Origin of the sequence: Paenibacillus aquistagni, assembly GCF_900177815.1 — a bacterium.
GTDB lineage: Bacteria > Bacillota > Bacilli > Paenibacillales > Paenibacillaceae > Paenibacillus_B > Paenibacillus_B aquistagni.
The window spans coordinates 460,864-518,534 of record NZ_FXAZ01000002.1 but is presented as its reverse complement, the minus strand read 5'-3'; the positions used below and the strand labels follow the sequence as shown (position 1 = coordinate 518,534).

Genomic DNA, 57,671 nt, shown 5'->3' with positions numbered 1-57,671 from the left:
AAGGGAGTGGACAAGCTGTAGCCATTCCTGGACTGGCGGGTCTAGAAAGTGCAGTGACTTCATTAAGCAGTCAGCTTCCCGGATTAGTTGGAGCAACGATATCATTATGGGATCAAGCATCTAGTATATCTTTAGGGATGTCCACTCTATCAAGTAATATTAGCAGCTTCACTACCGCCTTTACCTCTCAAATCAGTGGAAATCAATTTACTGCTGATGAGCTAGCTTCCAAAATAGCAAAAGCGATTAGCGATGAGAAGGACAAGGATTTACCACCATGGGTTAAAGAATTGAAAGACAGCTCGTTTATGAAAGGTGCTAATGGTGTAGCAGAACTAGTCAAACCCTTTAGCGATATCTTAGGTGCTTTTAATACAACTTTGGATTTTGGAGACAACGTAAAAGAAATACTTGGTGGTTTAAGAAATGAAGATCAGAAATCAGTCGCAGATTTATCGAAAAATTCTAAGAGTGTTGTATGCAACTGTAATTGCAAATGTAACTGTAATAGTCGAGATTCTGAATCAGATGTAGATTCTTCAGATGACACGGTTACTACCTCAGATACAGTTGAAACAGAAGAGAAAGATAAAAAAAAGAAGAAAACTAAAAAGACACGGAAAAAGACTAAAGGTAAGGGAAGAAAACGTAAATCCAAAAGCAAAAAAAAGAAAAATCGATCTGGAAAGTCTAACAATAGGCAATCAATTGATAAAGGCGAATTATCTGCGCATGAAAATACTAAAACCAATAAACCACCTACGAATACAAAACCGAGCAATGTGCCAAATCTCCAAGAAGGAAAAGGCAAGAGCTGGTGGAGCTTAGGAAAAGGTAAATTCGCGAAAAGAGCAGGAATTACTAGTTTAGCGGGAACAGCTGCAATGGCTTTATTTACAAATTCTGATACAGCTCAAGCAGCGGCGGATAAGACAATGCAATCAGTAGTGGGGCAGCAAGATAAATCATTAGCTGTAGCTGCCCAAACCGCTATCAACACGGTTCAAACGGGACGCGATCTAGCCGCAACCGCAAGCACGGCTTCGTCTGCATTGAGCTGGACGAAGAAGATTCTTACAGGTGCCAAGGTCGTAAACAAAGTTAGCCGCTTTGCGCGATTTACGCCAATGGGACTTATTGGAGGATTCGCACTAGATGCAGGGATTTATGCGGCAGAGAAATGGCTGCTGCCTAAGCTTGAGAAGAATACAAAGAAGGAAGAAGAGTTGACCGAAGAGCAGATTCGTAAAAATGCGGAGCAGATGCGTGCCTTTAAAGAAGCTGCAAACCAAGCAGCGTCGACTTCCAATCCAGGCTTCCAGCATACGATTCCGCCTACGTTCGGTACACTACCAGCTAGCTCGAATGTGCCAACGCCATCACCGACAACAGCTCCTGCTGAGAACCAGAATACAACGGATGCTTCTCCAGAGCCAAGTGCTCCAAGACCACAGCCGCATCCGGGAATGCTGGCAACACCGCCTGCGGCGACATTTTCAACGAAGCCATATACCTCTATGGGGACGCCGATGGAGCCTGTATCCGCACCCCCTGCGGCTAACAGCAATGCTTCAGCAAGGACGATCCCGCAAACCGTCGACGTCAATGCCAACAGCCAAGTGGTGATGAATCTGAACGTCAATGGCTATATCGATCGGAAGATGATCGAGGAGATCAAGCGCATTTGCAGAGAGCAGTATGAAAGTGCGTTCCGCTCCTTTGAAAGAGGCATTACGAGCAAGGTGCCGCTGCCCCCGCCGGTGAGCAAAGGAGGCATGATGTCCTATTAGTACGCAAATGAGCCGCTTGGGCGGCGTTGAGCTGTTTGTTACCTCGGAGGAACCGGAATACAGTGTGCAGGTGAGCAGCCACAACATTGAGAAGGGCGGATCGATTACCGACCATATTCAAAAGGAAGGCGTTACCCTCCATCTTGAAGGACTGCTGCTAGGACCTCAAGCTGCCAACTATCGGCATCGGCTGGTTGCTGCGATGAATGGAGGCAAGGTGCTTCAATATGTAGGGCGCAATTCGATGGTCAATGCGGTTATTACGAGTCTTCGCACCTCGCACGATTACTCGATTGCGAACGGCATGAGCTTCTCACTAACTCTAAAAGAAATTCAGCTCGTCAAGGTTGCTTACAAGGGTCTTCCAGGCAAGTCACAGGCGGCGTTGAAAGCCAAGAGCCGCTCCGGCAAACGCAACACGAGCTACCTGCCGACGCCGAAGGAGCATCTCATCCGAACAGGACAGACATGGGAAACCATTGCGAAGAGCTATCAGGTGGACTCGTATCAGCTGCGAACATGGAATCCGCATCTGGACCCGAACTTTCCGCCGCCAGCAGGCATGGTGCTCTCGATTGGGAAGAAGGCGACGAAGCAGCAGCAGGGGCAGAACACCGGAGCCCAGAATGCGATTCGTACGTATACCGTGCGTGCTGGGGAGACATGGAACACGGTGGCCTTTTTACACGGCATTTCTGTGCTTGAGCTTCAGGCCCGCAACCCGAACATCAACCCAAGATCCTGGCTTCGTGAGGGCATGGTGTTGAAAATTGATTAGGCGTCGACAGCAAAGAAACAGAAAGGGGGAATGGGTATGGCGATCATAACGATTGATAAAGCCTTGATTCCATATTCCTTTGATATGGAGCTGGGCGGACGAACGTATATGTTTGAGATACGCTACAATGCGCGGCACGATTATTTTACGATCGACCTGTCCTTGGAAGATCTGCTGCTTGTGAGCGGCGTCAAGCTTGTATGGGGCGTTCCGTTGTTCGAAAGCATGGAAACGCCGGATTTCCCTGTGGAGACGATCGTTGTGTATGGGGAAAATGTGGGCGAGCAGGTGACGTGGGATACGTTCGGCCAGTCCGTACACATTCATCTGGGTGAAGACAATGGCATCTATGTATAGGCGGCAATGCGAGGTGCTGATCGGCAGCTATCAGTTCCGGTATGGAGAGATTGCGATGCGGATCAGCGTAGAGTTTGACGATGACAAGGAGCCGAATGAGTCGACGATTGAGCTGTACAACCTTTCCAAGCATACGCTGGCCAACCTGAAGACAGGTATGAAAGTGATCGTAAACGCAGGCTATGGCACTGATCTCGGGACTGTGCTGCAGGGCAAAATTGTTGAAGTTCGCACGCAGCGGGAGCAGATGGACCGCGTTACGACGCTGCAGGTGAAGGATGTCGTGAACAGCAGCAAGGTAACGCTGCAGCAATCGTATCGTCCAGGCACGAAGGCAAGCGAGATTATCCGCGATCTGTTGAGTCGAGCGAAGATCTCTCATGGCCCGATTCAGCTGGATCAGGATTACACCTATACCCAAGGGTTTACGGCCAAGGGGGATGCGCTTGAGGCTGTGCAGCGTGCGGCCAAGGCTTGCGGCACGAGCACGTACACGCAGCAAGGACAGCTGCGCTTTCGATCTAAACATCATTCCGCTTCCATGACCTTGGAATTGTCTCCTGCGAGTGGACTTATCGAAAGTCCAGAGTCGTTCGAAGAAGAGAAGGTGAAGGGCGTACGCGTGAAGTCGCTGCTGCACTATCGTTTATATGCAGGAGCGAAGCTTCGTTTGGTGAGCGAGGATTTTGAAGGAGATTACAAAGTGAAAAAAGGGCGGCATACGCTGTCCGATGATGAATTTACGACAGAAGTGGATCTGGTCAAAGGCTAGAGAGGAGGATGCAGATGGCAGCAAATCAAGCAGTGGGTGCCCTGGAGGCATGGATCGATTATAAGCTGGATCAAGCAAGGGCAGCTGGGATCGGAACGATTGTGAGCATGAGTGGTGCTACCGCAGATGTAGAGTTGGAAGGGGAGCAAGGACTCATTCGCTATTATCTTCCCGTGCTGGAGCAGCCGAATTCCTCTTCCCTTCAGATCGGCAGCCGCGTACTGGTTGTATTTACGGAAGCCCATCAATCCGGCGGCGTCGTGATTGGAAAGGTGGGAGGCGGATGAAGGCTTGGACGCTGGAACAAGGAGATTTGGTCTTGTCTCAAGGCCAGATCGCATGGATCGAAGGTCGGCAGGAGCTGGCGCAATCGGTGCAGATACGATTAGGAACTCGCTTAGGCGAGTATTTTTTTGACCCTAATATGGGACTTGATTCAGAAGGCTTGCTTGGCAAGCAGGTGACGGAGGACACCATTCGCGAGGCGATCCTGCGTTGTCTTGCGGAGGAAGAGCGCATTCGATCTGTCGATGAGCTTGAAGTCGTCTGGGATAAGGCGAGTCGATCGGCAACCATTCAGATGGTATGCACGGGACTCGAAGGAGAGGAGGTTAGATTAGAGGATGTTAACATCAGCGGGCTTGAAGCGTAAGACGTACAACGAGATTTATGAAGACATGGTCATGGAGTTGACGAAGCAATTGGGACAGGATGTGAATACATCTGCAACCTCGCCGCTTGGGATGATGCTGCAGCTGTTTTCGTGGCATTTGTCTGTGCTGTGGGAGGATGTGGAGCTTGTCTATCACGAGTCCTACATTCAATATGCGACAGGCGTACAGTTGGATGCTTTGGCGGTATTTTATGGCTTGCGTCGAAAAATGGAGCAGGTGGCAAACGGCGAAGTCGAGCTTACAGGCACAAGCGGATACATCGTGCCGGCAGGCTTCCAAGTGGGAACCCGCACGGGCGTTTGGTTCTCAACCATCGCGCCATGTGAGATTGGTGCGGATGGGAAAGGTCGTGTGTCGGTCGTGGCAAATGAGCCAGGCTCCTCTGGCAATGTGGCAGCAGCCATGATCACCGAGATGCTGAATACGGACCGAGATGTAACAGCGGTCGTGAATCACAGCAGCATGCAGAATGGCCGCGAGCGGGAAAATGATGTGGAATTCCGCGACAGGCTTCGCGCCTCACGGGACGGCAGCCATGCGGCAACAGTGGATGCGATTGCAACTGCGCTGCTGCAGCTTCCAGATGTTCGCTCCGCATCGGTTCGAGTCAATGACTCGATGCAGGAGAGCGAGGAAGGCATTCCAGCGAAGTCCATTCGCGCTTATGTATATGGCGGTCAATCGGAGCAGATTGCGAAGACGATTTTTGATAAAAAGGCCGCTGGCATCGGAACAGATGGCACAGATGCCATCACGGTGAGCGATGTGAGCGGAGGTCAGCACAAGGTTCGATTCAGCCGTATGACGATGCTGGATGTCTATGTTGAGGCAGAAGTGCTGGTCCATGCATCGTTCTCAGCAGATGGCGAGACAGCGATTCAAACGGCAGTCGCCCAATACATTGGCGGCGTTGGTGCAGACCAGCAGGATTATATGGGCCTTTCCCAAGGGACACGCGTGGTGTATTCCAAACTGTTGTCTGCGGTGCAGAATGTAGCGGGTATTGAGGAAGTAACCGAACTTCGCGTAAAGCTGGGTGACGGTGCATGGATGACAGGCAATGTGGATATTCCCCTGTATCATGTGGCTCGGGTAGCGCCTGAGCGAGTGAAGGTGGCGGTCACGCATGTTTAAGCTGGAAGAAGTCATGAAGCTGCTGCCAGATGTGGTGGCGAAAGAAGACAGTGTATTTTCGAAGCTTGTTCAGGTCTGGCTGAAGGAAATGAACGTTATTAGCGAGACGATTCAGCAGATCTCTTTATGGAAAAGCATTGAGGAAGCAGAAGGCACGACGCTCGATGAGATTGGCCACAATCTGGGGCAGTCGAGAGGCCAAGCGACGGACGAGGTATATCGTCTGCTGCTTCGTTCCAAGCTTGCTCGGATGAACGCGAGCGGCAATCTGGATTCCGTCATTGAAGTGCTGGCGCTTGCTCTGCAGACGGATTATCATGAGTTCCGCATTACGGAGCAGTATGACGATCCGAAGCAGCCAGAGCCTGCGGCGATCCATGTCAAGGAAGTCCCTTATTCGAAGCTGAATGAGGTTGGGCTAAGCCCGGCACAGTTTATGTCCTTGGTCGAAAATGTCGTCGCCGCAGGCGTTCGTGTCGGCGAGGTAGAGCTGACGGGTACCTTTGCGCTCTCTTCTCAGATGGGTCAGGTCGAGACCAGCGAGCATGGTCTAACTGATGATGACATGCTCGGCGGCGGAACATTAGGGGATCTGTATGTTCCGGGCGATGATTATGAGCTACCCTTATAGGCAGGCTCCTAGAGTGTCCTAAGAGTCATCCTATGATACAAAAGGAGATTCATAATCAGATTCCATGTTGAATGTACACTCATTCTCGAAGCGATCCAAGGCAATACGAAGTCAGATGTGTGTTTCTGATATTACCGGAATTGCTAGATGCAATTCTTTCATCTTCAGCTTCTTCCATCTTCAGACTCTATACATTTGAGTAGCTGAGAAGCTCTTTTTTTGAACATCTACACGCAGTGTTTGCTTTGACGTTTACGGTTGTCCACAACGATTAGCAATGTCAAAGAATGAGTTTTTTATAATAGACATTACAGAATAACAGTGAAAATATGCCTTCAAGATGATCACGATCATCAAGAGCAGATCATAAATGAGGTGAAGCTATGAGTTTCAAGAAACCATTGCCTACTTGGAAGGCACAAGGGATTCAGCCGCCTGAACACAAACTGGAGGAAGGCTGGAAAGCACAGGACAAGCCCCCTGCCGGATGGCTGAACTGGCAGGCGAATACGACTTATGAAGCGTTGCAGGAATTGCAGGACAACGCGGTCGATCACCGCGATGTGACGAGTGAACCTTCTGAGAGTGGCGTTGTTCGCTTAAATGAAGCGGGAAAGCTGAACGAGGCTGTCCTTGCTGACGCGGAACATAAGGAGATTACACTGAAGCCGGGTGTTCAGATTGTAGAATCTGATCAGGATACGCCGTTTAATGTTGGGAGTATTAAGGGGCGGACGTTGATAAACCTTCTTGGACGTGCGGGAGCGTGTGAGGATGCTTCGGCGTTTAGCGTTAAGGCAGGAGCAGCGCGCCCAACTTGGTTCGAGGTGCAGTTGGGTAAAGGCATGCTTGCGACGTGGGAATCAGCGAATATGGGGAGCACGTATGCATGTTTTGCACCATTGAGTACGGCGTTGAAAGCTGGGGCTCATTATGTGGCGATTGCGTCGGTCGGTATTGTCAGGGGTGATATGTCCGCGTGGGTTGTACTTCGCAAAGAGGATGCGATGGACCACAACGGTAATAGGATCAGTGTAGGGATGGCGGCAAGTACCTGCGCCTTCGTTGCAACAGGTACGGAAAAGTTAATCGGCATATATTTCTCAGTTAACAACGCAGTGGGTGCGGTGAACTTCGACAATATTCGTCTCTATGAAATAAGCCAGACGGAGTACGATGCTATCGCGACAATGACATCTGAACAGGTCGCTGCAAAATATCCGTACGTAGACAGCATGACAAACGTCACGAACCCGTATGCTATCGCGACTAGCGGCAATCTGTTGCCACCGTTTACGGAGTGGGCAAATAACGGCAATAAAAAACTGCATGATCTTTATGAACTTGAAATAACAACTCCAATACCGGATGACGTAAATTACTACTTGAGGGTTGCTGAGGAAACCACCATGACGCTTAGTGTCGAACACACTGGATTGATAGGCGTAAATGCATGGGACGCAAACAACGAGCTAATTGGTGGGCAATCAATAGTCCGTTACACTAAAAGTCAGCAAGCAAGCTTCACAACGCCAACAGGGACAACCCACATATCGGTGCATTTAGGAAATGTTGACGGGAATACTTCTTTGCCGAGCTGTAAGTTCAAAAAACCGATACTCACGCCAACGACCACGCCACAGCCATTCGCTCCACAATCATGTTCCATGTGGGCAGCCGAATGCCAACTTGCCGCAAATCCTCTTGATGGATCGAATGCTGACGTGTTGTTTACAGGTGATGATGGATTACCTTACGTGTTAGAGAAGTGGAAAAAGGTTAAGTTGGACGGAGCGTTGCCGTGGGTGTATGACGCAGCGCCAAAAGCTGGAGTAAAAACCGTTAAAATAGCTGGATTCGCCATAGGCAGAGACAATTCTAAAAAACCAGTATCTGTAAAATACAACGGAGAACTATTGGTGGTTGGTGGATCATCTACTGGTGCTGATATCATAAGCGAATCGTTCTGGCATTCGACTTCAAATCATGCGCTTATTATTTCTATCTCCAACACAGACAGCGGATGGGGAGATGCGTACGAACCGACTGCCGACGAGATCAAGGCGTATTTCTTGGGGTGGCGTATGGCTCTTTCTTCTGATTGGTCAGCACAATATAACGGAAATGGTGATAGAATATGGATCGCTATTGGTGCAGATGCTTTATCTTCTGGCGCGGCAACTCTAACCTTGCCTACCGCCCCTCCTAGTGTTGATAGTACTTGGCAACCATACCGCCTTCAATACCTCAAAACAAAACCAACTGTCGAACCTGTACGCAACTATGAAACGGGTTTGACGCTATGTGAAGGCTCTAACGTGGTCGAGGTAGGTAGCGGCATTGTGCTGAGAGAGAAAGCGAATACCGTGACCTTAGGACTTAACTACCTGATTAATCATAAGGACGCTCCTAATTCAGCCCTAAAATACCGAACCAATGATATTATGTCGGCGTATCGTAATAATGGCAGGGGGAGTAATGCCACAATAGCGACAAATAATGCTGCGGGTTTAGGAGGTTCATTTGCTTTCATTACTCCGCAGAACTTCGACCCCACCGCAGTCTACCACGTCACCTACACGATGCTAGACCCGACTCTATCAGCACCAATCAACGGAAATGTAGCTATGAATCTGCGAGGAGTAGTTTCGGATTTAGCGCAACACACAGGAGATATAGAACGCCGCTTGAGTGTTGTCGAGAACCAGAAAGCAGATGAAGAATCGCCACAATGGATTGCTCCAACAATGTTGAACGGGTCTGCGTCGCACGATGCTTCCCCTGCGATGTATAAAAAATGGAACGGTTTAGTATTTTTAAAAGGATTGTTCACAACAACTAGCAGCACGGTCATTTTTAAATTTCCTATCGGATACAGACCTAACAAATCCGTTATATTAAATATATTTTCTGTAACGTCTGGAAATCTAACACCTAGCAATTTGGAAATAAAGCCAGATGGAGATGTGCGAGTAGGATTCCACGGAACAGATTATTCTTCGTTAGATGGAATCATATTCGAAGCCGAACAATAACAAAGGAGGACGCAAATGAAAGAGGCAATCATAACCGATATCAACGGTTTATACATCGAACCAACGCTCGTTGCGGATTCCGTGACGGGCGTTTTTCCTATCGAGGAATCTCTTAACTCGGAACATAGCAAGCAATTCGCATTGCCAGAATCCAAGATCACGGGATACACCGTGGCGATTCCATTGCCAGACGGATTGTATGATCCAACATTCGATCTTCACCGTTACGAACAGGCGCGCAAGGATTATGAGAAAGCCTATGCGGATTATCAGAATCAGCTGTCCGCATATGATCCTGAGAGTGGTGAAGCAGCGCCAGAGCCTCCACTTTCTGTAGACTGGAGCCAATTTTGGCGCAACGGACTGACGGAAGAAGAGATCGAGGCTTTGAGACCCATTCCACAGCCTGACCCTACCGAAACGTTAGGGGGACAAATGGTGCAGCGTGAGCTCGAAGCATTAGAGCTTCGAGAACAAAGCGTCATATTAGGCACTCAGATGGTTGAGAAGGAGCTTCAGATCCTAGAGTTAAAAGGAAAAAATGAAGCGCTTGATCGTACTATCGCTAATCTGAAACTTAGATTAATTGAGCTGGAGGCGAAAGCAAATGTTTAACAACGATGTTGATCGACTGAGCTATTATTACCAAAAAGGCTGGGCCAAGGACGCGCAGCTTCGGATGTATGTGCAGTTCGAAGTAATCTCGCCCAAACAATACACAGAAATTACAGGCAACGAGTATGTTCTATCTTAATGAGTAAATCGCGCATTGTCAGAAATGCGCTCCATGTATTCATCAAAACCAGAATGTCGGTTGCTTATAGGATACGATTGAACGGGGATGTCTGATCGTTGTTCTATAACTTGGTTCCCGAAACGGACATGTTGGTGGAATTAGAGAATGAACCAACACGCGATAAGCAACGCTTAATTATATCTGCATCCATTATCAAGCGGAGCGATAAAATAATAAGTTGGACGATGGTAACGATCCAGACAATCCTTTCTTCAACTTGAATAGAGATATACGTGAAAGAACTTTTAATAAGCAAGTACCAGGGATAATGGACGCCATTATCCCACTTCCCTCAAAATGCTCACAAACCCTCGTCTGGCGCCTATAATTCCCTTCCCTCATGTGCATACTAATAATTGGAGAGGGTTGTCTTTTGGAGCATGGCTGCTAAGTTGGAGCGTTTCAACTTTTGGTTGAAAGCCCAACAAAAAAGATGCTCTACAACACCTTGACATGACGGCAACAGTTCGTCTAAGCAGCAATTCTGTTTCTCTAGACCCACACGGATATGGAGTGTTACCATAAGTGAACAGAATATCATGTTGTCATTTAGGGCATCAGAGAGGGGCGAATCGTGGACGTATATCAAGAGATGAAGCAAGGCGAGAAGGGCGCTTGGCTTAGCATCTGCGCTTATATTGTCCTGTCGTTGACGAAGCTTGGAATCGGATTCGGCTTCCATTCTGCTGCGCTTCAGGCAGACGGTTGGAATAACTTAACGGACATTGTGGCTTCAATAGCCGTGCTGATCGGCCTGCGGATATCGCAGAAGCCGCCGGATCATGATCATCCCTATGGGCATTTTAGAGCGGAGACGGTATCGGCGCTCATTGCTTCCTTTATTATGGCGACGGTGGGCTTGCAGGTTCTATATATGACCGTGATGTCGTTAATCGAAGGCAAAGCGGAGACGCCGAATCCCCTGACGGGGTGGGTAGCACTTGGGTGCGCGGCTGTCATGCTGCTTGTGTACACATATAATCGCAATCTCGCGAAGAAGATCAACAACCAAGCCCTCATGGCAGCGGCGCAGGACAATAAGTCAGATGCCTTTGTCAGTATCGGCGCAGCAATCGGGATCTTCGGCTCGCAGATGGGTTTGCCATGGCTTGACCCAGTAGCGGCCTTTGTAGTCGGGATATTGATCCTGAAGACAGCATGGGAGATCTTCCGCAGCGCGACCTTGGTGTTAACGGATGGGTTTGACGAGGATGAGCTGAAGACGCTACGCTCGACAATCGAGAAGACGAACGGGGTGCGCGAGATTCGTGAGATTAAGGCAAGGCTGCACGGCAATCAGGTATTCCTGGACGTTATTGTGCTTGTCGATCCGCTGCTAACCTTGATCGAGAGCCATGAGATCAGCGATGATGTTGAGCTCCGATTGAAGAAGAAGCACAACATTATGCATGCGCATGTCCATGTGGAACCGCTAGAGATTCCGGATCATGCATGCAAGATCGAGCATTAGCACTTTTTTGGTGCATCCTAGCCCCTAGTGAAGGGCTACACATTTATAAAGAGAATAGACGATGACTTCTATACTGAGGAAAAGCGGGTTGCCTTATCAGGCGACTCGCTTTTTTTTTCATATCGGGTATGCTTCAATGCCCCTCTGTTCTATTTCCCTACTATTCGGCTCGGACCCATCCTATTCCTTTCTATTAAAAGTTCTGTTTATTGCTTCTATAGGTTTATGACGAAGGAACTCTCCTTTTTATTGCCGAAAAATACCAATCCTGAGCCAACTCGAAGTGCAACATCCTGCTCGATTATGCCGTTAAGAGATTAGCTGCTGGCTGCTATTCAAGTGAATGAGTGTGCAGCTGCCGTTATGGTGCCACATTTATCATTTCTACCATCTGATTCTCCTCTATAACAATACCAAAGCAAGCTCCTCAAACAAATGAATTAGCGGGCACTGCCTTTCCACCATAACCCTTAAATTCCTTCTCACCCATTTCTCAATTCTAGAGTGTATTACTTTTTGACTATAAGAACATATGGATACATGAATAGTGGAATAGATATTTAATCCTACTAAAAATACATAAAACATCCAGAAATATAGGTCTATAGACCTAAATAAAAGGTTACAATTTGTCATATATAAGGTAAAAGTCCGATGTTTTCGACATAGATGCCTGATATAGTGAAGGACAAGTGATGGAACTGAAATACAATTCTAGTAAACGATATGACAGTTGACTATAAGTTTACAATTTTGTTCATGTGAACATCGGTTCATGTAAACGAGGCAGCATGAAGCCTCTACATCACAGAAACGAATGACTTCACTGCACAAGGAGGCAACTTATGAAGAAGAATAAGATGAAAGCAATACTACTTGGACTGCTGGCGGTGACGATGTCCTCGCAGATTATGGCATCCACGGCAGGAGCAGCATCAGCATCGACGAATTCAGGAAGCAACTCATACATAGAGACAGGAGGAACGGATAGCGCGAGCTATTCGATGCAGTCCACAGCATCGACACCCGTGGCATATGCAAGCTCAAGCAGCGCATCCTCCAAGGTCGAGAAGGTAATCAAGGTGGGCATGTCCTATCTGGGCACGCCTTACGAGTACGGATCGAACCGCAACTCTACCAAAACCTTTGATTGCTCAGACTTTGTCCGTCATGCCTACAAGAAGGCAATTGGCGTAACCCTTCCGGCGGATTCCCGCAAGCAGGGGGCTTGGATTCGCAGCAATTCTACAGCCAAGTACAGCATGAGCTCATTGAAGCGCGGCGATCTCGTGTTCTTCGGCAAATATCGCGGCTCTTCCAAGTCGGCTTACAAAAAGGTAAACAAGAAGACCGAACGCATCACCCATGTTGGCATCTATCTGGGCAACGGCAAGATTCTGCATACGTACTCCAAGAAGTCTGGCGGCGTTCGTACGAATTCGATTAAAAACAACTCCTGGGAATATCGCTTCCTGTTTGGAGGCTCTGTCGTTAAGTAAACTGCTTGCAGGAATGCTATCCTAGTATATGTTAACTTTTAATACAACTCGAATTTGTAAAAGGTGAAAAGCCGCTCCCATCCGTGTTGGATACGAAATGGAGCGGCTTCTTTTTGTAATGGAAGCTACCGGCTAAACGGGTGGTTAGGACTAATAGCGGCATCATCGAATTTCAATCGAGAAGCATAGCCTCCTATTAATGATGGGAACTATCTCTTCTTGCGCGAATGACGAGATGGCTTAGGCCAGAAAGGTTTAGGCACGACCTGTATCATCGTTAGAAAGATTTCTCCCCATTTCCACTCATCCAGCATCGATACAGACATATCAGCGTCAAGCTCAGCTCTTCTTCTCAACTGCTTGATTTGAGGCGGAGTGAATATGCTTTTTAACACCATGTTCAGTGGTACATCAGGATGGCGCATAACCCACTCGGCAAACCTTTTGAATAAAGAGTGATGCTTGTAAGGGATAATGGGCGTGGTCCTCCTTTTAACCACTAGAACCACCGAATCAACGTTGGGAGGCGGAGTGAAGCTCCCTCTTGGCAACGTCCTTCCCATTTGGAGATCAAAGAACATTCGCCAATACAGCACATAATCGCTGCGAATCGAAGCGGACGTGAATCTCCGGGCGGCTCCTTTCTCCATCACGATCATGCCCTTCTCTAATCCCGAGGAAGCGGGAGCAAGCAGCAGCTTCATAATCGGTGTTGTAATCGCGTATGGAATGTTAGAGACGACAACGAACTTCTCCTTCGGAAAACGAAGCTTCAATATATCCTGCTGAATAATGCTGATGTTAGGATATGACGAAGTTTTGCGAATTAATCGCTCGACAAGCTTCGGGTCGTATTCAATAGCAAGCACCTTGCCTGCCTTCTGCACAAGTCTTGTCGTCAACGCTCCTTTACCGGCTCCAAGCTCGATCACCACATCTTCACGGCTTAGCTTCGCGCAATTGACGATGTCTTCTATCGTTCCCGGGTGATGCAGAAAGTGCTGTCCAGAGAAATTAGGCGTCTTCTCACAGCTTGCTTTATGATAGGATGGCTTGCGTTTATTTCGGGTCATTCTTATCGCTCCCTTCTGGAAAACAAAAAAACCACAGACCATGGCCTGCGGTTTGAGAGAAGCGGAAAGAGACCACCCCTTTTACACATGAGCGGGTGATGGGACAGGACAAAGAAATTGTTTCCTTGTACCCTTACAAGCTAACGCAAAAAAGAAAGGCAGATAACCCTGCCTTCCTTCATATTCATTCACATATCGATATTCAAATAAAATGAACGAAGAGGATTAAAAATGGGCAGACTAATCCCGTTCTCTCTACCCACAGGCAGAGACATATGCAATTTTCATTGCATGTAACGGAATCGAATGTATAAATACCCCATTTTTAACAACCCTCCTTCATAAATTAACGTTATACTACCACAGTTTCTATGACGCTACAACATTTATAACGATTTTATACAATATTGCCCCTTGTAGACATACTTCACCCTTTTATTTACATAACAGGCTCGTTATAATGATGCGTATAAAGACACATAGACCATAGGATGCGGCAAGCGCAGAATTGGGGGAGAGCATGACAACGTTAAGAGAGATTGCAGAACGTGTTGGTGTCTCCATATCTACAGTCTCTCGTGTCATTAATCAGGACGACAGCAGGAGGATCAGCGACGAGACGAAGCAGAAGATATGGAAAGTCGCAAAGGAAATGGACTATCGCTCCTCGAGACGAGCGAAGTCATACCGGCCGGGGGCAAAGCGGGGAAGGGAGCATGCCTCTAAGCTGCCCGTGATTGGGTGCATCGTAGCGCTTCAGGACAACAAGTACAATCATCCCTACTTCTCGCCGATTATTCAAGGAATGGAAGCGAAGCTGCTGGAATCCGGCCTTACGCTGTCTTTTCTGCATACACAAGCTGAGCTTAAGAATGAGGTGTTATTCAATACATTGCTTGATACGCGCGGCTTAAGCGGTCTCATTTGCATTGAGGGTTTGACGTCCAGCCTGTACAAGCGGTTAAAGGAGCGGGTGCCTGTTATTGTCGGCATTGATGTTAATGATTCGGAGATTCCGATCATCTCCTATGATCGGATGAGTGCCGCGCATACCGCAGTCAAGCACCTGATCGAGTTAGGCCATCAAGACATTGGGTTTATTGGAGGGACCGGGCTGTCCGGCAAGCTGGATCGAGAGAAGCGCTTTACGGGTTATCGCCGTGCATTGGAAGAATACCAGCTTCCTTATCAGGCACAGTGGACGATCAACTCCCACTGGGACGCAGATGAGAGCTATGAACAAATGAAGGGTCTGCTAATGGCTGCTGAACGGCCAACCGCGATGTTCTGCGCCAGTGATATGATGGCGATTGCCGCGATGAGAGCGGTTACGGAAGCCGGGCTGTCGATTCCTAGAGATATTTCGTTTATCGGCATCGATGATATTGAGTTCTCCAAGTATACAACACCGCCCTTGTCTACCATTCATATTCCTAAGTATGAGATGGGCTATGCCGCCGCTAAGACGCTGCTGGACAGCTTGGAGGACCCGTATCCATTTGCGTTTCGCATGCAGCTTCCATTTAAGCTGATCACAAGAAGCTCTGTAACTCGAGTCGAGGCGATGTCGGTTGGGCAGGTATAACGTAGAGGCAGCGGCAGCGTCATCGGATGCTAGATGAATGACACGTTCATTCGAATATTCATACCAAATAAATTCATTCCGAAAATATTCGTATAAAAGATTAGCATTTCTCTGAAGTCGATGATACCAATAAAGAAAGAAAAGAATACAGTGCAATGTAAAACAAAGCTTAACTAATCCTTGCTCATCCGCTGCTGTGCTTCATGCAGTATGCGGTGTCAGGGATTTTTTTATTCTATCCATTGTCCTGCTGATCTATAACGTCAAACAGCTTCTCGTAGCGATGATCGAACACCATGTACCAAAGAGAAGCACCCTCTATGTTCAAGACAGAAGCCTTATGAACAAGGGCTTCCTCCTCATTCTCAGCATCCCAAAAGCGAATAGACACAGGAGCCTGGCGCGGCTCATCCAGTCGCCCGAAGTAGATGGAATAAGGCTGCCCCTCAAGCTCCAGGGAGAAATAATGGCGGTTCGGCGTTCCCGCGGCAGTACTCAATTGTCCGCTATATTGGACAGAGGAGCGCTCCATCGAGGTGTTAGCGGCTGCCACGCCAATATCCTGGAACGTCTGACGCTGGTAAAACACAAGCTGTCCGTTGTCCACGTCTATGGTGTCAAGAATGGTGTAATCATCCTTGATTATATCCCTGTCCAAGACCTCAGAAATTGAGGGGGTACGCATACAGGCCGACAGCAGCAGAAGAAGGCTTGCCATGATAACGGCTGCAGCTGCGCCATAACGTTTTATAGCATGCACATGCTTCACCTCCTTTAGATCTCCTCTTACTGCTTATGAAGTGTCCCTGTAATAGAAAAAAACAATAGGAACATCCACTTGTATAAAGTTATCGCTGTTCTTCTGTCATGACCAGTCTAGGCTAAACAGGCAACCTACTGCCTTCATTTGTAAAAAAGCTCCTTTGCATGAGACGCAAGGAGCTCTTGGTGCAAGATTATAACCATTACCGATTTGCTGAAGGATAATGAATCAGCGTCACGTAGCGAATGGTCTTATCCGTGTCATTCGTGTAGGTGTGCGGCTGGTCAGCCGAGAACCGCATCGCAAGCGTCGGCTTAAGCGTATAGCTTTCCCCGCCGACTTCTACCCGCAGCTCGCCATCCATGACCATAATGAATTCTTCCACGCCCTCATAGTGGGCTTCTGATTGATGAGAGGTGCCAGGCTCAATCAGAACGCTGTATACCTCGAAGCCGCGATCCTGCTCAAAAGGAAAGATCGGGAATGCGCGATAAGCGCCTTCCTCCTCCACAAGCGGTGTGGTTTCTTCCATGGCCACGACGCTGACTTGAGGAGAGGCATCCTCCATCAAGGTTGCAAATGAGATGCGAAGCCCGTTGACAATCTTCCACAGCACGGAAATGGTTGGGTTGGATTCGCCCCGTTCGATCTGGCCAAGCATACCCTTGCTGACCCCGCTCAGCTCAGCGACCGCGTCTAGACTTAAGCTGCGCGACTTGCGGATGTCTTGCAGATTCTTTCCTATTTTCTTATGAATTTGTTCTTGCATTCTAGAGCTCCTCTCTCTATCCCAACAGAACAGGCTTGTCCTGTAAAAAAAGTCATACAAAAAAACATGTGCAATATAGTACACAACTGTGTAATATAATATACAAAGACAAAAAAGAATATTACGGAGAAAACCGTCAAAAATAATTTTGTTCTATGTTCTATTTTATGAAAAAAATCGGGGAGGGGCAATGAAATGTTGCAAGAAACAATGGTTGGACTCGTCAAGGAAGAACGCAAGCCAGGTGCTGTATTGAAAAGGGTTCCAAAGCCAGCCTGCGGACCAGACGAAGTGCTTGTCAAAGTAAAAACATCGTCCATCTGCGGAACGGACGTTCATATCTATAAATGGGATCAATGGGCGGAAAATACAGTCGTGACGCCTAACGTCTTCGGCCACGAATTCGCAGGGATCGTAGAAGAAGTAGGCGCAAATGTGACGAACGTCAAAGTCGGCGACTATGTGTCGGCTGAAGGACATGTTGTCTGCGGCGTGTGCAAAGCCTGCCGTACTGGCAATGCGCATGTGTGCCCGAATACGAAGAGCTTCGGCATTACGTTGCCAGGCTGCTTCGCAGAATATGCGGTAGTGCGTGCTACCAATGTGATTCATAACGATCCAAATCTCCCAGCCGAGATCGCTTGCCTGCAGGACCCGCTTGGTAATGCGGTACAGACGGTGATGAGCGGAGATATTGTCGGCAAGAGCGTAGCGGTCATCGGTGTAGGGCCGATCGGCATTATGGCTGTTGCGGTAGCCAAAGCCTGTGGAGCGGGCAAGATTATTGCGGTGGATGTGAACCCGTATCGCTTGTCGCTGGCGAAGCAGTTTGGCGCGGATGTGATCGTTAACAATGCTGAAGTGTCCATGGTTGAGTCGATTCGCGAGGCTACAGGCGGCGAAGGTGCAGAGGTGGTGCTTGAGATGTCGGGCCATCCAGATGCGATTCGCGATGGCTTCAAGGCTGCTGCTATGGCAGCGCGTGTGTCGATGCTGGGCATTCCAACGCGCGATGTGCCGCTTAACCTTGCCGAGGATATCATTTTCAAAGGCATTCGCATCGAAGGCATTACAGGTCGCCGCATGTATGAGACCTGGTATCAGGTGAAGGGACTGCTAGAGAACAACCGCATTGATCTGAAGCCGTTGATTACACACACGTTGACGCTGGATCAATTCGAGGAAGGCTTTGATATGATGATGAAGGGGACTTGCGGCAAAGTGGTATTCCTTCACGATCAGATGCCTGAGATTTAAGAGTTTGGCAACAGGGAAAGGAAGGAATGAATAAAGGTCATCATTCCTTTTTTTGAAGCCGAATGCATGCGGTTTAACTGCTGCGAATTACGAGCGAGTGGACAAACAAAGACAGGAATACCAAGCGGTGCTTCCCTTGCCATCCATGAAAGCTGGAGCTGCGTTAGAGGCTGATGACACTAGACCGTTGGTACTCTTGCTTTGTGCTGGATGAAAGAAAGCTCGCTCTGCTCGTTCTGTTTTCCTTGTTTTTGTTTTCCATGACTTGTCCTTGTTTTTCTCATTAACAGATAGACCCTAATACTGTCGGCTTGACTCGGGAACTTTCTTGACTCGATACTCGCGCATAGAGGCGGCTGGTTCATCCCATGTTAATTGTGTATGATGATAGTGATGAGCCGCTATTTGCCAAGCGATGCGTTAGACAAGCTGAGCGATGGCAGGGGGCATTATTTGTTTATTACATGTTCGATCTAGATTCAGGCGTTTTTTAGGACTTAAGGTAATGCTTGCTTTCATGCAAGCGATCATTTTACATACTCAAAGGAGGAACTAAATCATGGCTAATTTTGACGTGATTGCACAGGAATTGCAGGCGCTAAAGGATGCAGGAAGATATCGTCCACTGACGGTGTGGGAAGACGGTTCAGATGCTTGGATGACACTTGAGGGCGGCAAGCGTGTGCTGCAAATGTCCTCCAACAACTATTTGGGGCTTACCCATCATCCTAAGATGAAGCAGGCAGCGATTGAAGCGACAGAAAAGTATGGTGTAGGCGCTGGTTCCGTACGCACCATTACAGGCACGCTAGCGATTCATGATGAATTGGAGCAGAAGCTTGCCGCGTTCAAAGGCACGGAAGCTGCGCTTGTCTTCCAATCCGGCTTTACGACGAACCAAGGCGTGCTTGGCTCTATTCTTGGCGCGGATGATGTTGTCATCAGCGATGAGCTGAATCATGCCAGCATTATTGACGGCATCCGCTTGACGAAGGCATCCCGCAAAATCTTCGCTCACAAGGATATGGACCAGCTTGAAGCAGTATTGAAGGAATGCGGCAGCTATCGTCAGCGCGTCGTTGTAACGGACGGTGTCTTCAGCATGGACGGCGATATCGCGCCGCTGACGACGATTGTAGAGCTCGCAGAGAAATACGATGCGCTCGTGTATGTCGATGATGCGCATGCGAGCGGTGTGCTCGGCAAGCACGGCAAAGGCTCTACGGATCATTTCGGCCTGCATGGCCGCGTGCACTTCCAGATTGGCACTTTGTCCAAAGCAATTGGCGCGGTTGGCGGCTACGTGGCGACCAGCCAAGCTGCGAAGGACCTCATGATCAATAATGCGCGCTCCTTCCTGTTCAGCACCTCCCTTCCGCCTTCTGTGGCTGCTTCTTGTATTGCGGCAATTGATGTGCTGAAGACAGAACCCGAGCTTACAGAGCGCCTGTGGAGCAATGCGAACAGCTTCCGCGATACCTTGAAGAAGGAAGGCTTCAATACAGGCGACAGCGAAACGCCAATCATTCCGATTATTGTGGGCGAGCCTGCTCGCACGCTTGAATTCTCCAAGCGCCTCTTGGACGAGGGCTTGTGTGCGCAAGGCATCGTATATCCAACGGTGTCCATGGATAAAGGCCGCGTGCGCATGATTGTCACGGCTCAGCACACCGATGAGGACTTGGCATTTGCCTTGGATGCGTTGAAGAAGGTTGGACGTGAATTCGGCATCATTTAACGTGTGAGCATGTCCTTTCAACGCGAAGGGGCTTGCAATTTGCATGGCATTCGCTATAATGATTAGAAATATCTAAGCAATCATCTGTGATTGGGAGAGTAATGGAGCGATAAGAGTTCAAGCGAGCCGGGTTGGTGAGAGCCGGTACCGAATCCTTCATGAAGCGGACCCAGGAGATGATCATCAGAATCGATGAGGAGCGGCGGCACAGGCTTGCCATGTCAGCTGCATCGTCCTAGTAAGATGATCCGGCTGCCAGCCGTTATCTGGATCAAGGGGTTGAACGAATGCAGGAGTGCGAGCCTTCGTTCAGCAACAAGAGTGGTACCGCGAGTGTGTATACAGCCCTCGTCTCTTAATTAGAGACGGGGGCTTTTTTGCAATCCAAATTAGAATATATAAGTCTCGTCACAGACGGAACCAATATTTGAGATTGTTTACGAACACGATATCGAAAAGGAATGAGAGGGAATAGAGATGCTGAAGGAAACGATAAAGTCACAACTGCAGCAAGCTGTGCAGCAGTGCTGGATAGACTGCGGGAATGACGGGGAGTGTCCGTACGAAGTCATGCTGGAGCAGCCCGCGCATGAGAAGCATGGGGAGTATGCAACGAACGCCGCGATGAAGCTGGCCAAGGCCTTTCGCAAGCCCCCAGTCGCGATTGCTGAGATGATCAAGGCGAAGCTGGAAGCAGATGGCCTGATTGAAGGGCTGATTGCTCGCGTGGAAGTCGTGCCACCTGGCTTTTTGAACCTGTATTTGAATTGGAACGAATGGATGAAGCGCTACGGGGGAGCAGGGGGAACGGTTGGGTATCGAGCTGAGGGAGCTAAGAGCAGCGCTCATGCAAAAAAGGTGCTGATCGAGCATACGTCCATCAACCCGAATAAGTCGGCTCATATAGGCCATCTGCGCAATTCCTGCATTGGCGATACGTTGGTTCGCCTGCTTCGCAAGACAGGGCATCAGGTGGAGGTGCACAACTATATCGATGATCTAGGCAATCAGCTGGCCGATACGCTGGTGGGCATTCAGCAGACTAATATGCAGAGCCGCCATCGTCGATTCGGCGACTTCTGCTGGGACGTGTATGCAACGATCAATAAGCAATATGCGATTGATCCGGAACTGCAGCATGAGCGCACAAAGGTGCTGCATGCCATTGAAGCTGGCGACAACAATACGGCATGGTTGGGCTCCTTAGTAGCTGAGCGCATTGTTCGCGAGCATGTGGAGGAGATGGGCAGCTTTGGCATCGACTATGATCTCTTGGTATGGGAGAGCAGTATTGTAAGAGAGGGATTCTGGGCTAAGGCTTTCGAATTGCTGAAGCAGACAGAGGCCTTCCAGCAGGAGCAGGAAGGGCGTCTCGCGGGCTGCTGGGTGCTGAAGCAGGAGGAGACCATCTCAGGGCAGGAGTCCGAGCATAGCCAAGACAAGGTGCTGGTCCGTTCTAATGGCATTTTGACGTATACGGCCAAGGATATCGCCTATCATCTGTGGAAGTTCGGGCTCTTGAAGCAGGATTTCAGCTACAAACCGTTTGAAGCGGGCCTGTGGACGACCGCCACGCTGGATGCTGCGGAAGCGGGTCGACTAGAGAAGCCGACGTCGTTCGGGCAAGCGGACATGGTCATCAACGTTATCGACTATCGCCAAGAGTATCCGCAGCTCATGGTGAAGCAGGCGCTGCAAGCACTTGGCTACGAGGAGCAGGCTGAAGCGCTCCATCATGTCAGCTATGGCGTTGTCTCGCTTAGCCCGAAGTCAGCTTCGGAGCTTGGCATTGATACATCTGATGGCAAAGCCAGCTATGCGATGTCTGGAAGACAAGGAATTGGCATCAAGATCAAGGATCTGGTCAGCCGTGTAGAGCAGGTGATCGAAGCGTCGAGACCAAGCAAGGAGGGCTTGTCGAGCCGCATGATCGCGATCGCTTCGATTCGTTACTATCTGCTCCGCTTCAACCTGCAGACGGAAGTCGTGTTCGACATGGATCAAGCGACCGAGATCTCAGGGAATACCGGCGTGTACCTGCTGTATGCTTATGCGCGCGCGAATCGTGTGCTGAATAAGGCAGCGGCTGAAGGCGCTGGGAAAGGGGAAAATACGTTCGCTCTGCCGGCCATTCCTGAATTGGCTCCAGCAGAGCACAGCCTGCTTACGCATCTTAGCCGCTGGCCGGAGACGCTGGCCCTGGCCAGCAAGGAGCTGTCCCCGAATGTGCTGTGTCAATATGCGTTCGAGCTGGCAACGCGATTCTCGAACTTCTATGCGGCATGTCCGATTCTGAAGGGGGAGCAGGAGCTCGTTACCTTCCGCTTATGGCTGACGGCACAGATAAAGCATACACTGGGCGAGGCTTTGGAGATACTCGGCTTGCCGACTCCAGAAGCGATGTAAAGCGTGATCCATGTCCGATGAAGGGGGGGAGCAACCCTTGCTTTCATCGGGCTTTTTTCGTTCTTCTTGTGTGACAAACAAGCTTTAAACCTTCGAAGGACGATGTCAAGTACATCACCATTGTCGATTAAATGGAATCGGCCTACTGCTCTCATGCAGCAATCGTGCTTCTATCCCCTTCTATCCTCCTGTTAGGGGAGATAGACGCTCGCTTTCTATGTCAAAGGCCGCTGAAGCTTATGGCCTGCCGTGATTCATTGTATTTGAATTGGTTTGGATACAAGTTCAAGTTTTCCTCGTGCAAAACTTTTTATTTTGCCCCAAATAATTCATGCAAATTTCTCCTTTGTTTTGATGTGCTTTCAGTGAAATCGGTATTGACGGTGTGAAGTTTCGCATAATATAATGACTCATGACGATAGAGGCAAACAATTCCAATTGCAGAAGTGTATAGGCCATCGTCATTTCCACAGCAACAACGTGATATTGGATACCCAAATTCATCATTAATTTGCGCAAAAGTGCACCAACTTGAAAGTTGACGATCAAGCAGCGTTCTTAGTTGTTTTGCACACCTCAGACCACTCACCATGATTGAGGATGCACCGAAGCCTTTGGAGCGTTAATGATCAATCATGCCAAGCTTCAAGTCATCCAACCCGTATACAGCCACCTGACCTTACAGCATGATCTTACAATATGAGCTTGGATAAGCACTCGGGAGAACTGCCCGATCTACGGCAGCATCCAACATTAGCTCACAAGTTCATCACCATTGCCTAAGACAACATTAGAAGAAAGCTAACCCACATCATGAGCTTAGCGGGAGGATGCAGCACATCATATTTGGATGCGCTTACATGTATCTCGGTTACGGCCAATCTGTTCTCTTTATTTTTCATGCTTTATTTTCACACGCAATCTTTGCGTTGTCGTAGGTTAACCATTTGAGTAATATGATTCAGTATTTTGGAGAAAGGCAGCGGACTTCATTTACGGGGCGGAAGAGAACGGAGCATCCCTCGTGAAAGCATGTCAAACTCAATATGTTATGTAAGCGCTTTATAATCAAGTGTTTTATATATTCCTTTGAGGTGCTTTTATTTTACTTTGCCTTTGAACTAGAGGAGAGAGGGGTCATGTACGTATGAAGCAAGTCAGAATCGGCATCATTGGCGCTAGAGGAAGGGGCTCTATCGCAAAGTATTGGCATAAGCCTGACAGCCGCTCAGTCGTCGTTGGAGCAGCGGATATTTACCCTGAACGCTTGGAGGAGTTCAAGGCGGATGTGAATCCCGAAGCCTTTGTGACGACGGACTACAAGGAGCTGATTGCGCGCGAGGATATCGATGCAATAGCCGTTACCTCTCCGGATTTCTGTCATGAAGAGCATGCGGTTGCCGCCCTGCAGGCAGGCAAGCATGTATTCTGCGAGAAGCCGTTAGCCATTACGGTGGAAGGCTGTGATAACATCCTGAGGGCTTGGCAACAATCGGGCAAGCATCTGATGGTGGGCTTCAATATGCGCTATATGAATATGTATCGCACGATGAAGGAGATTGTGGATTACGGTGTGATTGGTGAAATAAAGGCGGTGTGGGTACGCCATTTTGTGGGCTGGGGAGGCTATTTTTACTATCACGATTGGCACGCCAATTCCAAGAACAGCACAGGCCTGCTGCTGCAGAAGGGCTCTCATGATTTAGATATTATCCACTGGATTACCGGACGCTATGCGACGAAGGTCAGCGCCTTCGGCAGCCTTGATTTCTATGGCGGCGACAAGCCGAATGATCTGACATGCCCGACCTGTGACGAGCGGCCGACTTGCACAGAGGCCAGTCCTGGGCACTTAATCGAGTGTGCCTTCCGGGAGGAAGTTGATGTCGAAGACAATAACATGGTCATCATGGAGCTCGAAGGCGGGATCAAAGCCTCCTATCTGCAATGTCACTTTACGCCGGATTATCAGCGCAACTATACGTTTATCGGAACAGAAGGCCGGCTAGAGAATAATGAGCTGGAGAACAAGGTCTATGTGAAGACAAGACGCTCCAATACAGAGCGCGAGTTGTCCAATCGAGTCTATGAGATTAAGGAAGCGAAGGGATCACACGGCGGAGCCGATCCGAACATTTGTAAGGATTTCGTCGACATGATTCTAGATGGCAAGCAGCCTGTGGCAACGCCGATTGCAGGCAGAATGAGTGTAGCCGTAGGGTGTGCGGCAACGGAATCCATTCGCTCGGGAGGCAAGGTGGTGCAGGTAACACAGGCGCCTGACCTTGCGGCTGAGCTGACAGGGAGCGGCCAATGATGCGATCAACAGACGCTGTTACCAGCGTATCGAACCTGAATGCGAAGCCGCAGCGCCTTCGCCGTCTCAAGAAATCCTTGCTGCTGAACTGGCAGCTCTACGTCTTGATACTGCCAGTAATCGTGTATTATATCGTATTTCACTACCTGCCGATGTACGGCATTCAGATTGCGTTCAAGGACTTTATCGCCAATAAAGGGATTATGGACAGTCCTTGGGTGGGCTTCAAGCATTTTGAGCGATTTTTCAACAGCTATTACTTTGAACGGCTTTTGAAAAATACGATCCTGATCAGCTTGTACACGCTGGCGCTCAGCTTCCCGATTCCGATCATCCTTGCCCTGATGCTGAATGAGGTGAAGGCCGAGCGCTTCAAGAAGATGGTTCAGACGATTACATATGCACCGCACTTCTTGTCTGTGGTGGTCATTGTAGGGATGCTGTTCTTGTTCTTGAATCCAAGCACAGGGATTATCAACCATATCATTATGGCGCTGGGGTTTGAATCCATTCCATTTATGACCTCGCCGGGCTGGTTCAAGACCTTGTACGTGCTGTCGGACGTATGGCAGACCATGGGCTGGAGCTCCATTATATATCTGGCTGCGCTGTCTGGCGTTGACAATCAGCTGCATGAAGCAGCGACCATTGATGGAGCGAGCAAGCTGCAGCGCATCTGGCATATCAATATCCCGACGATTGCGCCTACGATTGTCATCTTGCTGATCTTAAACCTTGGAAGCGTCATGTCGGTTGGCTTTGAGAAGGTATTCTTGATGCAGAACAACCTGAACCTGAGCAGCTCGGATGTGATCTCGACTTATGTATACCGCACAGGTATTCTTGATTCCCAGTTCAGCTTCTCTGCTGCGGTTGGATTATTCAATTCCATCATTAACTTTGCCCTTCTCGTAATCGTCAATTATATCGCACGACGAGTCAACGAGACGAGCTTGTGGTAGGAGGGAGCCGTAATGATTGATCGTTCACTAGGGGATCGCGTATTCAATGTTGTCAATTATGTGCTGCTGTCTCTTATCTGCATCGTCGTGCTGTACCCGCTGCTGTTTGTACTGAGCGCTTCGGTCAGCAATCCGGAGACGGTGCTGCGCGGGGAGATGTGGCTGATTCCAAAAGAATTCAATCTTGATTCATACACGAAGATCTTCCAGAACAAAGATATTCTGATGGGCTATGGCAATACGATTCTATACACAGCAATGGGAACAGCCTTGAATCTTGTCATGACAGTATGCGCGGCCTATCCGCTCTCCCGCAAAGACTTCGCTGGCAGAGGTCTGATCACCGGGCTCATCGTCTTCACCATGTTCTTTAGCGGCGGACTGATTCCAACGTATCTCCTGATCAAGAATCTCAATATGCTCGATACGTTCTGGGTCATGATCATTCCAAACGCGGTATCCGTCTGGAACATCATCATCATGCGCACGTTTTTCCAGCAGTCGATTCCAGGAGAAATTCAGGAGGCCGCGATGATTGACGGCAGCTCTCACTTCCAGACGCTGTTCCGTGTCGTTCTTCCGCTCTCGATGCCGATCATCGCAGTCATGGTGCTGTTCTATGCGGTGGGACACTGGAATGCGTACTTCAATGCCTTGATCTATCTCTCAAGCAAGGACAAATTCCCTCTGCAGCTCATTCTTCGCGAGCTCTTGGTGCAGAGCGATTCCGGCGACTTCATCAAGCTGACCTCGGAAGCGGGAGTAAGGCTGAAGATGAGCATGGAGGGATTAAAATACGCGGTGCTGGTCGTGGCGAACTTGCCCATGCTGATCTTGTATCCGTTCTTGCAGCGCTATTTTGTCAAAGGCATCATGATTGGGGCTTTAAAAGGGTAGTCATGTATTGCTTCAACGACAGCCAAGTACTGATTGATCAGAGCGTTGAACCACAAATAAGGGGGAATGAACATTGCGTTCAAAAAAATGGTTTGCACTCACTTTAAGCGTCGTGCTGAGCTTCTCACTCCTCGTTACTGCATGTGGAGGCGGAAGCGGGAGCAGTGATGTGGCGGATCCGGCTAAGGTAGAGGAACGTCTTCAGAAGATGAATGCGGAAGGCATGCCGATTGCCAAGGAGACGATGAATGTCAAGGCATTCGCAGCGAAGCTCTACGCCTCCCAGGACTGGAACAATCTGATGCTGTGGAAAGAATATGAGAAGATGACGAACATCCACATCGAGTGGGATACCGTCGCGACCGACGGCTTGAAGGAGAAGCGCAATATCCTGATGGCAGGCGGCGATTATCCGGAGATGTTCTTCGCTTCTGCCTTCGCTAAGACGGATCTGATCAAGTATGGCAGCCAAGGCACCTTTTTGAAGCTGAATGATCTTATTGACAAGCACGCGCCGAATTTTAAGAAGATTATGAACGATTATCCAATCGTAAAAAAAGGGATCGCGATGCCGGATGGAAGCATATACGGCCTGCCTACGATCTATGACCCAGCCTTCAAGTCGCTGCATTATGGCACACCATGGATCAAGCAGGACTGGCTTGATAATCTAGGGCTTAAGGCGCCAACCAATCTTGATGAGCTGTACAAAGTGTTGAAAGCGTTCAAGGAGAACGATCCGAACAAGAACGGCAAGCAGGATGAGATTCCGTGGGGTTCTAGAGGCGTAACCGCGATACTTAACTTTTTAAAAGGCTCCTTTGGACTGAATAAGCATGGGATTGCCAATCCTCATGTTGACTTAGGCGCTGACGGCAAGCTGGCCTTTGTTCCGACGGATGATCGTTACAAAGAGCTTTTGCAGTATGTCAACAAGCTGTATAAGGACGGCATGTTTGATAAAGAAACCTTCACCATGAAGGATACGGATATTACTTCAAAGGCAAGTGCCGGGATATATGGCGTGTTAGACGGTGTTGATCCTAAAGCGATCTATAATCAAGATGGATACGTAGGCATACCAGCCATCGAAGGGCCGCATGGCGACCGCTTCTTATCCAACATCGGTTCTCCTCTTGGCAACTTGGGGATGTTTGTTCTGACGGATAAAGCCGAGAATCCTGAGGCGCTGATTCGCTGGGTTGACCACTTGTACAGCGAGGAAGGCGTTAAGATGTTCTTTATGGGCTTTGAAGGCGTAACCTACAAGGTGAATGATAAGGGCGAATATGAGTATTTGGAAGAGATCACGAACAATCCGAACGGCTTGAATCTCGACCAAGCGGTCAGCCAATACTTGACGTGGCCAGGAGGCTACTATCCGGGAATCGTGAAGCAGCAGTTCTTCAAGGGAGCGGAAGGCCTTCCGTCCTCTGTGAAGAATGCAGAGGAATCGGAAGCATTCTACGTGAAGGAAGAGGACAGATGGCCGTCCTTCAACTTCACACCGGAAGAGCAGGATGAGCTGACGACGATCCAGACGGATATTCATACCTTTGTTGACGAGATGCGAGATAAGTTCGTGTCTGGTGAAGCAAGCTTTGAGCAGTGGGATGACTATGTGAAGCAGATCGAGAGCATGAATGTGAAGCGCTATTTGGAGCTGTACCAGCAGGCTTATGATCGCTACAGCAAGGAGCAGTAAGTCAGGTGAGGCGAGACGGCTGTCATTTCGGGAGACCGAGGGCGGCCGTTTCGGTTTTTTATAAGCTGGAGCATCCATGGAATATTCCATTTCATGGTGATATACTGGGGAATGTTCCCTTTTGTGTGACTTTGATCACAAGACTATCTCAATATCGTCTGGCCGCGGGCTCGAACGATGTATCCTAGCAGGAGGTATGTAATCGCATGAATATCGCTATTATTGCAGGCAGTAATCGCAAGCAGGCGTCGAGCACCAAGCTCTCCGAATATGTAGCGGGAGTGCTTGGCAAGAAGGGGGGAGACGCACGGGTATTTGATTTGTACCAGCAGCCGCTCCCGATGTATTGCCCGGATGACGCTTATGACGATGATCGGAATGTGGTGGAGCTGAAGGAGCTCATGATGAAGTGTGACGGGATTGTGCTCGCCACACCTGAATATCACAGCAGCATATCCGGCGCATTGAAGAATGCGCTTGACCATTTGAACAAGGACTATTTTAGCGGCAAGCCGGTGCTTGTAATGAGCTCATCTGGCGGCGCAGTGGGCGTAAGCTGCCTTCAGCATATGCAAGGCATTGTACGCAATCTTCATGGAATCAACAGTCCGGAATGGATCTCGATCGGAGGTGCTCAGCGGCAATCGTTCGAAGGAGAGCGCGCGGGACTGGAAGTGCAGGAGGATGTTGATTTGCGCATCCATCGAGCATGCGACTTGTTTGTAAGCTTGGTGGAGCGTCTTCGAAAAGGATAACCATGTCATCATATCGATAAATAATAGGGCAGCTCCAGATGCATCTGGAGCTGCCCTAATGTGTGCAGGAAGCAGATTTACTTGTATTTGTAGTCTTCTTTGGGCGGATCTGGAAGCGTATCCTCAAGTCTGCGATGCGTCCGGTATTTCTTCGTCTTCGCAAGCTTCGCCGCTGCAAGCGCGCTGATGACGCTAGCTGGAATGATGCAGATCGCGGTAAGCGCGGAAGGCAGGTCATTATTGATCTGAACGCCATAGATAAAGCCTAAGATCGCCAGGGGAGCGTAGTCGGTATAACGAACAACCCAGTGCCGTACCCCGCTTTTATTCTCTGCGATGCCAATTCCAATTAAGCCTGCAAGCGCGATGATGCCAATAATCAATACGCTATCGAGAACGCGATAAGAGCGAAGCAGCATCGCTGCTAGGATCAGTGCATAACCAATTGCGCCGGGAACTTTTAAGATCATAAGTGTCGCTCCTTCTCTTGATATGAAGAGGGACAGCGCACGCAAGCTTGTGCTGTGCGACGTCCGTTATTCATTATAACCTGAAACAAGGCGGACAAGCATGTTTTTACGTACATGAACTGCGATATTGACTTGGAAAAAATCTGTTTTTCATGCTATGGAAATAAAGAGTATTGTCAACAATACATAGATGTGATATAGTGTCTTCTATGAGTTGTGACCGAATTTCTAAATTGGTCACTCAGTCATGTCCCGCCATGAGAAAGACTTATAGAGAGGGGGATTTGAGATGTCCGTTAATAGAAGAAAGCAGATTCTTGATGCGGCGACGCAGTCCTTCGCCTTGTTTGGCTACAAAGCCACGACAATGGATCAGGTTGCGAAGATCGCGAGAGTTGGCAAGGGAACGATCTATACGTTCTTTACGAACAAGGAGGAACTGTTTGATGAGATCATCCAGCAGGTCATTCTTGAAATGAAGGACATTGCAGACGGAGAGGTTCGAGAGGATCGGTCCTTCTTCGACAATCTATACCGTGTGCTTGATCGAGGGCTGGAATTCCGCAGCAGGCATGAGCTTGCGCTGAAGCTGTCACAGGAAGTTCGAGACTTCGGCACGCCGATGGCCAACGAAGGCTTGTCCAAGATTGAAGGCGAACTGCTGCATTACATTGAGCACCATATCCAGCATGCGATGGATAAAGGCGAGATTAAGCAAGGGCATGCGAGAGTATTAAGCTTTGAAATGTATCATCTATACAAAGCACTGACGACAGAATGGAACAAGCGTTACGAGCCTCTTCCGAAGGAAGAAATTAAGGAGCATTTTTATCAGCTCTTTATGCATGGTATTGCCGCAGATGCATAGCGTATAGAAGCGTTTCGCTAAACGTAGCAGGGCAAGCTTGACTCGATTGCCTAGAGGCAAAGGTCAAAACAGCTGCAATAGTCGAGACGTTTTCTTCGATCTGATATGACCATAATAACAAAATAGTCAGACAGTATGTCCGTGGTTTATCTATGAGGTGGATCACATCATATATATAAATAGGGAGTTGGGGGATGAAGATGAAAGGAACCAAATTATTCGCGATGGAATGGGGCAAAATTATACGCAGCCCTAAGGTGCTTATCTCCGTCATCGCAGTCATGCTTGTACCTTTGATGTACAGTGGATTATTTCTAGGAACGTTCTGGGATCCGTACGAACGACTGACGGATTTGCCTGTTGCGATTGTGAACCAAGACAAAGGAGCCGAGTTCGAGGGTAAATCCCTGACCGCCGGCAAGGAGCTTGTTGATGAGCTACAGGAAAGAAAGGATTTTGACTTCTCATTTGTCAGCGAAGCTGAAGCCATGGATGGCTTGGAAAATGACAAATATTATATGATGATCACGATTCCTGAGAATTTCTCTGAACAGGCGACCACGCTGCTTGATGATAAGCCGGCACCAGCTCAGCTTATTTTCAAAACGAATGAGGGTCACAACTTCCTAGCTGCACAGATCGGCGGAACCGCCATCGAAAAAGTAAACAGCGAGATTTCGAAAAAGGTGACAGAAGCCTATACCGAAATTATGTTTGAGCAGGTAGAGAAGATTTCCGATGGATTAAAAGAAGCGGGTGACGGCGCGACCAAGCTCTATGATGGTACAACAGAGCTTGCGGACGGTGCCTCTAAGCTGAAGGAAAATATGGCGAAGCTTGCGGACGGTGCGGTCCAACTGAAAGATGGCACAGCTCCGCTTCAAGCAGGCGTAAGCAAGCTTACAGATGGCGTTAGCGGCTTGCAGGCTGGCGCGAAGTCGCTCAGCAGCGGTATGGATCAGCTCGCTCAGGCTGAGAAGCAGCTTGAGCAAGGCGCTACAGCTTCCAAAGCGGGCGCGAATCAGCTGAAGCAAGGCTTGCAGCAATCCAGCGATGCTAGTGCAGAGCTTGCTCAAGGCGCAGCAGCGCTTGCCAATGGTCTTAATCAACTCGTTCAAGCCAATCCGGCTATGGCAGAAGATCCAGGTGTGAAGCAGCTTCTCGGTGCAAGCCAAGCTGTTATGCAGGGTACGAAGAAGCTGAGCGAAGGCCAGCAGCAATTGGTACAAGGCGCGTCTCAATTGACGCAAGGCCAAGAGCAGCTTGCAGCCGGCATGAAGCAATTCGGCGAGAAGCTGAATGAAGCAAAAGCCGGCAGCCATCAGCTTGCAGATGGTTCTACCCAGCTGTTGAATGGGGTTAAAGGCTTGCAAGGCGGCGTAGGTCAAGCGCTTGGCGCTTTGGATCAGCTGGCTAGCGGAGCTACCCAATTGGATGAAGGCACAGGTACCTTGCAAGATGGCATTGGCAAGCTGCAGGACGGCTCCAATGAGCTTGCTTCGAAGCTGAATGAAGCAGCAGATAAGTCCTCTGAAGTGAAGGGCAATGATGATCGCATCTCGATGTTCGCAGGACCTGTTGAGGTTGTCGAGTCGAGCATCAACCAAGTGCCGAACTATGGTACTGGCTTTGCGCCATACTTCTTGTCCTTGGGATTGTTTGTAGGGGCTTTGATTCTAACGATCGTATTGCCGCTTGTTCAATCCCCGGACCCAACAGCGAACGGCTGGAGCCGCTTCTTCAGCAAGACGCTCCTGTTCGTATCGGTTGGTGTCGTTCAGGCCTTACTGGCAGATTGGATTATGATTCAAGGACTTGGACTTGAAGTGAAGGATATGGGCGCCTTTGTTGGCTTCAGTGTTCTAACAAGCGTTACCTTCATGATGATCATTCAATCGCTTGTTACCGTATTTGAGAATCCAGGCCGCTTTATGGCAATCGTGCTCTTGATTATGCAGCTTGTGACTTGCGGTGGTACATTCCCAATGGAATTGACACCGAAGGCTATGCAAGCGATCGGTCCATGGCTTCCAATGACGTATACCGTCAATGGATTCAAGGCGGTTATCTCCAGCGGAGATATCAGCCGCATGTGGAGCGAAGTGGGCATGATGGCGATCTACATGGTTGCATTCGGAGCGTTGACACTCGGATTTTTCATCGTTCGCTCCCGCAAGGACAAAGCAAACACAGCAGCTCCTGGCGAAGTGCTGAGCTCGATGTAAAGCAATTGTGAAAAAATCGCTTCCTATTATATAGGTGAATGATAGGCGTAAATATCACAATCACATGTAGGAAAAGATAAACTGTATTCGCACTTATTGAATTCAACATTATTATTGAGTTAACCATCATATCCCCTTGTAGCGGACAATGAACAAGCAAGTATGCATCGTGCTTGGCGTTGTTGGCCCAAGGGGATATTTTGCTGTACGGGGAGTTCCTATTAGTCAAAAGGTCTTATTTTTCGACTAGTTTATGGAATATGTGAGATAAACATAACATTTCACCATGCACCTGCCGTTAAAAAGAATAGGAGACTCGCATCTTTTGCGTAACGTAAGAAAGGGGAAGGTAGAGTGAACGTAAGAAAAAAGGCTATGCCTTGGTTATCCATGCTGTTAGTTGTTGCCTTGATGGCAGGCTTGCTTCCAGCGGGGAAAGTCACTCATGCAGCAGAGAGTGTTACCGGAATTCGCTTCGAATCCAATATCTCTCCTGTATATGTACTTGTTGAAGGACAGTCTACGCAATTAAAGGTTATTGCCACGATAAAAGATGGAACAACGGAAAAAGAAAGTGATGTAACAGACAAGGTGAGCTGGACAAGCTCTGATTCGAAGATCGTGTCTGTGGATGCCGGCTGGGTCAAAGGGGTCGGCAAGGGTTCTGCAGAGATTACAGCAAAGTATCAAGGCTACACGATCAAAAAAATGATTGTAGCCGATATGATGTACGAAAAGCTGGTTGTTCGTACGACGGATGGCGGACAGGAAGTTCCTTCCGAGCTTACCGTCAACCTTGGCATGAAGCCAAAATGGAGTGTATTTGCGCTTGATCATCAAAGAGCAGGCGAGAGCAACGTAACGGAAGAAGCGACATGGTCTTCCTCCAACACCTCTGTAGCGGATGTGAACAAGGGTGTAATTACGTTGAAGGAAAAAGGCGAGACCGAGATTACCGTGAAGCATAAGGGTCTTTCCTACAAAGTGAAGCTCAAAGTTGATATGCCGTATAATGAGCTGAAGATCATGCCAGACAAAGTCGTGGAATTCACGTTCGGGGACTCCTCCAAGTCGGTTACGGTTATCGCAACGAAGCCTGATGGATCGACAGAAGATGTAACGGCATTGGCTGAATGGTCTAGCAGCGACAAGAACGTGGTCGAAGTGGAAAATGGCGTTCTAAAGCCGATTAATGTCGGCACGGCAACGATTACAGTGTCTTACTTGGGCAAGACTGACACCGTAACGGCGGTTGTTCGTGCATCCAATCAAGCGATGCGCATTACACCAGACAAGAAGCAGCACGTGATGCTGTCTCAAGGCGTGGTGTCTTTGCAAACGTTCGTGCTTGCAATGGATAACAGCACGAAGGAAGTGACACAAGAAGCGGAGTGGACGTCAAGCAACGTACAGGCTGTCACCGTGGACAAAGGAATTGTAAGGCTTCACGGCGCTGGCGATGCTACGATTACCGCGAAGTATCAAGGTCTGTCCCGCAAGGTGGACATTACCGTCTATCCTTCTATTACGAAGATCGAATGGGCAGAAGCGGTGAAGCCGGACAAAGACGGCGACACGAAGCGCAAAGAAGAGATGTTCATCAACGACGTGAAGAGTCTGCCTAAGATTCAAGGCACGACCTTTAGCGGAGAGAAAGTGGATGTAAGCAATGTTGTTCAATGGACATCCGACAATCCGAACATTGTGAAGATCGAAGAAGATGGCAAGATGAAGGCGCTTGAGACAGGCACGGTGCGTCTCGTTGCTCAAGTGTCGGGCCAGATTCTAGACATGGATGTGACGGTTACCCGCAAGGCACTCATTCTGCACACGGACCAAGATGAATTATCGCTCGTTACAGCACGTGAAGTATCGGTACCGACTGTAACGGTAATTTATACAGATGGCGAGGAAGCAGACGTTACGAATGATGTGAAGTGGGAATCAAGCTCGAACAACCTGCTGGTCTATGACGGCAAGATGAGAGGCCTAGTGCCAACATCCCGCTTGACACTGAATGGTACGTTTTCCAATGTGAAGCTCTCGATTAAAGTGACGATTGAAGAGGAGATTGTCTCTCTGACCATTGATCCGAATCCGGTCTACACGACGATTAATAAGAGCGAATCTGTAAAAGTAACAGGCAAATACCGCAATGGCAAGACGATTAATTTGTCCTCCCGCATGAATTGGAAGATGGAGAATGAATCCATTGCGACAGTGAAAGGCTCTTCTGTTAAAGGGGCTGCCCTAGGCAGCACGAAGATGGTTGGAGAGTTCCAAGGCAAGACGTATGAAGTGCCTGTACATGTGAAGCCGAAGCTGCTGAAGCTCGAAGGAACACCTTCTTCGATCAAGCTGACGCCGGGACAGTCTGCTGCTTGGAAGGTGCAGGCTATCTATGACACAGGTGAAGTCGTTGATGTAACCTCGCAAGTGACATGGGTTCCATCCAATACGAAGGTGAAGGTAAGCCGCGGCAGCGTACAAGGCGTATCCAAAGGCAGCACCTCCATCAAGATTTCCTTCGGCGGCAAGTCAACGACGATTCGGACATCTGTAAAATAAGATAAGCATGAAGACGACACCTTCAAGCGCCCTGATGTAAGCACAGGGGAGCTTGAAGGTGTTTTTTTATATGCGCTTTAGGAAGCATCACGCGTATCAAAAAGTGTAGAACATATGAATGGGGCAGCGAGAACGAAGCGGCCCCCTATCGACAGACTTTTTTAAAGTGCTTATTCGATAGGGGAGCGTTTAAACCTCGCTGCTTCTTTTTTTGCAGCTTAAAGGGCAGGATGAGAAGTTTAACGATTTCATAACGTTTGCTTGCTCATGCCGAGATATAATTTTTTTGGACCAGTGTCGGGCGCATTAAACGGAAAGCGAGAGGTTGTCATGAGAAAAAAACATATGCTCATCGGTGCATCGATCTTTTTGATCCTTGTCGCGATGATACTAGGTGGATGGTTGTACTATTACACGTTAATTGAAAGGTCTGTGAACAAGATGCAGATCACGTTTGAAGACTCAGAGGAGCATCGTATCGAGACGGATGAAGTGACAGAGGCCTTTACAGTACTGCTGCTTGGAATCGGCGACAGACCCAAAATAGGGGATGCGGGGCGGGCAGACAGCATCATTGTAGCTTCGGTGAATCCCAAAGAGAAGCATGTATTGATGTTCAACGTTCCTCGTGATTCAAGAGTAGAGATTGTTGGGAAGGGCATCATGGACAAGATCAATCATGCCTACGCCTTTGGCGGCACGGAAATGATGAAAAAGACAGTCGAACAATTCCTTGATCAGCCAATCCATTATGTGATTCAAACGAATATGGAGGGACTGACGCAATTGGTGGATGTATTCGGAGGGATAGAGGTATACAACGAATTTGTGTTCGATCAAATGGACCAGTATGGAAAAAGGAATCACCATTTTGATCAAGGCCTGATTCAGCTGGATGGAGAAAGAGCCTTGCACTACACGCGAATGCGCAAGTCCGATGCAAGAGGCGATCTAGGGCGCAACGATAGACAGCGTCAGGTTATCAAGGTCATTCTCGACAAGGCGGCATCCGCTTCTTCTGTATTGAAGCTTGAAGAAGTACTGAAGGTTATGGAGGAGAACGTCAAAACGAATATTACATTCGACAAGATGAAGCAGCTTTATTCGGTGTTTAGCAAGGACTGGTCCGAGTATGAAATCGAATCTTTGGAGGTAGCCGGCTCCAGTCAGATGATTGATGGAATCTATTATTATCAAGTGTCAGAGCAAGAACGCGAACGTGTGGCCTCCAGTCTTAGAGAGCATACACAAGGAGCAGACCAGGCATCCTCTTCCTCGGAAGACGAATGAACGAACGCATAGCCGGACCTAGTGAAGCAGGCGGTTGCTTATGTACAGGATTCAGATGGAGCATTTGATCCAAGCATCGGTCATTTTAAGATTCAGTAAAGGTGTTCAGTAAAGGTATGGCCGTTAGGCTATACCTTTTTGTGAAGCAGCTTCAAGCCGGCTATCAACTTTCCTTTGCGGCTTGATCCATTGAATGGGATCATGGTGAGCTTCCGCCGCTCCTGCTCCTCATCCTGCTCTCGCCAATCTGGCGGCTATGCATATCTGCTCATGTTCGGAATCGTGACATGCATATGTATGAGCCCATTTGGTCTCATTTCTTGTCGGATTAAACAGAAGATTTAGATTATCTGTATAAAACTATGTATAAATGCGTGATGTTTTATTCGTTTTCATGAATAAATATACACCATGACTGTATGACTATTCCTTTATTGCATTACAAGATCACCTTGCCGGTGTGTGCGCATGTCAGGTTCTGACACAGACTGACAGAAATCCGTGTAAGCCTTGTGCTGTCGCTTCCTCACATATCCAATCCCTATTTTAGCCAACAAAATCCTTCGAATAAAAAGAATTCTTATCGTATTCATAAAAATTATAAATTGCCATCAATTAGGTGCAGTGATAAAATGTTATAATAATTAAAATGAATAATTATAAACTAATCGTTCGTTCGACAATCGCTATTTTCAAAATTCAGATAGAAAGGTTGCTTCTGCATGAAACAATACGGATTACCTCCGAAGCAAGGATTGTATAATCCACAGTTTGAAAAAGATGCTTGCGGCATGGGCTTTGTTGCCCACATTAAGGGTCAGAAGTCACACGATATTGTTCGCAAAGCGCTTACGATGCTTGTGAACATGGAGCATCGAGGCGGCCAGGGCAGCGAGCCGAATTCCGGTGACGGAGCGGGAATTATGCTGCAGATACCGCATCGCTTCTTCGTGCAAGAGATGGAAGCGAAGGGCATCGAATTGCCGGAAGCAGGTGCCTATGGCGTAGGCATGCTCTTCATGTCTCAAGACGAGACTCTTCGCAAGCAGCATGAAGACATGCTTCGTACGATCGTAGAAGAAGAAGGGCAGAGCTTTCTAGGTTATCGCGAGGTGCCAACCTGCGATGAGATGCTCGGCAAATCCGCAAAGGCTGCCAAGCCTTACGTGAGCCAGCTCTTCATTGGCCGTGGAGCGGACATTAACGACGATCTTGCCTTTGAACGGAAGCTCTATCTGATCCGCAAGCGTGCGGAGAAGGCGATTCGCTACTCCGGCGAGGAAGGTGCAGATACCTTCTATGTTCCATCCATGTCCTGCAAGAAGATCGTGTACAAAGGAATGCTTACCACAGAGCAGGTTGGACAATTCTATCTTGATTTGACGAATGAAGCATTGGAATCCGCGATTGCACTCATACACTCTCGTTTTAGTACGAACACCTTCCCAAGCTGGGAACGTGCCCATCCCTATCGCTTTATGATTCATAATGGAGAGATCAACACGCTTCGCGGCAACGTGAACTGGATGCATGCTCGTGAGAATCTTTGTGAATCCGACGTGTTTGGCGAGGAGCTGACGAAGGTCAAGCCTGTGATTGACGGGGACGGCTCAGATACCGCGATGTTTGATAACACATTCGAATTCTTGTACCTGTCCGGGCGCTCGCTTCCGCATGTAGCAATGATGATGGTTCCTGAGCCATGGTCCAACCATGAAGCGATGGACCCGACGCGCAGAGCATTCTACGAATATCATTCTACCTTGATGGAGCCATGGGACGGACCGGCGGCGATGGGCTTCACGGACGGTGTGCAGATTGGCGCCATTCTCGACCGCAACGGACTTCGCCCATCCCGTTACTATGTCACGAAGGACGACATGATCATTCTCAGCTCCGAAGCAGGCGTTATTGATATTGCCCCAGAAGAGGTGCTGTACAAAGATCGCCTTCGTCCGGGCCGAATCCTGCTCGTAGATACGAAGGAAGGCCGCATTATCGCGGATGAAGAGGTCAAAGCACAGATTGCTTCCGAGCTTCCGTATGAAGAATGGCTGGAGGAGCATCTTGTCGGCCTTAACGACTTGCCAGAGGCAAGAGAGGTTCCTGAGCCGAAGCATGAGAATGTACAACAGCGCCAGCAGGCGTTCGGCTATACCTTCGAGGATTTGCGCAAGGTGCTGGAGCCGATGGCGCTTACAGGCGCAGAACCGCTTGGCTCAATGGGCTACGACGCTCCGCTTGCGGTATTGTCGGATCGTCCTCAGCGCCTGTACAACTACTTCAAGCAGCTGTTCGCTCAAGTCACGAATCCGCCAATTGATGCGATTCGCGAAGAGATCGTGACCGCAACGGAGACCACGATCGGGCCAGAGCGCAATCTGCTTGTGCCAGAGCCGGAGAGCTGCCGCCATATTAAGCTCTCGACACCGTTCCTAAGCAATGAGGAATTTGCGAAGCTTCGCCATATTCGCCGTCCAGGCTTCAAGGCGATTACGATACCGACCTTGTTCTTGGCCCAAGAAGGCGCTGGCGGCTTGAAGGCAGCGATCGAGACCATGTGCGAGGCCGCTGACCGCGTGATCAGCAAAGGCCATAACATTATTATTTTGTCAGACCGCGGCATCGATGCTGAGAATGCAGCGATTCCAGCTTTGCTTGCCGTATCAAGCTTGCACCATCACTTGGTTCGCCAAGGCACACGTACGAAGGTAGCGCTGCTGCTGGAATCCGGCGAGCCGCGTGAAGTTCATCATTACGCACTGCTGCTTGGGTACGGCGTGAACGTGGTCAATCCGTATCTCGTATTTGAGACGCTTGATGATATGATTCGCCAAGGCATGCTGCGTGGTGTTACGCATGAGAAGGCTGTGAAGAACTATATCAAGGCTGCAACGAAGGGCGTTGTGAAGATTCTATCCAAGATGGGAATTTCCACGATCCAATCGTATCGCGGAGCACAGATCTTCGAAGCGATTGGCTTGAAGTCCGAGTTCGTTGATCAGTACTTCACTTGGACGCCGTCTCGCATTGGCGGAATCGGCCTTGAGGAAGTTGCGGAGGAAGCGCTGATGCAGCATTTTCGCGCATTTGCGGATCAAGAAGGAAGAGATCCTGAGCTTGATTCCGGTGGCGATTATCAGTGGCGCAAGAACGGTGAAGAACATTTGTTCAACCCGCAGACGATTCATACGCTGCAGGAAGCTGTTCGCAAAGGCAACTATGCCTTGTATAAAAAGTATTCGAAGCTCGTTCAAGGGGAATACAGCCAGAATGGAACGCTTCGCTCCATGTTCGATCTGAAGCCAATTGGCCCTGCTGTTTCCATCGATGAGGTAGAGCCGGTCGCTTCGATTGTAAGACGCTTTAAGACAGGCGCGATGTCCTTTGGTTCCATCTCGAAGGAAGCGCATGAATCCCTTGCGATTGCGATGAACCGCATCGGAGGCAAATCGAACTCAGGTGAGGGTGGCGAGGACCCTGCTCGCTTCGTAACCGATGCGAACGGCGACTCTCGCCGCAGTGCGATCAAGCAGGTAGCATCTGGTCGCTTCGGTGTAACCTCTCATTATCTGGTGAATGCAGAAGAGATCCAGATCAAGATGGCGCAGGGGGCGAAGCCAGGAGAGGGCGGTCAGCTGCCAGGACGGAAGGTGTACCCATGGGTCGCAGAGGTCCGCGGTTCGACACCAGGTGTCGGCTTGATCTCACCGCCGCCTCACCATGATATCTATTCCATTGAGGATCTGGCGGAACTGATCTATGATTTGAAGAATGCGAACCCAAGCGCTTCAATTAACGTGAAGCTCGTGTCTGAGGTTGGCGTAGGCACAATTGCAGCAGGTGTAGCCAAAGGCCGTGCCGACACGATTCTCGTCAGCGGCTATGACGGGGGCACAGGGGCATCGCCGCAAGGCTCTATTCGCCATGCGGGGCTGCCATGGGAGCTTGGTCTTGCAGAGACGCATCAGACGCTGATCATCAACAACCTCCGTGACCGCGTGAAGCTGGAGACGGATGGCAAGATGATGACAGGACGCGACCTTGCCATTGCAGCTCTGCTTGGAGCAGAAGAGTATGGCTTCTCCACCGCTCCGCTAGTAGCGGTTGGCTGTGTCATGATGAGAGTATGCCAGCTTGATACCTGTCCGGTTGGCGTGGCGACTCAGAACCCAGCGCTTCGCAAGAACTTCACGGGTGATCCGCAGCATGTGGTGAACTTTATGCAGTTCGTAGCTGAAGAATTGCGCGAGATTATGGCGGAGCTTGGCTTCCGCACGCTGGATGAGATGATCGGAAGAACAGAATGCATGAATGTGAAGGACGCGGTCGGCCACTGGAAGGCGAAGCATCTGGACCTTTCGAGCATTCTGTATCAGCCTGAGCTTCCAGAAGGCTCTGGTCGCATCAAGGTGCGCGAGCAGAACCATGGCATCGAGGAGACACTCGATGTACAGAAGCTGCTGCCTGCGGCGCAAGCGGCGCTGGAGCGTGAGGAATTGGTTGCGGGAACCTTCCCGATTACCAATGTCAATCGCGCCACAGGCACGGTGCTTGGCAGCGAAGTGACGCGCAAATACGGGGCCAAGGGATTGCCTGAGGATACCATCTCCTTCACCTTTGTCGGCTCTGCCGGTCAGAGCTTCGGGGCATTTGTGCCTCGCGGCATGACGCTCTCTGTTGTTGGAGACAGCAATGACTATGTGGGCAAGGGGCTATCAGGAGGCAAGCTGATCGTGAAGCCTTCACCAAAAGCAACGTTTGCTGCTGAAGACAATATCATTATCGGCAACACGGCATTCTATGGCGCAACGAGCGGTGAAGCCTACATTCGCGGTATTGCGGGCGAGCGCTTTGCGGTGCGCAACTCTGGCGTGAAGGCCGTTGTAGAAGGCGTGGGCGACCATGGCTGTGAGTATATGACAGGTGGACGCATCATTATTCTGGGCAAGACAGGACGCAACTTCGCAGCGGGAATGTCAGGCGGTATTGCCTACATCTATGATCCAGACAATACGTTCGTCACTCGCTGCAATCTAGAGATGGTTCTTCTAGAGCGCGTGGAAGATGAGATGGAAGAGCTTGAGCTGAAGCAGATGATCGAGAAGCATACGGAGGCGACGGACAGTACGGTGGGACGCAAGGTACTCGCAGGATGGAATGAAGAGCTTGCGCACTTTGTACGCGTTATTCCGAAGGACTACAAGCGTATGCTGGAGCATATTGCAAAGGTAGAGGAAAAAGGCCTTGCAGGCGAGGAAGCGCTGCTGGCAGCCTTCGAAACGAGCCTTCGTGAAGGCGGCAATTAATTTGGCATCAGGATCATGGATCATGTGCAATCGTGATTTATCAATATAGGGCTTTGGCCTCGTCTATGGAAGTAGATGAAGCCAAAGCCCCCTTTAGGTATGGCATGATTCCTAGATGCAGGAATCACTTGCTCATATTTCACATGGCCTATTCCGTCAAGTACATGCCGTAATCAAGAATGACTTCGCCTTCTTCATCGGGTGTAAATCTAGAATGGCTGTAGCGCTCAAAGAACCAGGTGTTTGGCGCGATCGTCCACCCCTTTTCTTCGATCGCAGCGGTGCATTCATTATGCAATCGATAGATTTCCCCTGTATCATCCCGACCCTTAATCCAAGCGATTCCGGCTGTTCCGGCAGGAAGATCCACCATGCCATAGCCTTCAGGCGCCTCATGCTCTTTACTGCTGAAGATTCCAATCCAATATTCGAAGTGATCATCTACACAACGCATTAAGCCAATATAATCAGGCTCCGTCTGCGCGCCTTCAGTCAATGCCAGTAGAGGAGAAAACCAGCCTTCTTGGAACCACTGCCCCCACTTTTCACCATAGGATCCGCTTGCATCTCTGTCTTCATTCGTATAGCGTTTGCCGATAAAGCGCAACTCGGGCAGTGACTCCTGATACACCTTGATAATGTTAGCCATCGATACACAACCTCCATATTAGGATATTGTTTGCTCAGTACGTGCTTCAAGAATTGGATGCTGATCGTTGGAGTAACACCTATGGCAAGACAAGATCAAGGGTTGTGCAGCATCACATTGGAAGCACGCTAGAAGATGAATGAGGATCTGTAGCATTAGGAACGAATCATCTTCACTGTAGTTGTTCGCCAAGCAAGGCCAAATTCCTGTATGATTTTCTTGAATGAATACAATGTTCAAGGCTGGCTGAGCTTGTAAGCAGCTATTACAATGAACAAGTCTGTCAAGATTTGCTAGAGTCTTATGCGAGGGCTTATAATGTGTTTGTAATTCTAGATTGGGATAACTTCAAAACCTATTATTCAGTCAGACGGTGATCAGCATGAGTCATTCCACATGGAATATTTTCCGCAGTCGAACAAAGGAAATGAACGTATTTATATGGGCCAGCATGATCAATTCAGCAGGTGCTGCCCTAATGTGGCCGCTTACGACAATTTTTGTGCATCAGCAGCTAGGCCGCTCGCTATCCGAAGCAGGATTCGTCATCATGATTCAAATGATGGGCGGCGTGCTCGGCCAATTTGCTGGAGGCTCCCTCTATTATCGGCTGGGTGTGAGGAAGCTGCTTATCGGCGCACTGGCGATTACGGCTGTTCTGCAAGCCTCGCTTGTCGTTACAGCTTATACGAGCTGGTGGGGCTATATCGTTACCATGGGGCTGATTGGATTTACCAACAATATGTCTCAGCCGGCAATTCAGTCGTTTATTGGGTTTAGATGGGCGGATCAGCGTGATGATTTGTTCAATGCCGTGTATGTCGCCAATAATATCGGGGTTGCTTTGGGAACGGCGTTAAGCGGCGTGCTCGCGGATATCTCCTTTAACCTTACGTTCTTGCTGAATGCAGGAACCTCAGGAGCTTTTTCAATCTTTTTCTACTACTATCTTCGCCAGATGAAAGACAGCATGGGGGCCGTAGTGCAGACGAAAGAGGAGAGTGCTGCAGCAAGAGAGCAGCAGGAGCATATTCCAACAAGAGGGGCTTTGCCAACGCTTACGCTGTGGGATCAGCTGCGGCAGGTAAGATTGTACTTATTCTTGTCGATTGGCGCTATGTTCATCTGGCTTGCCAATTCCATGTGGGGAGCAGGCGTAGCTCCGCATATTACGGATCAAGGCATGCAGATGAAGATGTACAGCTGGCTGTGGACGCTTAACGGCATTTTTATTTTTCTAGGCCAGCCTATAACCGAATGGATGAAGCGGACGATATCGAAGCAAGCAACCTCGCAGTTGAGCTGGAGCGCGTTGCTGTACGGCGCAGCGTATGTGTGGATCTTCTTTATGCCGAACTATGCTGGGTTTATGGTGGCCATGATCATTGCGACATTAGGGGAAATGCTTGTATCTCCAGCCGTCCCAGCCTTTCTTGCCGCACACACAGGGCGCCAAGCTCCATTCTATATGGGAGTAGCGGGTGGAATCAGCTCTGTAGGACGCATGATGGGTCCCTTTTTCCTGGGGATGGCATACGACATCGGAGGGCTGCACTCGGTTGTTAAGATGTCTATTATTATTTCAATTGCAGCAGTTGCAAGTTTCCTACTTCATTCCTATTTACAGAAGAATATGAAAATGGAGAAAACAACTTGAAAATGACATGAAAAGATCATTATCTTTCAACTTTCGACAAAAATAGTATAAAAATGGTTCACACTATACCCCAACGTCCGACAGTATACCTATTTTTGATTGTGTATAATTAAAATAATCAGGTGCTAGCGAATATTAACAGCTTGAGTTAATATATGGGAGTTGGATGGAAAATCATGAGAAAAAGGGATTCGGTTACTGTGAATACTTTTAAAGCTGAGGAAGTTGAGACAAGTCATGTAGCATCTCAAGTTGTGTTAGACATCCGAGATATATTAGAGCATCTAGACATCCCCCTTGAGAAAGTGCCTGATGACCTAAGACACCTATTTCCAAATGAGCATCCTGGCAAGAACACATAACATAGATGGTGTGGTAGAAGCGTAAATAATGAATTGAAAAATGAGCCCCCACGAGGCCGATCGAAGCGTTGTCGCTGATCTTCGATTAGTGCCTTAGGGGGCTGTTTGTCGTATTACATCATATTCCGTTCCGCTCTGACAAAGGCAATGAATCGGCGAGTTTCTTCTGAAGTCAACGGGCGGCCATCGATAGACAACTGGAACTTCTTCAGCAGTTCATCATCAGATAGCTCCAGCTGATCAGCAAATTGCTCGATTTCTTTTGTGGGGCTACCGTTAACAGCTGAGGTGCGGCCAACTAAATAATCTATGGATACGTCGAAGAGGTTAGCAAGTTCTGTCATCGTTTCGAAGTCAGGATTTCTTCGATTTTTTTCATAGTGAGATAGGGCAGCCCTTGTAATGCCTAGCTTCAGGGCCAATTCTTCCTGAGTCCATCCCAAGGATTCTCGTAGTAATGCGATTCTGTCACCTGTATTCATGCTGAATAGATCCTCCTTCAGCGGTTCATATTCTCAAATGGTTGCAAAAAGAGATTGACAAGATACATTTTGTATCTTAGACTAAAATAAAATTCATGATACATATTGTAACAACAACATGTGCAAAAAATCGCTATTCCTCTATAAAGATAGGTTTGCAGTTTGCAGGCCAGTACAAGCCTAAATAGCACGTTACAGCACTCATTTATGAGAGAGGATCTAGATTATATTTTTTTCCTTGAAGTCATTCACGATTGAAGTATTAAGAGTGATGAGGAGAAAGGTTTTTCTATTTACAAAATAGATACAAAATGTATCTAGTCGATCAACGTTATTATTTTTCATTTTACTACAAATTTGTGAAAAGCGCACCTCACTTTCTGGGCAGGAGGCCTTCTTGCATGTTCATTGATATTCACTGCCATATCCTGCATGGAGTCGACGATGGCGCTAGGTCACTGGCAGATTCCATTCATATGGCAGAAGAAGCAGCACGGCTTGGCATTCAGAAGATCATTGCTACACCTCATCATTCGGTCCATACCTATCATAATCCGAGGGAGCTTATCCTGAATTCGGTAAGCGAGCTTAATGAAGAGCTTACACGGCAGCAATTGGATGTCGAGATTCTTCCCGGGCAAGAGCTCAGGCTCACACCCAAATATGTTCAGCAGCATCGCGACCATGAGTGGCAAACCTTAGGCGATAGTCCATACCTCCTTGTCGAACTCCCTTCTTCCGGACTTCCTTCTTATTTTTGGGACTTTGTCCAGTTTGTTCACAAGCACAATCAACGCATCATCATAGCTCATCCTGAACGCAACCATTCCATCATGACCAACAAAGAACTTGCCCATCTTCTTATTCAAAAAGGAATTCTACTGCAAGTGAATGCCTCCTCTCTGCTTGGCCAGTATGGGCAGAAGATCAAAAGATGCGCGATCCACCTATGCAAGCAACGATCTATACATGTTGTAGCTTCCGATGCTCATGGAACCTATGATCGAGGCTTCACGCTGCTAAGCGGCTACAACGTTATCGAGCGCATCATGGGGGAGGAGTATACGATACAGTTGGCACGCCATGCTCGGCACATTGCCGAGGGGCATGAGATTGACTCAACCCAACATTCCAGACTTGTCCATTCCGCACAATCATAGATCAAATTGACCAAGGGGGATTTAATGTGGAATTAGATTTAAGGCAAATCCTGCATACAATCTGGAGAAGAAAATGGGTGCTGTTGATTACGCTTGTGATTGCGATATCCTTCGCAGCCTACTATAGCTATCAAGTGTTGGTGCCTGAATATCAAGCTTCTACCAAGATCTTTGTTAATAAGACGAGAGTTGTTGAAGGTGAAACGAATATCACGCTCAATGACTTAAACACGAATATTCAACTGATCCAAACCTACAAAGAGCTTATTCGTTCGGAGTGGATCACAAAAGACATCATGAGCAAATATCCCCAATTCCAACTCACCTCCGATCAATTGCTGAATCAAATCCAAGTCAGTTCCATCAACCAAACACAAGTAATGGTCATTACGGCACAGGATTCTTCCTATCAGAGAGCCGCAGAGCTGGCTAATGCGGTGACCAATGTCTTTATCACGAAAGTCCCCAATCTGATTCAGATGGAAAATGTGACGGTGCTCTCTTATGCCGATCCGACACTGTCCAAGAGTCCGATTAAGCCGGTTCCTGAGATCAATATCATCATTGCGTCTGTGCTCGCGTTCATGATCGGCCTTGGCATCATATTTCTTATGGAATACTTTGATGAATCCATCAAGACCGAAGAGGAGCTTGAGCAGCTGCTCGGCTTGACGACTATAGCGGTTGTTCATCGAGTGAAGCGCAAGGACTATAAAGTTTCCAAAAATAAGCTAAGCAACTCATCGAATTCTGCCCCTATTGGAGGTAATGCTCATGTTCAGACGTCACAGCAATAAGTCGGAGCTTATAAGCGAGATCAATCCCTATTCCCCCGTTGCCGAGTCGTTTCGAGCGCTCCGCACACATATCCAATATGCGCAGGAGCAGCCGCAGCATGTGCAGGTCATTACCGTTACCTCCTCGATTCCGAAGGAAGGGAAGACGACGATAGCGGTCAATCTGGCTATTACATATGCAAGAGACCAAAAGCGTGTTCTGCTCATTGATGCCGATCTGCACCGTCCTAGGATTCATCATATTTTTGACAGCAACCCTGCCAATGGCTTGTCTCAGATTCTGCTCAAGGAATGTCAGTGGGGCGAGGCTATTCGCAAGACGCATATTCCCAATCTGCATTTTATTGTTGCAGGTACGATTCCGAAGCATCCTGCAGAGCTGCTCTCCTCGGATCACTTTGATGAGCTGATAGAGGAATTGAAGCAGCATTATGACATTATTTTGTTTGATGTTCCTCCTGCACTTGTTCTAACGGATGCGAAGCTTGTCAGTGCGAAGAGCGACGGGGTGATTCTCGTCGCAAGGGCTGAGAAGACCAAGTCCCACATGATCTTAAAGACCAAGATTCAGCTTGAGCAGATCAAAAACAACGTGCTGGGGGTTGTGCTCAATCAGAAGCGAGAACGCAATAGGCTCGTTCTAAACGGCTACTATTAAGCCGCTCATGCTCATGAACGAATGTTGCTGAGCTAACGATGATGACGTGAACTCCCTTAGCCGGCTTCCTATGGAAAGCAGTAAGCCTGCGATGGTTCCCAATGGCATCCACGCGTTGTTCAACGTTTCTATAGAAATTATCGGTGAATACTAGCCATAGGCTTAACAGGTCATGTCTACTGTACCTCTATCATGGTAGACACTCGGCTGCACTGTGGGCGTGAAGACGCCTTAGACGTGAATCGTCAATGGTGCGGCGTGAGGCAGGGTTAGATGCCCTAGCTCATTTTCATTTTTTCTTTTCTAAGAGTGTACAACACGACAAGTTGTGCTCTGTTCGAAAGGAAGATGATGAAATGTTAAAGCAGATTATTCTCTATTTCTTCTCTCATGGAATCCCAGGTGTGATCACCTTCCTAAGCGTTGCCGTCTATTCGCGGATGATGCTGCCAGAGGAATACGGCGTATTTGCCCTTGCAATGACGGTAGTCAGCTTTTTGAATTCCGTTATGTTCCAGTGGCTGAGGCTTGGTTTTCTTCGATTTTTTCCAAGAGACATAGAAGCAGGACAGATGAGCCGCTCGCTGTCCACGGTGGCAGCTGCATTTATGATTGTGGTTGTCCTGACCGCTTCACTAAGCTCCATTGGTTATATCGTGATGGGATCGACGGCCGGCATTGCAGGCCTTTGGCTGATGAGTATGCTGATTGGATGGGCTCAGGCTTGGTTTGAGCTCCAATTAACGTTCTTTAGATCCCAGATGCAGGGGATAAAGTACGGGATTCTGTCCCTTATTAGAGCCGTGCTTGTGTTTCTCCTAAGCTTGCTGGCCATCGGTTATGGATTGGGTGCCTACGGTCTGCTTGGGGGACTCTTTACTGGGCTGCTGTTATCTGCTGCCATTCCAACCGTGACCATTTGGACCAAGCACATACGTATTCGGCATGTTGACCTCAAGCTCCTGCGTGAGCTGCTTCATTATGGACTTCCGCTTACGCTGACCTTTGCTTTAAGCACGATCATTCATATTACAGACCGCATCGTGATCGGGAAGGTATTGGGCCTAGAGGAAGCGGGAGCGTACGCCATGTCGTTTGATTTTACGGAAAATTCGCTCACGACTATATTTATGATCATTAATCTAGGGGCATTGCCAATTGTGATCAAGACGATGGAGCGCCATGGCCAGAAGGAGGCATCGTTGTCTATCGGTGCCAACATTGGCTGGTTGTTTGGCATTGGCCTGCCTGCAGCAGTCGGACTGTCTGTGCTGGCGCCAAGCCTCGTTAATACGATGTTTGGAGAAGAGTATCGAGCCATTGCCGTATCCATTATCCCGATTGTCGCCTTTACCGGGTTTATTCGATGCATGAAGATGTATGGTGTGGATGTCATCTTCCAAACGATGAAATCAACGAGGAAACAGCTGCTGCCAACAGGACTTGCAGCAGTGTCCAATCTGCTGCTCAACTTATGGCTTGTTCCAATCTTCGGCATCTATGGTTCTTTAATCGGCACTTCAGTGGCTTATGCGCTTGGAATTGGCTACGGCTGGATAATAGCCTACCAGCTCCTGCCCGTTAAGCTGCCGCTGAAGGATATGGGCAAGGCGACTCTTGCAGCAGGCTTGATGGCTCTATTGATATGGCCGCTTCGAACATACACGGGCGTAGGCTTTGTTGTGCTGTCGGTTATCGTCGGTGTGGTCATTTTTGTTATCAGCAGTTGGATAATGGATCTGTTCGAGCTTCGTCAGATGACAAAGCGTTATTGGCATAAAGGAAAAGTGAAAGAGCGAGTGAACGGCTAAAGCCGTATTAAGGATAATGGATGAGGGTGATGAAGGCTATGTCATTGATACAGGAGGCTGTATACGAGGGCATTTATCGATTAGGAAGTGCAATGAAGGGCTGGAATGTGTGGGAGATTCTCACTCGTCAACGCGAACTGCAGTGGCAAAGCGAAGAGGAGCTTAATCGCCATGTTGAAACCAAGCTTCATGAATTGCTGAGACACGCCGAGCAGCATAGTCCTTATTATCAGAAGCTCTTTCATGAGCAGGGGATAACGTGGGAATCATTCTCTTGGGATCAATTCCAGCGTATTCCGCTGCTTACGAAGCAGGAGCTTGAAGAATACTCCTTGCAGCTGTGTGCGAAAGGGAATTATCCCAATGCAAGATGGAACAGCTCTGGCGGCTCGACCGGCAAGATGGCCAGAATCCTTCAAGACGAGCATTTTCGCAATCATTCCAGAGCGAATAAGCTGTTGTTTGATGAATGGACGAACACAAGAATCGGCCAGCGCAAGCTCACCTTATGGGGGGCGCAGCGAGATCTGAAGAAGGGCCGCAATGCGTTCTTTGGCCGGATCGGCAATGCCGTACATCGCAGAATGACGCTGAGCTCCTATCAAATGAGCGCGGCAAGCATGGAGGGCTTTGTCAATCAAATTAATCGCTTCAAGCCAGATCTGATTCTAGCTTACGCGCACAGCATCTATGAATTGTCCCTGCTGTTAGAGAAGGGGACAAGAAAGCTTCAGCATCGTCCGCAGGCGATTATGACTTCTGCAGGAACTTTGTTTCCTGAGATGCGAGACAAGATTGAGGCGCAATTTGGAGCGCCCGTATTCAATCGCTATGGTTCACGCGAGGTAGGGGATATTGCTTGCGAGTGCAGCCATCATCGTGGACTGCATGTAAGCGGAACGACGCATATGGTCGAGATTCTTCGAGAAGATGGCACGAGGGCGGCGCCAGGCGAGGTTGGAGAGATCGTCGTTACGCTTCTGACGAACAAGGCGATGCCGCTCATCCGCTACCAGATTGGCGATCGTGGAGCTTGGGCAGAGGAACCCTGCTCATGCAAGCGAAGCTGGCCTTTGATCCAGCATGTCCAAGGCCGCTCGCAGGATTACTTAACCTTAAGCAATGGGACGAAGGTGGACGGCATTTTCTTTATGCTCGAAATCATCGGCTGCACCTGGGTACGCAGATTTCAGATTATTCAGGAGCAGGCTGGGGTGGCAGAGGTATACTGCATCCCGGGTGACAGGACACAAGCAGAGCTGGAGCAAGACTGCAAGGCGCTGAAGGAGAAGCTTGATGTGTTGGTAGAAAAGGAAATGCTCGTACATGTGCATGTGGTCGATAAGATTGAAGAAACAGTCACAGGCAAGCATCGATATATTATAAATAGGGTGAGCTCATCATGAGAAAAGTTGTGTTTCCTCATTCAGGCATTCAAGTCGGTGGATCTATTATATCGGCATCCTTGATTATTGATCATCTGAATCATTCCCCTCATTGGGAGGCTGAAGCCATTTATCCTGGTGAAGGCCCTGCATCTGAGCTGTATCGTGAAATGAATCTGAAGACGAGCATCGTGCCCATTCATGAAAATTCGATTCGCAACATTCATCATTCAGCTGGATGGAAGGGGAAGCTTCGCGCTTTAAAAGCGTACCGCGAATCCTATGTGAGCGCACGCAAATACTTGCAGGAAAAACGGCCTGATCTAGTTCATCTTAATGATGATACCTCCATCCTAACTTGGGGGGTGGCGGCAAAAAAGCAGGGCATTCCGGTCATTTGGCATATTAGGCAGGAGAAGGGCAATCATGTGCTGGATACGATCCGGCTTCGCTATGCGAACTACCTCATTTATATCGCGAAGAATACATCTTTTCGCTTTGAGCAGCAAGCAGCAAAACCGGCGAGTCGGATTATCTATAACGGCGTGAACTTGTCCACTTATTGGCATCCTGCCGTGAAACGCGAGGTCAAAGAGCGCTTAGGTCTTCACCCCGATCGGCTGCTAGTCGGATTCGTGGGCAATCTGAAGAAGGCCAAACGGCCGGAATGGTTCATTGCAGCCTGTATTCAAGGTCTTGAAGAAGGGCTGGATTTTGATGCGATCGTCATTGGCGAAGATTATGAGGGAGGCGCTTATCGGAAGCAGCTGCAAGCGCAGATAGAGGAGTCGGGCTTTGGCTCACGCATCAAGCTGCAAGGCTATGAAGCTCATCCAGAGGAATGGATGCGCGCGATGGATGTATTCGGATTAACATCCGTGTCCGAGCCTTTTGGCAGAGTGGTAATCGAAGCGATGGCCTCTGGGGCAGCCGTTGTTGCTACGGCGGCTGGAGGCGTTCCAGAGATTCTCACGGATCAAGAGGATGGGCTGTTGTCTGATACAAATGATCCTGTCCATTTTTATCGTCAATTGAAGACCTTGATTCAGAACGCTTCGCTGCGCGATCAATTAGCAGGCAAGGCGCTTGCCACGGTACATAGGCGGTTCTCCGCTGAGGAGACCTCAAGACAGATTCAATCGGTATATGACGAGCTTCTGTATGAGCCCATCCCATATCGAATAGGAGATGCTCCACGATGAATCGGTTGAATGGAACGCTCGTTCTCTTTATTGCAGCGCTGATGTACAACGAGTTTATTCAAGAAACATTGAGGCTGCCATCCTTCTTGCGACCGCTGGATATGCTTATTGTGGTATGGATTCTGCATACGTTAAAGCGCGGAGTTCATCTGCCTACTCTAACGCTTACACGATCCATTCAGGGGATTGTAATCTTGTTTTTAATGCTGACCTGTCTTGTGCCGCTGCTGGGCTTGTCACTTCAGGCCTATACGATAAGCGAACTATTAGGCGGTGTGCTGCCAAGCTTGAGAACAGTGCTGTACGCTTCTTCCTTCTGGCTGTTCTATCATTCCTCCATGAAAGGCTTGATTCGGTATAAAGATTTGGTTACAGCCTATGTGTGGGTGAGCCTGCCTCATTTTATGTATGGACTTATGCAGTTTATTGCGATAAATACACCGTGGATTGACTATAGTGTGCTGCCTTGGCAGCCTGTTCGTGTGCGGGGCAACGGCGAGACGGAGATTATGAATTATGTCGTAACCGGCTTGACTGAAGCTCCATTTTCCATCGCCACATGGGGCTCGACCTCAGCGATCATTTGCTTCGTGCTGCTGATGAAGTTCCCGAAGAAGATGAGAAAGCAGGCACAAGAGGGGCTAAGTCATGTGCTGTCCTCCATTCCAAGCTCGGCCGTACAATGGATGGGCTTGATCACAGGTCTAGGCATGGTCGTCATGTCCATGAGACGAACGACACTATTGGCGCTCTTGGTCGGGATGGTTGCGGCATTAGGCATTAAAGTGCTGCTGAGCCAGAAGCAGCGCTGGAGCGGGACTGGCGTCTTTTGGAAGACGCTTATAGTCGCGACCCTGCTGCTCACGCTTGGGGCTATGTATTCCCCATCCATCGAACAGCGGGTGACCTCCATGATCAGCTTGGCGCAAGGAGATGTGAATGATCCTTCCCTTCGCAATCTCCACGGAAGATCAGAGGAAACATGGGGCTACTGGATTGACTTTTTCTTCCAGAATCCTTATGGGATTGGATTATATCCGCCAGAGATTATGAAGGTGTCCTCCGACAACACCTACTTGACTTATTTGGCGCAGGGCGGACTGGTGTACAGTCTTGGCTACATGGCGCTGCTGGTTGTACTGACTTGGTTTTCTCTCTATCTGTTCCGTAATCATCAAGAACTGCTGTCGGCCTATGGATTAAGTTTGTTTGGCGTAATGGTCATTATTTGGGTATCGGGCATAGGAACAGGGGGTTCGATGGCTTCACTGGTATGGGCATATCGGTGGGCCTTTTTGGGCTGCTTGTGTGCGGAATATATGCAGGTGGCTGCCCCTCAAACTTCGAATATGAGCTTCCTGCGGCCTCGAAGTTTCATAACTAATAGCTAAGTGGTGATGGAAATGAGACAACGGGTGGTTGTCCAGTTTATATCTGGTTTGTATATGGGCGGAGCAGAAATGATGCTCTATCATACGGCAAAGCATTTGGATGCGGAAAAATATCGGACCGTGGTGATCTCATTGCTGCCGGGTGGAAAAGTGGCCGATATGCTGCATCACGATCAAGTCGAGGTGTACTCGCTAACGGTCAAGCATAAATGGCAGCTCCCTTTTCGCTTTATCAAGCTTCTAATGTACTTGAGGAAGCTGCAGCCTGATATTATCCATTCCTATATGTTTCATGCGGATATTATAGGCAGGTTCATCGGCAAGCTGCTGAACATTCCGGTTGTGATCTCTTCTATTCGCAATGAGCATATCGGGGGAAGGCATCGAGAATGGCTGCTCAGGCTTACCGATCGGCTGACAGACTGCGTTACGGTGGTATGCAAAAAGGCCGGTCAGGTGCAGGCAGACAGAGGAACCATTCGAGAAGAGAAGATGAAAGTGATCTACAACGGCATTGATCTCTCGCGCTTTACGCCGATCAGCATGAGCAGAAGAGAAGATATCCGCAGCCAATGGGGTGTAGGCCGCACGGACCTCGTCTTTATTTGCGTAGGAAGGCTTGATCCACAGAAGAATCACCGTATGCTGCTATCTGCGTTTCATAAATTGGCAATGCTGCATGAGCAGGCCAAGCTGGTGCTCGTTGGAGATGGCCAGCTGCGAGGCGAGCTAGAGCGCGAGGTGCGCGAACTAGAGCTGGAGAAGCAGGTCGAGTTCATGGGGGTATGCACGAATGTGCAGGAGCTGCTTCAGGCTGCAGACGTGTTCGTCCTTGCTTCAAAGTGGGAAGGGCTGCCGAATGTCGTATTGGAAGCAATGGCTGCTGGGACCCCTGCCATCGCAACATCGGTCGGAGGTACCCCTGAGGTGGTCATTGACCAAGAGACGGGGCTGCTCGTTGAATCCGAAGATGAGTATGGACTCTTGCAAGCCATGAAAGTGATGATCGAGATTGGGGATGCGGGAAGACAGATGTTTAGTGAGCATGCGAAGGAGAGGGTGCATGAGCATTTTACGATTGCCCAAACGATTGCAAATACGGAGTCGCTCTATGAGGAGTTGCTTTTGAAGAAGCAAAAGGGCAAGAAGCAGCTTAAGCAGCATGCCGCTGTTCTTCAAGACGAACGAGGTTAGCATGTATAAGCAAGCGTCAAGCGTGCAATCACGCTACAGCCTAAGTCCGGCTTGGGTTAAGGGATGGATGAAAGGCTGTTAGGGCAGGCATTGCATGCATGAATTCATAATAGTGTAATTCGTGAATAAACTGACGTGATTGGGGCCGTAACCGATTATATGGCAAGCCTCTGAGAATCCATCCTTGTCAGTCAGGACAAGGCGAATCCATACCGATGCGAAAGGCATGCTAAACGATTCTGTAAAGGATGAAGCTAAGGAGAGGCTGATAGAGCGATGAGCTTACAGATGACGCGATTAAGCAGGGATAGAGCTGTTACGCAATGGTGCAGTATGCCCTACCGAGGTAAAGCGAAGCAATTCTGGAAGATGTCCAAGGAAGAATGGACCCTCTATCAACGGCATCGATTTTTGGAAATTTATCAGGATGCCTGTACGACCATTCCTTACTATCGCATGCGACAGCAAATGTATCCTGAGCTGAAGCTTCAAGAAGAACCATTAGAGAATCTGCTGCTTGAGCTCCCGATATTAAAGAAACATACGCTGCAAAAACATAATTTGCACTTCTTCCCTGCAAAAAGCGCAATGGGAACCGCTCGTTGGTCGGCGAGCGATGCTGTAGGGAGCTCTTTAATGGTGCAAGCCACCCTTCAGGAGAGAGGAATGGAGCAGGCAATCTTTGACTGGTGGAAGAAGCAGGTGACCGGAACAACTCGGCCGCGGACCATATACCTGCTTGGGTGTATGAAGCAGGAAGGGCAAACGTGGCTATCTCATTCTCATGGCGCGAATGGGGTGCACCTGTCCATCTATCATTTGCATAAACGATACAAGGACGAGATTGTGCGGTTCATCAATGACTTTGATCCGCAGTACATTGAAGGGTATCCCTCTGCTATCTATGAACTCGCGAAGCTGGCAGGAGATTCGCTTTTTTATCGCAAGAACAGAACCGTCGCGATGGCCGCCGCGGAGACGCTTGCACCCGAATGGAAGGCTGTCATTGAACAAAGCTTGTGCAGTAAGGTTTATGACGTGCACAGCTCTCAGGAGGGGGCATATGGCGTCTTCGAATGCAGTCATGGGCATAAGCATATTCATCCGATGTTTGGCATCGTGGAAGTGGTAAGGGAGGATGGAACCCCGACCGAGCAAGGCGAATGGGGGCGTCTTGTGGTGACAGGCCTTCTTCGCAAGAGCATGCCGCTCATTCGCTATGAGATTGGCAATCGAGCAGCTAAGGGGACGGCTCATGGATCTTGTCCTTGTGGTGTCTCATGGGATTGGCTTGAGAGCATCGAAGGGCGAATTGGCGATCAATTGCAGCTTGAGGATGGAAGAAGAATCAGCATGCTTGTCGTGAATCATATGATCGATGGCATGCAAGGCATCGAAATTCATGGCGCACAGCTTATACAGCATACATTAAGACGATTCGAGCTTCTGATTGCCATGAAGGAGCGGGATCAAGGAAGTCGAAAATATGTGCAGCAGAGCTTCAGAAGACGGTTTACGGCGCTTGTTGAGCCGCTGTGCGAGGTTGAACTGGAGTTGACGTTTGTGACGGAGATTCCACGCGAAGCCAATGGCACCATGAAGCTTGCGGATGTCAGGCTGTGATGGCTGATGCTTACAGGAACACAAAGGGTTCGTGCTTTAGGGGAAATGCATGCCCTCAGAGTGCTTTGGCATAATTGATCTGAGCATGAGGTCTTCATGTTGCTTTGTACATAAATGAATTGAAAATATAGTTCTAGGGAGAGCGATGAAATGACAATACTGGTCACGGGTGCTGCTGGATTTATTGGATTTCATGTAAGCAAGCAGCTGCTTCAGCAAGGCTATGAAGTAGTAGGCGTGGACGCAATGAACGATTATTATGATCCGATGCTGAAAGAAGCAAGATTAGCACAGCTGCTTGATCATCCTGGGTTTACCTTCCGCAAGCTGCAATTAGAGGATAAAGACAGTGTGGATGAGCTGTTTCGTCATAAGAGCTACAGACGAGTGATCCATTTGGCAGCGCAAGCCGGCGTGAGGTACAGCTTGATTAATCCGCACAGCTACTTGCAATCGAATCTGACAGCATTCGGTCATGTGCTTGAAGCATGCAGGCATCATCAGATTGAGCATTTGGTATATGCTTCTTCAAGCTCGGTGTATGGAGCGAATGTGAAAGTTCCTTTTTCCGTTCAAGATCCTGTTAACCATCCTGTCAGCCTTTATGCCGCTACGAAGAAGGCCAATGAGCTAATGGCTCATTCCTATAGCCATCTCTATGGCATTCCTACGACAGGGCTTCGCTTCTTTACAGTATATGGGCCTTGGGGGAGACCCGATATGGCTTACTACAGTTTCACGCAGCGTTTGGTGGCTGAACAGCCGATTCAGCTGTTTAACTTCGGACAGATGAAACGCGATTTCACCTATATCGATGATATTGTGGAGGGCATCGTTCGTGTCATGGATCATATTCCTAGCACGAATCCAGAGTGGAATGCTTTGGAGCCTGATCCAGCTACAAGCCATGCCCCTTATCGTGTGTACAACATAGGCAATCATGATCCTGTGGAGCTGACGACTTTTATTGGCATTCTGGAGAAGCTGGTTGGCAAGAAAGCCATTATTGAGCTTAAGCCGATGCAAGATGGGGATGTTGAATCGACATTTGCGGATGTAGATGATTTATTTCGAGCGGTATCCTTTAAGCCAAGCACATCGCTTGAAGAAGGGCTTGAACGCTTTATCGAGTGGTATTCCAGCTACTATCAGGTTGCTGCTGCTCCTTCTCTTTCTTTGAAGTAACGCATTCAAATTCATAAATTGAGGTGTTGGTATGAAGGTAGGTCACGTGTGTACCTCCGCGCTGATGCATAAGCTGCTCGTTGACAAATTAGCGTTAATGCAGGATAAGGGCTACGACATCCATCTCATCTCCTCAAAGGAAGGGTACAATGAGAAGCTGGTTGCAGGCTATAGCATGGAATTCCGATTCATCCCGATGAATCGAAGCATCCATCCTATTC

The 57,671-nt window shown here is 48.8% G+C and carries 45 protein-coding genes and 1 other annotated feature (2 of these 46 only partly in view); of the genes, 39 read left to right on the top strand and 6 right to left on the bottom strand.

Translation table 11 applies throughout. The annotated features are described in order from the left end of the window. The 13 genes from B9Y93_RS11040 to B9Y93_RS10980 all read left to right on the top strand — a co-directional run. Positions 1-1,790: the 3' portion of a hypothetical protein gene (locus tag B9Y93_RS11040; RefSeq protein ID WP_085494452.1), read on the top strand. It extends 175 nt beyond the left edge of the window; 1,790 of the gene's 1,965 nt are visible here — the last part of the coding sequence; the start codon falls outside the window, past its left edge; it ends in the stop codon at positions 1,788-1,790. Positions 1,791-1,797: 7 nt separating this feature from the next. Next, positions 1,798-2,568 (top strand): LysM peptidoglycan-binding domain-containing protein, encoded by a 771-nt coding sequence (locus B9Y93_RS11035; RefSeq protein WP_085494451.1) that lies wholly within the window; start codon positions 1,798-1,800, stop codon positions 2,566-2,568. Positions 2,569-2,604: 36 nt separating this feature from the next. Next, positions 2,605-2,925 carry a phage baseplate plug family protein gene (locus tag B9Y93_RS11030; protein WP_085494450.1) on the top strand — a complete coding sequence of 107 codons (321 nt, stop codon included), beginning with the start codon at positions 2,605-2,607 and terminating at the stop codon, positions 2,923-2,925. Next, positions 2,909-3,697 carry a phage protein gene (locus B9Y93_RS11025; RefSeq protein ID WP_085494449.1) on the top strand — a complete coding sequence of 263 codons (789 nt, stop codon included), beginning with the start codon at positions 2,909-2,911 and terminating at the stop codon, positions 3,695-3,697. The genes B9Y93_RS11030 and B9Y93_RS11025 overlap by 17 nt, the downstream gene beginning before the upstream one ends. Positions 3,698-3,711: 14 nt before the next feature. Then, entirely contained in the window at positions 3,712-3,984 is a 273-nt protein-coding gene (locus tag B9Y93_RS11020) for a hypothetical protein (RefSeq protein WP_085494448.1), read from the top strand. Continuing rightward, entirely contained in the window at positions 3,981-4,349 is a 369-nt protein-coding gene (locus tag B9Y93_RS11015; protein ID WP_085494447.1) for a DUF2634 domain-containing protein, read from the top strand. Before B9Y93_RS11020 ends, B9Y93_RS11015 begins: the two co-directional genes overlap by 4 nt. Further along, a complete protein-coding gene (locus tag B9Y93_RS11010) occupies positions 4,321-5,505 on the top strand; it encodes a baseplate J/gp47 family protein (RefSeq protein WP_085494446.1) in 1,185 nt (394 codons plus the stop codon). The genes B9Y93_RS11015 and B9Y93_RS11010 overlap by 29 nt, the downstream gene beginning before the upstream one ends. After that, positions 5,498-6,136 carry a hypothetical protein gene (locus tag B9Y93_RS11005; RefSeq protein ID WP_085494445.1) on the top strand — a complete coding sequence of 213 codons (639 nt, stop codon included), beginning with the start codon at positions 5,498-5,500 and terminating at the stop codon, positions 6,134-6,136. The genes B9Y93_RS11010 and B9Y93_RS11005 overlap by 8 nt, the downstream gene beginning before the upstream one ends. Positions 6,137-6,519: 383 nt before the next feature. Beyond that, positions 6,520-9,171, top strand: coding sequence for a hypothetical protein (locus tag B9Y93_RS11000; RefSeq protein ID WP_085494444.1), 2,652 nt, complete (start codon positions 6,520-6,522; stop codon positions 9,169-9,171). Between the two features lie 15 nt (positions 9,172-9,186). Next, entirely contained in the window at positions 9,187-9,786 is a 600-nt protein-coding gene (locus tag B9Y93_RS10995) for a hypothetical protein (RefSeq protein ID WP_085494443.1), read from the top strand. After that, complete coding sequence (locus tag B9Y93_RS10990; RefSeq protein ID WP_085494442.1) at positions 9,779-9,925, top strand: XkdX family protein; 147 nt, start codon at positions 9,779-9,781, stop codon at positions 9,923-9,925. The genes B9Y93_RS10995 and B9Y93_RS10990 overlap by 8 nt, the downstream gene beginning before the upstream one ends. 616 nt (positions 9,926-10,541) lie before the next feature. Beyond that, positions 10,542-11,438 (top strand): cation diffusion facilitator family transporter, encoded by an 897-nt coding sequence (locus tag B9Y93_RS10985; protein ID WP_176228901.1) that lies wholly within the window; start codon positions 10,542-10,544, stop codon positions 11,436-11,438. 845 nt (positions 11,439-12,283) lie between these two features. Further along, positions 12,284-12,937 carry a C40 family peptidase gene (locus B9Y93_RS10980; RefSeq protein WP_240968112.1) on the top strand — a complete coding sequence of 218 codons (654 nt, stop codon included), beginning with the start codon at positions 12,284-12,286 and terminating at the stop codon, positions 12,935-12,937. 209 nt (positions 12,938-13,146) lie between these two features. Here B9Y93_RS10980 and erm read toward each other — a convergent pair whose 3' ends face one another. Further along, the gene (gene erm / locus B9Y93_RS10975) at positions 13,147-14,010 is read right to left on the bottom strand and encodes a 23S ribosomal RNA methyltransferase Erm (protein ID WP_085494441.1); all 864 of its coding nucleotides are present in this window, start codon (positions 14,008-14,010) and stop codon (positions 13,147-13,149) included. Between the two features lie 520 nt (positions 14,011-14,530). Here erm and B9Y93_RS10970 point away from each other — a divergent pair. Beyond that, entirely contained in the window at positions 14,531-15,595 is a 1,065-nt protein-coding gene (locus B9Y93_RS10970; RefSeq protein ID WP_085494440.1) for a LacI family DNA-binding transcriptional regulator, read from the top strand. Between the two features lie 235 nt (positions 15,596-15,830). Here B9Y93_RS10970 and B9Y93_RS10965 read toward each other — a convergent pair whose 3' ends face one another. Both B9Y93_RS10965 and B9Y93_RS10960 read right to left on the bottom strand, forming a co-directional pair. Beyond that, complete coding sequence (locus tag B9Y93_RS10965; RefSeq protein ID WP_085494439.1) at positions 15,831-16,355, bottom strand: hypothetical protein; 525 nt, start codon at positions 16,353-16,355, stop codon at positions 15,831-15,833. A 205-nt stretch (positions 16,356-16,560) separates the two neighbouring features. Continuing rightward, on the bottom strand, positions 16,561-17,127 hold the full coding sequence (locus B9Y93_RS10960) for a helix-turn-helix domain-containing protein (protein WP_085494438.1): 567 nt from the start codon (positions 17,125-17,127) through the stop codon (positions 16,561-16,563). Between the two features lie 198 nt (positions 17,128-17,325). Between B9Y93_RS10960 and tdh the strand changes: the two genes are divergently transcribed. From tdh to B9Y93_RS10920, 8 genes are all read left to right on the top strand, one after another. Beyond that, positions 17,326-18,384: an L-threonine 3-dehydrogenase gene (tdh, locus tag B9Y93_RS10955; protein WP_085494573.1), complete on the top strand. Its 1,059-nt coding sequence runs from the start codon at positions 17,326-17,328 to the stop codon at positions 18,382-18,384. Positions 18,385-18,943: 559 nt separating this feature from the next. Further along, entirely contained in the window at positions 18,944-20,122 is a 1,179-nt protein-coding gene (locus B9Y93_RS10950; RefSeq protein WP_085494437.1) for a glycine C-acetyltransferase, read from the top strand. Positions 20,123-20,199: 77 nt separating this feature from the next. Then, positions 20,200-20,481, top strand: a binding site (T-box leader). A gap of 118 nt (positions 20,482-20,599) precedes the next feature. Beyond that, positions 20,600-22,528, top strand: a complete 1,929-nt coding sequence (locus B9Y93_RS10945) for an arginine--tRNA ligase (protein WP_085494436.1) — start codon at positions 20,600-20,602, stop codon at positions 22,526-22,528. Positions 22,529-23,675: 1,147 nt separating this feature from the next. Further along, a complete protein-coding gene (locus B9Y93_RS10940; protein ID WP_085494435.1) occupies positions 23,676-24,845 on the top strand; it encodes a Gfo/Idh/MocA family protein in 1,170 nt (389 codons plus the stop codon). Then, positions 24,842-25,807: an ABC transporter permease gene (locus B9Y93_RS10935; protein ID WP_088549332.1), complete on the top strand. Its 966-nt coding sequence runs from the start codon at positions 24,842-24,844 to the stop codon at positions 25,805-25,807. Before B9Y93_RS10940 ends, B9Y93_RS10935 begins: the two co-directional genes overlap by 4 nt. Before the next feature lie 12 nt (positions 25,808-25,819). Beyond that, positions 25,820-26,704: a carbohydrate ABC transporter permease gene (locus B9Y93_RS10930; RefSeq protein WP_085494433.1), complete on the top strand. Its 885-nt coding sequence runs from the start codon at positions 25,820-25,822 to the stop codon at positions 26,702-26,704. A gap of 73 nt (positions 26,705-26,777) precedes the next feature. Next, the gene (locus B9Y93_RS10925) at positions 26,778-28,409 is read left to right on the top strand and encodes an extracellular solute-binding protein (RefSeq protein ID WP_085494432.1); all 1,632 of its coding nucleotides are present in this window, start codon (positions 26,778-26,780) and stop codon (positions 28,407-28,409) included. Positions 28,410-28,615: 206 nt separating this feature from the next. After that, entirely contained in the window at positions 28,616-29,164 is a 549-nt protein-coding gene (locus B9Y93_RS10920; protein ID WP_085494431.1) for an NADPH-dependent FMN reductase, read from the top strand. 77 nt (positions 29,165-29,241) lie between these two features. On the opposite strand, the gene B9Y93_RS10915 is transcribed toward B9Y93_RS10920, so the two are convergent. Beyond that, a complete protein-coding gene (locus B9Y93_RS10915) occupies positions 29,242-29,634 on the bottom strand; it encodes a hypothetical protein (RefSeq protein ID WP_085494430.1) in 393 nt (130 codons plus the stop codon). Positions 29,635-29,923: 289 nt separating this feature from the next. Between B9Y93_RS10915 and B9Y93_RS10910 the strand changes: the two genes are divergently transcribed. The 5 genes from B9Y93_RS10910 (at position 29,924) to gltB (ending at position 41,894) form a co-directional block, all read left to right on the top strand. Beyond that, on the top strand, positions 29,924-30,502 hold the full coding sequence (locus tag B9Y93_RS10910; RefSeq protein ID WP_085494429.1) for a TetR/AcrR family transcriptional regulator: 579 nt from the start codon (positions 29,924-29,926) through the stop codon (positions 30,500-30,502). A gap of 200 nt (positions 30,503-30,702) precedes the next feature. Further along, complete coding sequence (locus B9Y93_RS10905; protein WP_085494572.1) at positions 30,703-32,727, top strand: YhgE/Pip domain-containing protein; 2,025 nt, start codon at positions 30,703-30,705, stop codon at positions 32,725-32,727. Positions 32,728-33,081: 354 nt separating this feature from the next. Then, positions 33,082-35,295 (top strand): Ig-like domain-containing protein, encoded by a 2,214-nt coding sequence (locus tag B9Y93_RS10900; RefSeq protein ID WP_244903370.1) that lies wholly within the window; start codon positions 33,082-33,084, stop codon positions 35,293-35,295. 330 nt (positions 35,296-35,625) lie between these two features. Beyond that, positions 35,626-36,585 (top strand): LCP family glycopolymer transferase, encoded by a 960-nt coding sequence (locus B9Y93_RS10895; RefSeq protein ID WP_170936604.1) that lies wholly within the window; start codon positions 35,626-35,628, stop codon positions 36,583-36,585. A gap of 722 nt (positions 36,586-37,307) precedes the next feature. Next, positions 37,308-41,894 (top strand): glutamate synthase large subunit, encoded by a 4,587-nt coding sequence (gene gltB / locus B9Y93_RS10890; protein WP_085494427.1) that lies wholly within the window; start codon positions 37,308-37,310, stop codon positions 41,892-41,894. 148 nt (positions 41,895-42,042) lie between these two features. On the opposite strand, the gene B9Y93_RS10885 is transcribed toward gltB, so the two are convergent. Next, the gene (locus B9Y93_RS10885; protein WP_085494426.1) at positions 42,043-42,543 is read right to left on the bottom strand and encodes a GyrI-like domain-containing protein; all 501 of its coding nucleotides are present in this window, start codon (positions 42,541-42,543) and stop codon (positions 42,043-42,045) included. A 382-nt stretch (positions 42,544-42,925) separates the two neighbouring features. On the opposite strand from B9Y93_RS10885, the gene B9Y93_RS10880 reads away from it, so the two are divergent. After that, entirely contained in the window at positions 42,926-44,200 is a 1,275-nt protein-coding gene (locus tag B9Y93_RS10880; RefSeq protein WP_085494425.1) for an MFS transporter, read from the top strand. Positions 44,201-44,675: 475 nt separating this feature from the next. On the opposite strand, the gene B9Y93_RS10870 is transcribed toward B9Y93_RS10880, so the two are convergent. Continuing rightward, a complete protein-coding gene (locus tag B9Y93_RS10870) occupies positions 44,676-45,044 on the bottom strand; it encodes a helix-turn-helix domain-containing protein (RefSeq protein ID WP_085494423.1) in 369 nt (122 codons plus the stop codon). Between the two features lie 401 nt (positions 45,045-45,445). Between B9Y93_RS10870 and B9Y93_RS10865 the strand changes: the two genes are divergently transcribed. The 11 genes from B9Y93_RS10865 to B9Y93_RS10815 all read left to right on the top strand — a co-directional run. Next, positions 45,446-46,204 (top strand): tyrosine-protein phosphatase, encoded by a 759-nt coding sequence (locus tag B9Y93_RS10865; RefSeq protein WP_085494422.1) that lies wholly within the window; start codon positions 45,446-45,448, stop codon positions 46,202-46,204. Positions 46,205-46,230: 26 nt separating this feature from the next. Continuing rightward, positions 46,231-47,001 (top strand): YveK family protein, encoded by a 771-nt coding sequence (locus tag B9Y93_RS10860; RefSeq protein ID WP_176228900.1) that lies wholly within the window; start codon positions 46,231-46,233, stop codon positions 46,999-47,001. Further along, on the top strand, positions 46,979-47,659 hold the full coding sequence (locus B9Y93_RS10855) for a CpsD/CapB family tyrosine-protein kinase (RefSeq protein WP_176228899.1): 681 nt from the start codon (positions 46,979-46,981) through the stop codon (positions 47,657-47,659). The genes B9Y93_RS10860 and B9Y93_RS10855 overlap by 23 nt, the downstream gene beginning before the upstream one ends. A 356-nt stretch (positions 47,660-48,015) precedes the next feature. Further along, positions 48,016-49,470, top strand: coding sequence for a lipopolysaccharide biosynthesis protein (locus B9Y93_RS10850; protein WP_176228898.1), 1,455 nt, complete (start codon positions 48,016-48,018; stop codon positions 49,468-49,470). Between the two features lie 38 nt (positions 49,471-49,508). Further along, complete coding sequence (locus tag B9Y93_RS10845; protein ID WP_139829164.1) at positions 49,509-50,876, top strand: phenylacetate--CoA ligase family protein; 1,368 nt, start codon at positions 49,509-49,511, stop codon at positions 50,874-50,876. Then, positions 50,873-52,057, top strand: a complete 1,185-nt coding sequence (locus tag B9Y93_RS10840) for a glycosyltransferase family 4 protein (RefSeq protein WP_085494417.1) — start codon at positions 50,873-50,875, stop codon at positions 52,055-52,057. Before B9Y93_RS10845 ends, B9Y93_RS10840 begins: the two co-directional genes overlap by 4 nt. Next, complete coding sequence (locus B9Y93_RS10835) at positions 52,054-53,448, top strand: hypothetical protein (protein ID WP_085494416.1); 1,395 nt, start codon at positions 52,054-52,056, stop codon at positions 53,446-53,448. Before B9Y93_RS10840 ends, B9Y93_RS10835 begins: the two co-directional genes overlap by 4 nt. 12 nt (positions 53,449-53,460) lie before the next feature. Continuing rightward, positions 53,461-54,642, top strand: coding sequence for a glycosyltransferase (locus B9Y93_RS10830; RefSeq protein ID WP_170936608.1), 1,182 nt, complete (start codon positions 53,461-53,463; stop codon positions 54,640-54,642). A gap of 276 nt (positions 54,643-54,918) precedes the next feature. Continuing rightward, positions 54,919-56,265, top strand: coding sequence for a phenylacetate--CoA ligase family protein (locus B9Y93_RS10825; RefSeq protein WP_085494414.1), 1,347 nt, complete (start codon positions 54,919-54,921; stop codon positions 56,263-56,265). Between the two features lie 150 nt (positions 56,266-56,415). Further along, entirely contained in the window at positions 56,416-57,450 is a 1,035-nt protein-coding gene (locus tag B9Y93_RS10820; RefSeq protein WP_085494413.1) for an NAD-dependent epimerase, read from the top strand. 31 nt (positions 57,451-57,481) lie between these two features. Beyond that, a protein-coding gene (locus B9Y93_RS10815) for a glycosyltransferase family 4 protein (RefSeq protein WP_085494412.1) crosses the window boundary here: on the top strand, positions 57,482-57,671 show its beginning. The gene runs 1,031 nt beyond the window's last position; the window shows 190 of its 1,221 coding nt (coding positions 1-190); it begins with the start codon at positions 57,482-57,484; its stop codon lies off the right edge, out of view.

Coding starts and splice junctions, on each gene's coding strand:
- B9Y93_RS10995 (WP_085494443.1), top strand. CDS start 9,187: ATGAAAGAGGCAATCATAACCGATATCAACGGTTTATACATCGAACCA.
- B9Y93_RS10885 (WP_085494426.1), bottom strand. CDS start 42,543: ATGGCTAACATTATCAAGGTGTATCAGGAGTCACTGCCCGAGTTGCGC.
- B9Y93_RS11000 (WP_085494444.1), top strand. CDS start 6,520: ATGAGTTTCAAGAAACCATTGCCTACTTGGAAGGCACAAGGGATTCAG.
- B9Y93_RS10835 (WP_085494416.1), top strand. CDS start 52,054: ATGAATCGGTTGAATGGAACGCTCGTTCTCTTTATTGCAGCGCTGATG.
- B9Y93_RS11015 (WP_085494447.1), top strand. CDS start 3,981: ATGAAGGCTTGGACGCTGGAACAAGGAGATTTGGTCTTGTCTCAAGGC.
- B9Y93_RS10960 (WP_085494438.1), bottom strand. CDS start 17,127: ATGCAAGAACAAATTCATAAGAAAATAGGAAAGAATCTGCAAGACATC.
- B9Y93_RS11025 (WP_085494449.1), top strand. CDS start 2,909: ATGGCATCTATGTATAGGCGGCAATGCGAGGTGCTGATCGGCAGCTAT.
- B9Y93_RS10915 (WP_085494430.1), bottom strand. CDS start 29,634: ATGATCTTAAAAGTTCCCGGCGCAATTGGTTATGCACTGATCCTAGCA.
- B9Y93_RS11010 (WP_085494446.1), top strand. CDS start 4,321: ATGTTAACATCAGCGGGCTTGAAGCGTAAGACGTACAACGAGATTTAT.
- B9Y93_RS11030 (WP_085494450.1), top strand. CDS start 2,605: ATGGCGATCATAACGATTGATAAAGCCTTGATTCCATATTCCTTTGAT.
- B9Y93_RS10865 (WP_085494422.1), top strand. CDS start 45,446: ATGTTCATTGATATTCACTGCCATATCCTGCATGGAGTCGACGATGGC.
- B9Y93_RS10935 (WP_088549332.1), top strand. CDS start 24,842: ATGATGCGATCAACAGACGCTGTTACCAGCGTATCGAACCTGAATGCG.
- B9Y93_RS10970 (WP_085494440.1), top strand. CDS start 14,531: ATGACAACGTTAAGAGAGATTGCAGAACGTGTTGGTGTCTCCATATCT.
- B9Y93_RS10905 (WP_085494572.1), top strand. CDS start 30,703: ATGAAAGGAACCAAATTATTCGCGATGGAATGGGGCAAAATTATACGC.
- B9Y93_RS10820 (WP_085494413.1), top strand. CDS start 56,416: ATGACAATACTGGTCACGGGTGCTGCTGGATTTATTGGATTTCATGTA.
- B9Y93_RS10855 (WP_176228899.1), top strand. CDS start 46,979: ATGTTCAGACGTCACAGCAATAAGTCGGAGCTTATAAGCGAGATCAAT.
- B9Y93_RS11035 (WP_085494451.1), top strand. CDS start 1,798: ATGAGCCGCTTGGGCGGCGTTGAGCTGTTTGTTACCTCGGAGGAACCG.
- B9Y93_RS10870 (WP_085494423.1), bottom strand. CDS start 45,044: ATGAATACAGGTGACAGAATCGCATTACTACGAGAATCCTTGGGATGG.
- B9Y93_RS10845 (WP_139829164.1), top strand. CDS start 49,509: ATGTCATTGATACAGGAGGCTGTATACGAGGGCATTTATCGATTAGGA.
- B9Y93_RS10980 (WP_240968112.1), top strand. CDS start 12,284: ATGAAGAAGAATAAGATGAAAGCAATACTACTTGGACTGCTGGCGGTG.
- B9Y93_RS10880 (WP_085494425.1), top strand. CDS start 42,926: ATGAGTCATTCCACATGGAATATTTTCCGCAGTCGAACAAAGGAAATG.
- B9Y93_RS10830 (WP_170936608.1), top strand. CDS start 53,461: ATGAGACAACGGGTGGTTGTCCAGTTTATATCTGGTTTGTATATGGGC.
- B9Y93_RS10950 (WP_085494437.1), top strand. CDS start 18,944: ATGGCTAATTTTGACGTGATTGCACAGGAATTGCAGGCGCTAAAGGAT.
- B9Y93_RS10940 (WP_085494435.1), top strand. CDS start 23,676: ATGAAGCAAGTCAGAATCGGCATCATTGGCGCTAGAGGAAGGGGCTCT.
- B9Y93_RS10945 (WP_085494436.1), top strand. CDS start 20,600: ATGCTGAAGGAAACGATAAAGTCACAACTGCAGCAAGCTGTGCAGCAG.
- B9Y93_RS10850 (WP_176228898.1), top strand. CDS start 48,016: ATGTTAAAGCAGATTATTCTCTATTTCTTCTCTCATGGAATCCCAGGT.
- B9Y93_RS10920 (WP_085494431.1), top strand. CDS start 28,616: ATGAATATCGCTATTATTGCAGGCAGTAATCGCAAGCAGGCGTCGAGC.
- B9Y93_RS10825 (WP_085494414.1), top strand. CDS start 54,919: ATGAGCTTACAGATGACGCGATTAAGCAGGGATAGAGCTGTTACGCAA.
- B9Y93_RS10930 (WP_085494433.1), top strand. CDS start 25,820: ATGATTGATCGTTCACTAGGGGATCGCGTATTCAATGTTGTCAATTAT.
- B9Y93_RS10990 (WP_085494442.1), top strand. CDS start 9,779: ATGTTTAACAACGATGTTGATCGACTGAGCTATTATTACCAAAAAGGC.
- B9Y93_RS10840 (WP_085494417.1), top strand. CDS start 50,873: ATGAGAAAAGTTGTGTTTCCTCATTCAGGCATTCAAGTCGGTGGATCT.
- gltB (WP_085494427.1), top strand. CDS start 37,308: ATGAAACAATACGGATTACCTCCGAAGCAAGGATTGTATAATCCACAG.
- B9Y93_RS11005 (WP_085494445.1), top strand. CDS start 5,498: ATGTTTAAGCTGGAAGAAGTCATGAAGCTGCTGCCAGATGTGGTGGCG.
- erm (WP_085494441.1), bottom strand. CDS start 14,010: ATGACCCGAAATAAACGCAAGCCATCCTATCATAAAGCAAGCTGTGAG.
- B9Y93_RS10910 (WP_085494429.1), top strand. CDS start 29,924: ATGTCCGTTAATAGAAGAAAGCAGATTCTTGATGCGGCGACGCAGTCC.
- B9Y93_RS10895 (WP_170936604.1), top strand. CDS start 35,626: ATGAGAAAAAAACATATGCTCATCGGTGCATCGATCTTTTTGATCCTT.
- B9Y93_RS11020 (WP_085494448.1), top strand. CDS start 3,712: ATGGCAGCAAATCAAGCAGTGGGTGCCCTGGAGGCATGGATCGATTAT.